The 56273-nt window shown below is 72.1% G+C and carries 51 protein-coding genes (2 of these 51 only partly in view); 31 read left to right on the top strand and 20 right to left on the bottom strand.

The genetic code is table 11. The features are described from left to right. Both ACFYL6_RS14980 and ACFYL6_RS14985 read right to left on the bottom strand, forming a co-directional pair. Nucleotides 1–479: the 5' portion of an MBL fold metallo-hydrolase gene (locus ACFYL6_RS14980; protein ID WP_091403816.1), read on the bottom strand. It extends 352 nt beyond the left edge of the window; 479 of the gene's 831 nt are visible here — the first part of the coding sequence; the start codon lies at nucleotides 477–479; its stop codon lies off the left edge, out of view. Continuing rightward, the gene (locus tag ACFYL6_RS14985; RefSeq protein ID WP_387171417.1) at nucleotides 476–880 is read right to left on the bottom strand and encodes a thioesterase family protein; all 405 of its coding nucleotides are present in this window, start codon (nucleotides 878–880) and stop codon (nucleotides 476–478) included. Before ACFYL6_RS14985 ends, ACFYL6_RS14980 begins: the two co-directional genes overlap by 4 nt. A 127-nt stretch (nucleotides 881–1007) precedes the next feature. On the opposite strand from ACFYL6_RS14985, the gene ACFYL6_RS14990 reads away from it, so the two are divergent. Further along, nucleotides 1008–2093 carry a phosphatase PAP2 family protein gene (locus ACFYL6_RS14990; RefSeq protein ID WP_387171419.1) on the top strand — a complete coding sequence of 362 codons (1086 nt, stop codon included), beginning with the start codon at nucleotides 1008–1010 and terminating at the stop codon, nucleotides 2091–2093. A gap of 164 nt (nucleotides 2094–2257) precedes the next feature. Here ACFYL6_RS14990 and ACFYL6_RS14995 read toward each other — a convergent pair whose 3' ends face one another. The 3 genes from ACFYL6_RS14995 to ACFYL6_RS15005 form a co-directional block, all read right to left on the bottom strand. After that, nucleotides 2258–3754, bottom strand: coding sequence for a PH domain-containing protein (locus tag ACFYL6_RS14995; RefSeq protein WP_387171421.1), 1497 nt, complete (start codon nucleotides 3752–3754; stop codon nucleotides 2258–2260). Nucleotides 3755–3857: 103 nt separating this feature from the next. Then, nucleotides 3858–4400 carry a PH domain-containing protein gene (locus ACFYL6_RS15000; protein ID WP_387171772.1) on the bottom strand — a complete coding sequence of 181 codons (543 nt, stop codon included), beginning with the start codon at nucleotides 4398–4400 and terminating at the stop codon, nucleotides 3858–3860. Nucleotides 4401–4642: 242 nt separating this feature from the next. Then, nucleotides 4643–4873 (bottom strand): hypothetical protein, encoded by a 231-nt coding sequence (locus ACFYL6_RS15005; RefSeq protein ID WP_387171423.1) that lies wholly within the window; start codon nucleotides 4871–4873, stop codon nucleotides 4643–4645. Nucleotides 4874–5114: 241 nt separating this feature from the next. Here ACFYL6_RS15005 and ACFYL6_RS15010 point away from each other — a divergent pair, with 241 nt between their 5' ends. From ACFYL6_RS15010 to ACFYL6_RS15020, 3 genes are read left to right on the top strand one after another with little or no spacing between them, the layout of a single operon-like run. Next, complete coding sequence (locus ACFYL6_RS15010) at nucleotides 5115–6212, top strand: MoxR family ATPase (protein ID WP_091403835.1); 1098 nt, start codon at nucleotides 5115–5117, stop codon at nucleotides 6210–6212. Further along, entirely contained in the window at nucleotides 6191–7192 is a 1002-nt protein-coding gene (locus tag ACFYL6_RS15015) for a DUF58 domain-containing protein (protein WP_387171774.1), read from the top strand. Before ACFYL6_RS15010 ends, ACFYL6_RS15015 begins: the two co-directional genes overlap by 22 nt. Beyond that, entirely contained in the window at nucleotides 7189–8139 is a 951-nt protein-coding gene (locus ACFYL6_RS15020; protein ID WP_238682141.1) for a VWA domain-containing protein, read from the top strand. Before ACFYL6_RS15015 ends, ACFYL6_RS15020 begins: the two co-directional genes overlap by 4 nt. A 76-nt stretch (nucleotides 8140–8215) precedes the next feature. Here ACFYL6_RS15020 and ACFYL6_RS15025 read toward each other — a convergent pair whose 3' ends face one another. The 5 genes from ACFYL6_RS15025 to ACFYL6_RS15045 form a co-directional block, all read right to left on the bottom strand. Further along, the gene (locus ACFYL6_RS15025) at nucleotides 8216–8431 is read right to left on the bottom strand and encodes a hypothetical protein (RefSeq protein ID WP_196925116.1); all 216 of its coding nucleotides are present in this window, start codon (nucleotides 8429–8431) and stop codon (nucleotides 8216–8218) included. Between the two features lie 62 nt (nucleotides 8432–8493). Beyond that, nucleotides 8494–9762 (bottom strand): acyltransferase, encoded by a 1269-nt coding sequence (locus tag ACFYL6_RS15030; RefSeq protein ID WP_387171425.1) that lies wholly within the window; start codon nucleotides 9760–9762, stop codon nucleotides 8494–8496. Further along, complete coding sequence (locus ACFYL6_RS15035; protein ID WP_387171427.1) at nucleotides 9759–10664, bottom strand: alpha/beta hydrolase; 906 nt, start codon at nucleotides 10662–10664, stop codon at nucleotides 9759–9761. Before ACFYL6_RS15035 ends, ACFYL6_RS15030 begins: the two co-directional genes overlap by 4 nt. Nucleotides 10665–10763: 99 nt before the next feature. Continuing rightward, entirely contained in the window at nucleotides 10764–11426 is a 663-nt protein-coding gene (locus ACFYL6_RS15040) for a response regulator transcription factor (RefSeq protein ID WP_238682145.1), read from the bottom strand. Beyond that, entirely contained in the window at nucleotides 11423–12652 is a 1230-nt protein-coding gene (locus ACFYL6_RS15045) for a sensor histidine kinase (RefSeq protein ID WP_387171429.1), read from the bottom strand. The genes ACFYL6_RS15040 and ACFYL6_RS15045 overlap by 4 nt, the downstream gene beginning before the upstream one ends. A 155-nt stretch (nucleotides 12653–12807) precedes the next feature. Between ACFYL6_RS15045 and fabG the strand changes: the two genes are divergently transcribed. The 4 genes from fabG (at nucleotide 12808) to ACFYL6_RS15065 (ending at nucleotide 16231) form a co-directional block, all read left to right on the top strand. Further along, nucleotides 12808–13512 (top strand): 3-oxoacyl-ACP reductase FabG, encoded by a 705-nt coding sequence (gene fabG / locus ACFYL6_RS15050; RefSeq protein WP_238657190.1) that lies wholly within the window; start codon nucleotides 12808–12810, stop codon nucleotides 13510–13512. Nucleotides 13513–13539: 27 nt separating this feature from the next. Then, nucleotides 13540–14307 (top strand): enoyl-ACP reductase FabI, encoded by a 768-nt coding sequence (gene fabI, locus ACFYL6_RS15055; RefSeq protein WP_091403861.1) that lies wholly within the window; start codon nucleotides 13540–13542, stop codon nucleotides 14305–14307. A gap of 100 nt (nucleotides 14308–14407) precedes the next feature. Beyond that, entirely contained in the window at nucleotides 14408–15436 is a 1029-nt protein-coding gene (locus tag ACFYL6_RS15060) for a ferrochelatase (protein ID WP_387171432.1), read from the top strand. Between the two features lie 15 nt (nucleotides 15437–15451). Then, entirely contained in the window at nucleotides 15452–16231 is a 780-nt protein-coding gene (locus tag ACFYL6_RS15065; RefSeq protein ID WP_238657188.1) for an HAD-IIA family hydrolase, read from the top strand. 21 nt (nucleotides 16232–16252) lie between these two features. Here ACFYL6_RS15065 and ACFYL6_RS15070 read toward each other — a convergent pair whose 3' ends face one another. Continuing rightward, nucleotides 16253–17047, bottom strand: a complete 795-nt coding sequence (locus tag ACFYL6_RS15070; RefSeq protein WP_238657187.1) for a hypothetical protein — start codon at nucleotides 17045–17047, stop codon at nucleotides 16253–16255. 184 nt (nucleotides 17048–17231) lie between these two features. On the opposite strand from ACFYL6_RS15070, the gene ACFYL6_RS15075 reads away from it, so the two are divergent. Next, on the top strand, nucleotides 17232–18044 hold the full coding sequence (locus ACFYL6_RS15075; protein WP_387171434.1) for a DUF3097 domain-containing protein: 813 nt from the start codon (nucleotides 17232–17234) through the stop codon (nucleotides 18042–18044). A gap of 49 nt (nucleotides 18045–18093) precedes the next feature. Here ACFYL6_RS15075 and ACFYL6_RS15080 read toward each other — a convergent pair whose 3' ends face one another. Next, nucleotides 18094–19395 carry a serine hydrolase domain-containing protein gene (locus tag ACFYL6_RS15080; RefSeq protein ID WP_387171436.1) on the bottom strand — a complete coding sequence of 434 codons (1302 nt, stop codon included), beginning with the start codon at nucleotides 19393–19395 and terminating at the stop codon, nucleotides 18094–18096. A gap of 120 nt (nucleotides 19396–19515) precedes the next feature. Here ACFYL6_RS15080 and ACFYL6_RS15085 point away from each other — a divergent pair, with 120 nt between their 5' ends. The 4 genes from ACFYL6_RS15085 to ACFYL6_RS15100 all read left to right on the top strand — a co-directional run bounded on the left by ACFYL6_RS15085 (nucleotide 19516) and on the right by ACFYL6_RS15100 (nucleotide 24465). After that, nucleotides 19516–19989: an NfeD family protein gene (locus tag ACFYL6_RS15085; RefSeq protein ID WP_238657184.1), complete on the top strand. Its 474-nt coding sequence runs from the start codon at nucleotides 19516–19518 to the stop codon at nucleotides 19987–19989. A 5-nt stretch (nucleotides 19990–19994) separates the two neighbouring features. Continuing rightward, nucleotides 19995–21101 (top strand): SPFH domain-containing protein, encoded by a 1107-nt coding sequence (locus ACFYL6_RS15090; RefSeq protein ID WP_387171438.1) that lies wholly within the window; start codon nucleotides 19995–19997, stop codon nucleotides 21099–21101. Nucleotides 21102–21234: 133 nt separating this feature from the next. Continuing rightward, nucleotides 21235–22002, top strand: a complete 768-nt coding sequence (locus ACFYL6_RS15095) for a hypothetical protein (RefSeq protein WP_387171440.1) — start codon at nucleotides 21235–21237, stop codon at nucleotides 22000–22002. A gap of 261 nt (nucleotides 22003–22263) precedes the next feature. Continuing rightward, nucleotides 22264–24465: a transglycosylase domain-containing protein gene (locus tag ACFYL6_RS15100; protein WP_387171442.1), complete on the top strand. Its 2202-nt coding sequence runs from the start codon at nucleotides 22264–22266 to the stop codon at nucleotides 24463–24465. 178 nt (nucleotides 24466–24643) lie between these two features. Here ACFYL6_RS15100 and ACFYL6_RS15105 read toward each other — a convergent pair whose 3' ends face one another. Further along, nucleotides 24644–26491, bottom strand: a complete 1848-nt coding sequence (locus tag ACFYL6_RS15105; RefSeq protein ID WP_387171444.1) for a thiamine pyrophosphate-requiring protein — start codon at nucleotides 26489–26491, stop codon at nucleotides 24644–24646. 118 nt (nucleotides 26492–26609) lie between these two features. Between ACFYL6_RS15105 and ACFYL6_RS15110 the strand changes: the two genes are divergently transcribed. From ACFYL6_RS15110 to ACFYL6_RS15120, 3 genes are read left to right on the top strand one after another with little or no spacing between them, the layout of a single operon-like run. Then, the gene (locus ACFYL6_RS15110) at nucleotides 26610–27431 is read left to right on the top strand and encodes a TrmH family RNA methyltransferase (protein WP_387171446.1); all 822 of its coding nucleotides are present in this window, start codon (nucleotides 26610–26612) and stop codon (nucleotides 27429–27431) included. 47 nt (nucleotides 27432–27478) lie between these two features. Continuing rightward, nucleotides 27479–28930 (top strand): argininosuccinate synthase, encoded by a 1452-nt coding sequence (gene argG, locus ACFYL6_RS15115; protein WP_387171447.1) that lies wholly within the window; start codon nucleotides 27479–27481, stop codon nucleotides 28928–28930. 57 nt (nucleotides 28931–28987) lie between these two features. Then, nucleotides 28988–30835, top strand: coding sequence for a PucR family transcriptional regulator (locus tag ACFYL6_RS15120; protein WP_387171449.1), 1848 nt, complete (start codon nucleotides 28988–28990; stop codon nucleotides 30833–30835). 156 nt (nucleotides 30836–30991) lie between these two features. On the opposite strand, the gene ACFYL6_RS15125 is transcribed toward ACFYL6_RS15120, so the two are convergent. Beyond that, nucleotides 30992–32341 carry a hypothetical protein gene (locus tag ACFYL6_RS15125; protein WP_387171451.1) on the bottom strand — a complete coding sequence of 450 codons (1350 nt, stop codon included), beginning with the start codon at nucleotides 32339–32341 and terminating at the stop codon, nucleotides 30992–30994. An 82-nt stretch (nucleotides 32342–32423) separates the two neighbouring features. On the opposite strand from ACFYL6_RS15125, the gene murD reads away from it, so the two are divergent. Next, nucleotides 32424–33773 (top strand): UDP-N-acetylmuramoyl-L-alanine--D-glutamate ligase, encoded by a 1350-nt coding sequence (gene murD / locus ACFYL6_RS15130; RefSeq protein WP_387171453.1) that lies wholly within the window; start codon nucleotides 32424–32426, stop codon nucleotides 33771–33773. A gap of 24 nt (nucleotides 33774–33797) precedes the next feature. Here murD and ACFYL6_RS15135 read toward each other — a convergent pair whose 3' ends face one another. After that, the gene (locus tag ACFYL6_RS15135) at nucleotides 33798–34826 is read right to left on the bottom strand and encodes a sigma-70 family RNA polymerase sigma factor (RefSeq protein WP_387171455.1); all 1029 of its coding nucleotides are present in this window, start codon (nucleotides 34824–34826) and stop codon (nucleotides 33798–33800) included. 222 nt (nucleotides 34827–35048) lie between these two features. On the opposite strand from ACFYL6_RS15135, the gene ACFYL6_RS15140 reads away from it, so the two are divergent. Next, nucleotides 35049–35453 carry an SgcJ/EcaC family oxidoreductase gene (locus ACFYL6_RS15140; protein WP_387171457.1) on the top strand — a complete coding sequence of 135 codons (405 nt, stop codon included), beginning with the start codon at nucleotides 35049–35051 and terminating at the stop codon, nucleotides 35451–35453. Between the two features lie 61 nt (nucleotides 35454–35514). Next, nucleotides 35515–36963: an MFS transporter gene (locus ACFYL6_RS15145; protein ID WP_387171459.1), complete on the top strand. Its 1449-nt coding sequence runs from the start codon at nucleotides 35515–35517 to the stop codon at nucleotides 36961–36963. A 29-nt stretch (nucleotides 36964–36992) separates the two neighbouring features. On the opposite strand, the gene ACFYL6_RS15150 is transcribed toward ACFYL6_RS15145, so the two are convergent. Beyond that, nucleotides 36993–37961 (bottom strand): hypothetical protein, encoded by a 969-nt coding sequence (locus ACFYL6_RS15150; protein WP_387171461.1) that lies wholly within the window; start codon nucleotides 37959–37961, stop codon nucleotides 36993–36995. 86 nt (nucleotides 37962–38047) lie between these two features. On the opposite strand from ACFYL6_RS15150, the gene ACFYL6_RS15155 reads away from it, so the two are divergent. After that, nucleotides 38048–38920 carry a hypothetical protein gene (locus tag ACFYL6_RS15155; protein WP_387171462.1) on the top strand — a complete coding sequence of 291 codons (873 nt, stop codon included), beginning with the start codon at nucleotides 38048–38050 and terminating at the stop codon, nucleotides 38918–38920. A 29-nt stretch (nucleotides 38921–38949) separates the two neighbouring features. Further along, the gene (locus ACFYL6_RS15160) at nucleotides 38950–39840 is read left to right on the top strand and encodes a hypothetical protein (RefSeq protein ID WP_387171464.1); all 891 of its coding nucleotides are present in this window, start codon (nucleotides 38950–38952) and stop codon (nucleotides 39838–39840) included. Here ACFYL6_RS15160 and ACFYL6_RS15165 read toward each other — a convergent pair. Then, complete coding sequence (locus ACFYL6_RS15165; protein ID WP_387171466.1) at nucleotides 39824–40720, bottom strand: glutamate cyclase domain-containing protein; 897 nt, start codon at nucleotides 40718–40720, stop codon at nucleotides 39824–39826. The two genes, ACFYL6_RS15160 and ACFYL6_RS15165, sit on opposite strands and share 17 nt — an antisense overlap. Nucleotides 40721–40960: 240 nt before the next feature. On the opposite strand from ACFYL6_RS15165, the gene ACFYL6_RS15170 reads away from it, so the two are divergent. The 5 genes from ACFYL6_RS15170 (at nucleotide 40961) to ACFYL6_RS15190 (ending at nucleotide 47433) form a co-directional block, all read left to right on the top strand. After that, complete coding sequence (locus ACFYL6_RS15170) at nucleotides 40961–42259, top strand: aspartate aminotransferase family protein (protein ID WP_387171468.1); 1299 nt, start codon at nucleotides 40961–40963, stop codon at nucleotides 42257–42259. After that, nucleotides 42256–43743 (top strand): CoA-acylating methylmalonate-semialdehyde dehydrogenase, encoded by a 1488-nt coding sequence (locus ACFYL6_RS15175; protein WP_387171469.1) that lies wholly within the window; start codon nucleotides 42256–42258, stop codon nucleotides 43741–43743. The genes ACFYL6_RS15170 and ACFYL6_RS15175 overlap by 4 nt, the downstream gene beginning before the upstream one ends. Before the next feature lie 404 nt (nucleotides 43744–44147). Then, nucleotides 44148–45563 (top strand): N-acetylglucosamine/diacetylchitobiose ABC transporter substrate-binding protein, encoded by a 1416-nt coding sequence (gene ngcE, locus ACFYL6_RS15180; protein WP_387171471.1) that lies wholly within the window; start codon nucleotides 44148–44150, stop codon nucleotides 45561–45563. 65 nt (nucleotides 45564–45628) lie between these two features. After that, nucleotides 45629–46537, top strand: coding sequence for a carbohydrate ABC transporter permease (locus ACFYL6_RS15185; RefSeq protein WP_238661556.1), 909 nt, complete (start codon nucleotides 45629–45631; stop codon nucleotides 46535–46537). Continuing rightward, a complete protein-coding gene (locus ACFYL6_RS15190) occupies nucleotides 46534–47433 on the top strand; it encodes a carbohydrate ABC transporter permease (protein ID WP_387171473.1) in 900 nt (299 codons plus the stop codon). The genes ACFYL6_RS15185 and ACFYL6_RS15190 overlap by 4 nt, the downstream gene beginning before the upstream one ends. A 200-nt stretch (nucleotides 47434–47633) precedes the next feature. Here ACFYL6_RS15190 and ACFYL6_RS15195 read toward each other — a convergent pair whose 3' ends face one another. Together ACFYL6_RS15195 and ACFYL6_RS15200 are read right to left on the bottom strand one after the other, a co-directional pair. Next, on the bottom strand, nucleotides 47634–48386 hold the full coding sequence (locus tag ACFYL6_RS15195) for an SDR family NAD(P)-dependent oxidoreductase (protein WP_387171475.1): 753 nt from the start codon (nucleotides 48384–48386) through the stop codon (nucleotides 47634–47636). Nucleotides 48387–48838: 452 nt separating this feature from the next. After that, on the bottom strand, nucleotides 48839–49825 hold the full coding sequence (locus tag ACFYL6_RS15200) for an N-acetylglucosamine kinase (protein WP_387171477.1): 987 nt from the start codon (nucleotides 49823–49825) through the stop codon (nucleotides 48839–48841). Nucleotides 49826–50031: 206 nt separating this feature from the next. On the opposite strand from ACFYL6_RS15200, the gene ACFYL6_RS15205 reads away from it, so the two are divergent. The 5 genes from ACFYL6_RS15205 to ACFYL6_RS15225 are packed head-to-tail and all read left to right on the top strand — an operon-like array spanning nucleotide 50032 to nucleotide 55065. Then, nucleotides 50032–50985, top strand: coding sequence for a MurR/RpiR family transcriptional regulator (locus tag ACFYL6_RS15205; RefSeq protein ID WP_387171479.1), 954 nt, complete (start codon nucleotides 50032–50034; stop codon nucleotides 50983–50985). Then, a complete protein-coding gene (locus ACFYL6_RS15210; RefSeq protein WP_091403970.1) occupies nucleotides 50982–51731 on the top strand; it encodes a sugar isomerase domain-containing protein in 750 nt (249 codons plus the stop codon). Before ACFYL6_RS15205 ends, ACFYL6_RS15210 begins: the two co-directional genes overlap by 4 nt. Before the next feature lie 26 nt (nucleotides 51732–51757). Then, a complete protein-coding gene (gene ngcE, locus ACFYL6_RS15215) occupies nucleotides 51758–53209 on the top strand; it encodes an N-acetylglucosamine/diacetylchitobiose ABC transporter substrate-binding protein (RefSeq protein ID WP_387171481.1) in 1452 nt (483 codons plus the stop codon). Nucleotides 53210–53227: 18 nt separating this feature from the next. Next, nucleotides 53228–54136 (top strand): carbohydrate ABC transporter permease, encoded by a 909-nt coding sequence (locus tag ACFYL6_RS15220; protein WP_387171483.1) that lies wholly within the window; start codon nucleotides 53228–53230, stop codon nucleotides 54134–54136. Further along, nucleotides 54136–55065: a carbohydrate ABC transporter permease gene (locus ACFYL6_RS15225; protein ID WP_387171485.1), complete on the top strand. Its 930-nt coding sequence runs from the start codon at nucleotides 54136–54138 to the stop codon at nucleotides 55063–55065. Before ACFYL6_RS15220 ends, ACFYL6_RS15225 begins: the two co-directional genes overlap by 1 nt. 6 nt (nucleotides 55066–55071) lie before the next feature. Here ACFYL6_RS15225 and ACFYL6_RS15230 read toward each other — a convergent pair whose 3' ends face one another. Next, on the bottom strand, nucleotides 55072–56273 hold the 3' portion of the coding sequence (locus tag ACFYL6_RS15230) for an ABC transporter ATP-binding protein (protein ID WP_387171776.1). The gene runs 493 nt beyond the window's last position; 1202 of the gene's 1695 nt are visible here — the last part of the coding sequence; its start codon lies off the right edge, out of view; the stop codon is at nucleotides 55072–55074.

Here is a 56273-nt window from a genome sequence, read left to right on the forward strand (position 1 = left end):
TCGGCCTCGGTGTGCCCCCGCCCCGGGTGGCGCAGCAGCACCCGCCGGCCGCCCAGGTCGAGGACCGTCTCGACGTGCACGGTGTGCGTCGGAGCGAGCAACGGGGTGTCGGCCAGCTCGGCGGCGAGCGCCGGGTGCTCCGTGCGCAACTCCTCGTACGCCTCCCGGCGCAGCCGCTCCGGCTCCTCGCGCAGGGCGGTGGCGGCCAGTTCGTGCGCGTACACCGGGCGGGGTGGGTCGCCGGCCAGGACCGCGTTGCCGAAGCAGTGGTCGTAGTGGTGGTGGGTGTTGACAAGCGTCAACGGACGGTCGGTGACCGCCCGGACGGCCGCGGCCAGCTCGGTGGCCTGGGCGGCCGAGGAGAGCGTGTCCACCAGCAGCGCCTCGTCGTCGCCGACGACCAGGGTGACGTTGACCCGCAGCAGCGGCTCGGCCAGCACGTGCACCCGGTCGGCGACCTCGACGAAGCCGGCGTTCACGACGCCCGCCCGGCGCGCTCGACGAAGCGTCCCCGGTCGACCAGGATCCGGTCCACCCGGCCCCGGGCCACCGTCTGGTCACCGTCGCTGACGGTGACCTCGAACGACAGCCGGCGACCGTCGACGGTCGCCAGCAGCGCCTGCGCGCGGACCGTCCGGCCGACCACGGTCGGCGCCAGGTGCTCCAACTCGACCCAGGTGCCCACGGTCGTCGAACCGGGTGGCATCCCGGTCGCCGTCGCCGCGACGGTGGCCGCCTCGGCCAGCGCCAGCACCCGGGGAGTGCCCAGCACCGGTACGTCCCCGGAACCGACCGCCTGGGCGGTGTCCGCGTCGGTGACGGTCAACTCGACCTGGGCGGTCAGACCCGGCGCGAAGGCCGGCTCGGGCTGCTCCTGCATGGTCGTCAGCCTAGGTGCTCGCTGGACCCGTCGAGCACGCGCCCGGCGATCCCGGCGCACCCACCCCCGACGACCAACGGGTGGTCCCCGTCGGTCTATGCCGTACCCGTCGTTAACCTTGACCCCGATGGCCGTCGTGACTGACCCCCAGCCCCCCGCCCGGACCGACCCGCCCGCGTCCCCGGACGGGGGTCGTCGGCGCGTCGTCGCCATGACCGTCTGGGCGGTCGCCTTCGTCGCCGCGTGGCTGGCCATCGGCCTGCCCACCGACCCGGCGTACGCCTTCGTCTGGATCTGGTTGGCGACCATCGCCTGGAACAGCGAACGGCCCTGGCGCAGCCACCTGCGTTTCGCCCGGGACTGGGTGCCGGTGGTGCTGCTGTTCGTGGTGTACAACCTCTCGCGCGGCTTCGCCGACAACGGGGCCACGCCGCACGCGATGGAGCTGATCGTCGCCGACCGGTTCATGTTCGGTTGGGCCACCGGCGGTGAGGTGCCCACCGTCTGGTTGCAGCAGCACCTCTACCACCCGCAGGTGCACTGGTGGGATGTCGCGGCGAGCTGGGTGTACTTCTCCCACTTCGTGGTGGCGCTGACCGCCGCCGCGGTGCTCTGGCTGCGCGACCGGCACCGCTGGGCCGCGTACATGCGGCGCTGGGGTTTCCTCTGCGCGGCCGGCCTGGTCACCTACTTCATCTACCCGGCCGCCCCGCCCTGGTGGGCGGCGCAGAACGGCCTGCTTACCGAGGTCGCCCGGATCTCGACGCGAGGTTGGAAGGCGTTCGGCATGCACGGCGCCGGCAACGTCCTCAACGCCGGCCAGATCGCCTCCAACCCGGTCGCCGCGATGCCGTCGCTGCACACCGCGTGGGCGTTGTTCGTGGTGCTGTTCTTCCTGACCGCCACCCGTCGTCGCTGGTGGCCGCTGCTGCTCGCGTACCCGCTGGCGATGACCTTCACCCTGGTCTACTCGGGTGAGCACTACGTGATCGACGTGTTGGTCGGCTGGGCGTACGTGGGGCTGACCTTCCTGGTGGTCGGTCTGGCGGAGCGCGGCTGGGCGGCCTGGCGCGCCCGTCACCCGCGCGTCAAGCCGGACCGGCCCACGGAGCAGCCCACCGACCCCACCGACCCCCCGCCCGGCCAACCCGAGCCCCCAACACCACGCGGCCCAGACACCACCACCCACCCCGCAGTCCCCGCCGACCACTAACCCCCACCCGCCCCTACCCCCCCCCGGCCCCTCTCGGTCCGACCCCAGGGCTCCCGGTCCGTTGATCATGAAGTTATTGCCCTCCCGCGCGGCGTGTCGGGGCAATAACTTCATGATCAACGCGGGGGAGAGGGAGGGGCGGGAGGGGGAGGGTGAGAGCTGGGTCAGGGTTGGGTGCGGGAATGGTGGGCTCTGGTGGTCAGGTCGGCTGCCAGGGCCCAGGCCTCTGCCAGGTCGCGGTCCTGGGCGGTGGCGCCGGAGCCGCCCGCGGTGTCCGCGTGCACGGTGGCCAACCCGAGACGGCGCTGGATAGGCCCCTGGACGACCCGCACGCTCTGGATCCGGGCGTACGGCACGATCACCAGTTGCCGGGTGAGCCGCCCGGACCGGGTGGCGAACACCCGGTCGAACAGCCCGGCGCCGAACGCGGCACGGCCCAGTGGGTGCAGCCAACGGGTCCGGCGCGGTGGTGGGCTCAGCGGGAGCGCGTCGAGGCGTACCCCGGGAAGCACCTCGGCGACGATCATCGTCGCCGTCGGGAGGTCGCCGACCGGTAGCAGCCGGTCGGGCCGGTTGCGGTCGTCGGCCTCCGCGACGGAGTAGCCGGCCACCTCCAGCCGCAGCCGCAGCCAACCCTTCATCCGCCACAGCAACGGCCAGGTGGCTCGGACGGTCTGCACCCGTTCCAGCGGCACGGTCTGCGCCCGCGTCTCCAGCAGGCCGTTGTGCACCCGCAGCGTGCCGCCGTCGCGGGCCAGTCGGAAGTTCCAGTCGTCGAGGACCCGGCGGATCGGTTGCAGCAGCACACCCGCCATCGCGGTCAGGGTGCTCGCCACCGCGACGAACGACCACGACCCGGCGGTGAGGAACTGCACCACGACGAAGGCCACACCGAACGGGAGCAGGAACGCCTGCGGGGTGAGTAGTTGACTGACCAGCAGATTCTGGTTGCGTACCGCGTGCAGTGGCCGGCCCGGCGCGGCCGCCTGCGGCGTCGTCGCGCCCGGGGCCACCGGGGCCGCCGCGTCGCCGGGGGCGGGCAGCTGCGCCACCCGCCCGGCCAGCGCCAGCAGACGCTCGCGCAGCACTGCCGCGTCGGCCACCCCGAGGTACGCCAGTGGCGCCTCGGTCTTGCCCCCGCCGACCACCTCCAGGCGCAGCTCGGCCAGGCCGGTGAGCTGGGCGAGCAGCGGCCGGACCACCTCCACTGCCTGCAACCGTTCCAGCGGGATGGCCCGGGTACGCCGCCAGAGCAGCCCCTCGTACACCCGTAGTTCCCGGCCCACGACGTGGTAGCCGGTGTTGTACCAGCTGATCACCGACAGCACTGTGGCGCCGAGCGCGAGCACCGCCACCATGGCGGCGAACCACCCGAAGCCCACCCGGGACAGCGTCGACCAGGACAGCCCGGCGATCACCACGACCAGGGACTTGGCGCCGTGCAGCACCGGGCTGAGCGGATGCAGTCGCTGTCGGGGCTCGCCGTCACCGCCGACCGGTGACGCCGGCCACGGCGCGGGTGCCCCCGGTGGCACCGACCCCGGCGGTGCCACGCCAGCGAACGGCGCGCCAGTGGCTGGTGGGCCAGCGGGCAGCACCGGCCCCGGTGGCGTCGGGCCGGTGGGTGGCACCGTGCTCGGCTCGGCGGGCCCGTCGCTCATCGGAGCGGCCCTCGACGTGGTCGGCGGCTGCCCACGCGGGTGCTCACAGGGTCGCCTTTCGTCCGCGACTGCGGGGCTCGCAACCCCGGCTCACTCCTCGCGCTCACAGGCCCTCCGCCCGGTCCTCGCCGAGCGCGGTGAGTCGGTCGCGCAGTCGGGACGCCTCCGCCGGACGCAGGCCGGGCACCCGGGCGTCGCTCGCCGCCGCCGCGGTGTGCAACTGCACGGTGGCCAGGTCGAAGGCGCGCTCCAACGGCCCGGCGCTCACGTCGACGAACTGCATCCGCGAGTACGGCACGATGGAGAGCCGGCGGACCAGCAACCCGTGCCGGACCAGCAGGTCGTTCTCCCGTTCGGCGTACCCCCAGGCCCGGACCGCGCGGACGATCGCGACGGCCCGCCACGCGCCGAGCACCAGCACGACGGCGACGGCGAGCCCGAACAGCCAGTGCCCGCTGAACGCCCAGCCGACGCCGGTCACCGCCAGCCCGATGGCGACCACGATCGCCAGCCGGATCAGCTCCACCCAGATCAGGTCGGTGGAGATCGGCTGCCAGTTGACCGTGTCCGGCCAGGGCTCCAGCGGACCCCGACCACCCGGCGCGGCCGTCAACAGAGCGCCGGGCGGGACGGGGTCGGACGGCAGGAGGCCGGGGGAGGGCAGGTCGGGCGCGCGCTGGTCGGCGGCGGGTGCCGGCCGGTGACCGGGCGGCAGTGCGCCCGGTGGCAGCGGGGCGGGTGTCGAGACATCCGGCGCGGCGGGCTCCGGGCCGAGCGTGCCGGGTGCCGGGAACGCGCCGGGCGGCGGCTCGACGCCGGGTGGTGCGGTGGCCGGGGTGGGCGGCCAGGACGGGGAGGTGGGGCCGGGGGAAGCCGGAGGGTCGCCGCTCACAGGTCGAGCGTAGGCGATCCGGGCACCGGAGTGACGGTACGCAGGAAGCCTCGAGCGTCCAGGAAGTCACCGAGGCTGCCCCGGTGCTCGGCGCAGGCCAACCAGGTCTTGCGCCGATCGGCGTCGTGCAGGCGGGGATTGTTCCACTCCAGTGCCCAGACGGCGGCGGACCGGCAGCCCCGGGCGGAGCAGACCAGGGCTTCGTCGGCGGGGGAGGGGATGCTCATCCCGGCCAGTCTAGGGCGGCGGGACGGAGAAGTTGAGCGCCGGGCGACCACGGGGGGAGCCGCCCGGCGACGGGGTGAATCGTACACGCGGCGGGCCGGTCCGTGCACTCCCAAGATGAGCGATTCGGCTGCTGGGGACGGCGCGGCCAAAATCGGCTTCTCCCCACCTCGACACTCAGCAAGGCGTGCGAGTCTTGATACCGCACGAGCCGCGACGACCGACAAACGCTGTGGAGGACCGGTGGCCCAGCCGACCATGCCCGACGCCCCGACGCCGAACGGAGCGGCACCCGCGCCGGTGACCACACCCGCGCAGGACGCCAGCCTGCTGGAGAAGGGCCTGTTCGAGATCAAACGTGTGATCGTCGGGCAGGACCGGATGGTGGAGCGGATGTTCGTCGCGCTGCTCGCCCGCGGTCACTGCCTGCTCGAAGGCGTGCCCGGGGTGGCCAAGACCCTGGCGGTGGAGACCCTCGCCAAGGTCGTCGGCGGGTCCTTCGCCCGGGTGCAGTTCACCCCGGACCTGGTGCCGGCCGACATCATGGGCACCCGGATCTACCGGCAGTCGAGCGAGAAGTTCGACGTCGAGCTGGGCCCGGTCTTCGTCAACTTCCTGCTCGCCGACGAGATCAACCGGGCGCCGGCGAAGGTGCAGTCCGCGCTGCTGGAGGTGATGAGCGAGCGGCAGGTGTCCATCGGTGGGGAGAGCCACCGGGTGCCGGACCCGTTCCTGGTGATGGCCACCCAGAACCCGATCGAGCAGGAGGGCGTCTACCCGCTGCCGGAGGCGCAGCGGGACCGGTTCCTCATGAAGATCGTGGTGGGCTACCCGACCGACGCGGAGGAACGGGAGATCGTCTACCGGATGGGCGTGGCCGCGCCCGAGCCGACCGCGGTGTTCGACACCCCGGAGCTGATCGCCCTGCAACGCAAGGCGGACCAGGTCTTCGTCCACAACGCCCTGGTCGACTACGCGGTCCGGCTGGTGCTGGCCACCCGGGCCCCGGCCGAGCACGGCATGCCCGACGTCGCGCAACTGATCCAGTACGGTGCCAGCCCGCGCGCCTCGCTGGGGCTGGTCCGGGCCACCCGCGCGCTGGCGCTGCTGCGCGGGCGTGACTACGCGCTGCCGCAGGACGTGCAGGACATCGCTCCGGACATCCTGCGGCACCGGCTGGTGCTCAGCTACGACGCGCTCGCCGACGACGTGCCCGCCGACCACATCGTGCAGCGGGTGATGTCGACGATCCCGCTCCCGGCGGTCGCTCCCCGGCAGCAGGCCACCCCACCGTCGATCGCGCCGCCGCCGGGCGCTGGCTGGCCCGGGCAGCGGCCGTGACCTCACCCACCCCTCGTCCGGCCCCCCTCGCCGACCGTAGCGAGGCCGTGCTGTCCCGGCTTCAGCTGCTCGTCACCCGCAAGCTCGACGGTCTGCTCCAGGGCGACTACGCCGGCCTGCTGCCCGGCCCGGGTAGTGAGGCGGGAGAGTCCCGCGAGTACCGCCCCGGCGACGACGTGCGCCGGATGGACTGGCCGGTCACGGCCCGGACCACCACACCCCACGTGCGGCGTACGGTCGCCGACCGGGAACTGGAGACCTGGCTCGCGCTGGACCTCTCCGCCAGCCTGGACTTCGGCACCGGGCAGTGGCTCAAGCGGGAGGTGGTGGTGGCCGCCGCGGCCGCCATCACCCACCTGGCCGTGCGCGGGGGTAACCGGATCGGCGCCGTGATCGGCACCGGTGGTGGGGTGTCCGCGCCGGCCCGACGCTGGCGCGGCGGAGCACCGCCGGTCGGGCCCGGGGTACTCACCCGGCTGCCGGCCCGCTCCGGCCGTAAGGAGGCGCAGGGCCTGCTGCGTGCCGTCGCCGGCACCGCCATCCAGCCCGGCCGTGGCGATCTGGGTGCTCTGATCGAGATGCTCAACCGTCCGCCCCGCCGTCGCGGGGTGGCCGTGGTGGTGTCGGACTTCCTGGCGCCGGTCGAGCAGTGGGCGCGACCGATGCGCAAGCTGCGCGTCCGCCACGACGTGCTGGCCATCGAGGTGGTCGACCCGCGCGAGCTGGAGCTGCCCGACGTGGGCGTCTTGCCGGTGGTCGACCCGGAGAGCGGCGAGCTGCACGAGGTGCAGACCGCCGACCCGCGGCTGCGGCAGCGCTACGCCGAGGCCGCCACCGCCCAACGTGCCGCGATCGCCGCCGCCCTGCGCGGCGCCGGCGCGGCCCACCTGCGTCTGCGTACCGACCGAGACTGGCTGCTGGACATGGTGCGATTCGTGGCCGCGCAGCGGCACGCGCGTACCCGGGGGACGACACGATGATCCGTTTTCTGCAACCGTGGTGGCTGCTGGCTGTGCTGCCGGTGTTCGCCCTCGCCGCGTTCTACGTCTGGCGGCAGCTGCACCGCCGGGCGTACGCGATGCGCTTCACCAATGTGGACCTGCTGCGTACGGTGGCGCCGAAGGGCCTGGGCTGGCGTCGGCACGTCCCGGCGACCGCGTTCCTGCTCTGCCTGCTGGTGCTGGCCACCGCGCTGGCCCGTCCCGCGGTGGACACCAAGGAGCCGCTGGAGCGGGCCACCGTGATGCTCGCCATCGACGTGTCGTTGTCGATGCAGGCCGACGACGTGGCGCCGAACCGGCTGGAGGCGGCCCAGGAGGCGGCCAAGCAGTTCGTCAGTGAGCTGCCGGAGAGCTACAACCTGGGCCTCGTGTCGTTCGCCAAGGCGGCCAACGTGCTGGTGCCGCCGGGCAAGGACCGGGACGCGGTGACCAGCGCCATCGACGGGCTGGTGCTGGCCGAGGCGACCGCGACCGGTGAGGCGGTGTTCACCTGCCTGGAGGCGATCCGGTCGGTGCCGGCCGACGGGGCGGCGGGTATTCCACCGGCCCGGATCGTGCTGCTCTCCGACGGTTTCCGCACCTCCGGCCGGGCGGTGGAGGAGGCGGCGGCGGCCGCGCAGGCCGCCAACGTTCCGGTCTCCACCATCGCCTTCGGCACCGACACCGGCCAGGTCGACATCGGCGGGCAGTTGCAGCGGGTGCCGGTGGACCGGATGGCCCTCGCCGAACTCGCCGAGACCACCGAGGGTTACTTCTACGAGGCGGCCTCGGTGAGCGAGCTGAAGCAGGTCTACCAGGACATGGGCAGCTCGATCGGGTTCCGCACCGAGCCGCGTGAGGTGACCCAGTGGTACGCCGGGGTGGCGTTGCTGCTGGCGCTCTGCGCGGGCGCGTTCAGTCTGCTCTGGTCGTCCCGGATGCTGTGAACCCGCTGCGCCGGCGGCGGTCGACGACCGCCGCCGGCACCGGCAGGAGGCGGCGCCAGCCGCCGGCCCGGAGGGGTCAGTGACCGCCGCCGGCGAGCACGAAGACGATGGCCACCCAGACGGCGGCGAGGGTGAAGCCCAGCGGGGCGACGTAACGGCTCATGACGGCTCCGGGTGGCGGCTGGACGGTCCGCGTGCGGGGGCGGACCGCAGGGGGTGGGGACGCGCACACGAAGTCGTGACCGGGCGGCTCCCGGCGACCGCCCGGGATCGGGCGGCGCGGCACACTCACCTCGGCAGGTGCCCAGGTGGTGGGGAGCGGAGCGGGGTCAGCTCACCAGACTGAGTCGTGGCTCAGCGGGACTGACCATCGGCCCGGCCACGACTGGGAGGATCGCTATCTCGCACAGCGATCACCTCCTGCAAGTCGGGCGGGCCGGAACGTCGATGATCGTACACCTGCGGTGCCGACGGAACGCACTCGGCCGACCGGCCGGCGACCCCTCCACCGCCCGGTCGACGACGCCCCTCGCCACCAGCGCGTACGCCTCGACGGAGCAGCGATCTCGGCTGACCCACCCGTACGACCGTGACCAGCACTGCGGCGAGCAGCGGCAGCCAGCAGAAGCGCGCCAGCACCCAGCCCGCGTCGTCCGGGATGGTGTGCAGACCGGGCAGGGCCAGCCCGCTGCGGGCGGTGAGCGCGGTCACCGCCACCAGTACCGGCTGGTGCCACAGGTAGATCCGGACCGCGAACCGGTTCACCTCGGTCACCGCTCGGCCCGGCAGCGGCCGGGTCAGCAGCCGGTACAGCGCCGGCCGAGCGAGCAGCCCCAGCCCGACCTGGGTGACCGCCAGCGCCACGACCAGCAGCGACGGCGGGTTGAGGTTGGACACCCCGGCCCCGGGCACGCCGACCGCGCTCACCGGGTAGTCCAGCGCCAGCAGCGCCGCCAGCGCGACCGCCCCACCGGCCGCCAACGTGGCGCCCGCGCGCCGGCCGTCCAGCCGCCCGTCGGCGTGCGCCACACCCAGCAGGTACGGCACCGACCAGGCCGCCAGCACGGTGACCGGGGGCAGGTCGACGCCGGCCGGCAGCAGCCGGACGGCCAGGTCGGCCGCGGCGACCACGGCCACCGCCGGTGTCCCACACCGCGCCACCCCCCACCGGCGTACGGCGGCGCGCAGCGGGCCGGTCACCGCGACCAGGATCACCAGCGGCAGCAGGAACCACAGCGGGCTGACCGCGAGCCGCAGCGCGACGGCGAGCGTGTCGTCCGAGGTGCCGACGACGGTGGCGGCGAGCAGCACGGCGGCCCCCACGCCGAGCAGCGCCACCGTGGGCAGCAGCAGCCGACGCAGCCGACCGGCAAGCCAACCGCCCGCGCCGCCCGGGTAGCGGGCCAGCGACCGGGTCGACCCGAACCCGGCGGTGAAGAAGAACAACCCGAGCGTCTGCAACACCCAGGTCATCGGGGCCAGGTTGGGCAGGGCGGTCAACGGACTGGCCTGGTGCAGCCCGCCGTCGCCGGTCAGCACCAACCCGGTGACCAGCCAGTGCCCCAGCACCACCCCGCCGATGGCGTACGCCCGCAGCGCGTCGACGGCACGGTCCCGGCTCATCGGGCATCCCCGATCCGTTCGGCGTCGACGCCGTCCAGCACGACCGCCGCCACCGCGGCCAGCGTGGCGCTTCCCGGCGCGAGGTAGCCGTCGTGCCCCGCCACCCCGCCCACCGGCAGGGGGCGGGCGCCGAACGCCGGATCGCCCGGTCGCCGGCCGAAGCCCAGGCCGGGCAGCCGCACCGGCGGTACCCGACGGATCCAGTCGGTCGGCGCCTCGGCCGCCCAGAACCGCCGCCCGCCCGGCAGGTCGTCGGCGCGCTGCACCCCGGCGCCGACGCCGCCGAGGCTGACCACGTCGGTGACCTGGGACGGGGCATCCGCCGCCGCCAGCGACACCACAAGCGCCCCGTAGCTGTGCCCGACCAGCGTGATCGTCGCCGCCGGACGCCGTCCGGCCAACTCCCGCAGCAGCGTGGCCAGTCCGGCCGCGCCACGCCGGGCGCTGACGCCACCGGCGGCGGTCAACACCCCGTCGGGCGGGTCGTAGCCGAGCCAGGCCAGCACCGCGACCCGCGCCGCCGGGTCGGTCGCCCGCAGCTCCCGGAAGAGCTGCCCGGCCTGCACCGCCGGCGCCCGCCGGGCCACCCCGCCCAACCCCCTGTCGAAGTCGGCCAGGGTGCTGCCGACCCCCGGCACCAGCACCGCGATCCGGTCCGCGTCGGCGAGGTCGCCGAACACCTCGACCGCGCGGCCGTCACCACGCGCGTCGAACAGCAGGAACCGGCGTCCGCCGGCCGCCCAGTCCGCGTACGGGGGGCCGGCCGCCCGCATCGCCGCCGCCACCATGGGGTACGCCTCGACGAACCCCGCCGCCGTGGCCGGCTCGGGTCGGGTCGGCAGGACCAGGTTCACGCCGAGCAGCGTGGCCATCGCGACCCGGCTGGCACCTCGTCGTCGCATCACGTTCTCCCTCCGGAATGTCGTCCGGAGGGAGCGTGCGCTCAGGGGCGGGGCCGGGTCGTCGTCCCGCAGAGCCGTTCCCGGGCTGGCTCCCCGGGGCTACTCGCCGGCGGCCACCAGACCCGTCTCGTACGCCAGCACCACGGCCTGGGCCCGGTCGCGCAGGCCCAGCTTGGCCAGGATCCGCCCGACGTGTGTCTTCACGGTCTGCTCGGCCACCACCAGGTCACCGGCGATCTCCGCGTTGTTGCGGCCCCGGGCGATCAACCGCAGCACCTCGGTCTCGCGCGGGGTGAGCCCGGCCAGGTCGGTGGGGCGTGGGCGCCGGCGGTCCGGACGGTTCGCGAACTCGGCGATCAGGCGACGGGTGACCCCCGGGGCGAGCAGCGCGTCCCCGGCCGCCACCACCCGCACCGCCTGCACCAGATCGGCCGCCGGGGCGTCCTTGAGCAGGAACCCGCTGGCCCCGGCCCGCAGCGCCTCGTACACGTAGTCGTCCAGGTCGAAGGTGGTGAGGATGAGCACCCGGGGTCGCTGCGTCGACCGGTCACCGAGCAGCTTGCGGGTGGCCTCCAGCCCGTCCATGACCGGCATCCGCACGTCCATCAGCACCACGTCCGGGTCGAGGTGGCGGGCGGCGGCCACCGCCTGTGCCCCGTCGGCGGCGTCCCCCACCACCAGCAGGTCCGGTTGGGCGGCGAGCAGCGCGCCGAAACCCTGCCGGACCATCGCCTGGTCGTCGGCGATCAGCACCCGGATCATCGGTCCCCGCCCTCCGCGTCGTACGGCAACTCGGCCGCCACCGCGTAACCCCCGTCGGGCAGCGGTCCGGCGGTGAACGTACCGCCCAGTGAGGTGGCCCGCTCCCGCATGCCGGTCAGCCCGTGCCCGGAGCCGCCGTCGGCGGTCGGTCGGGCGTCGGCCGGGGAGTTTTCGACGCGTACCCCCAGGCCGGATCGACCGGCGCGGACGGTGACCCGCACCGCGGCGCCGGCCGCGTGGCGGGCCGCGTTGGCCAGGCCCTCCTGCACGATGCGGTACGCGGCCAGCCCGACCGGCGCGGGCACCCGGTCGTCGTCCACCGGATCGGCGTCCAGGGTCACCGGCAGCCCGGCCCGGCGTGCCGCGTCCACCATGGCGCCCAGGTCGGTCAGGTCCGGCTGCGGCGCGGTCTGCGGCCCCGTCGCCTCGCTGCGCAGCACCCCCAACAGCCGCCGCATGTCGGTGAGCGCGTCGCGGGCCGACGCGGCGATGGCGACGAACTCCGCGGCTGCCGGGGCCGGCACGTCGGTCAGCCGGTACGGGGCGGTCTCCGCCTGCACCGCGATCAGCGACATGTGGTGGGCCACCACGTCGTGCATCTCCCGGGCGATCCGGGTGCGTTCCTCCAGCACCGCGCGGCGTTCCTGCTCGCGTTCGCTCAGCTCGGCCTGGGCGGCCAGCGCGTGCCGGGACAGCCGGTTGCGGCGGATCAGGTCGCCGACGATCGCCAGCGCGCCGAGCAGCAGCAGGACCGGGACCCGGTTGTCGGGGTGGACCGAGATCAGCACCGGCACCGTGCTGATCGTCACCACCCAGGCCAGCACCGGCCGGTCGACCCGCGCGACGACCACCGCCAGCACCGCGATCGAGCCGAGCGCCAGCGGCGGGGTCCACGGCCAGGCCTGGTCGGCCGGGGCGTTGAAGGTGCAGATCAGCAGGGCCAGCACCGTCAGCCGCCAGGCCAGCAGCGGACGCCGGGGCAGCGCCAGCAGCGGCGCCACAGTCATCGCCGCGAACAGCAGCGCGATCGGTGGCGGCAGGCCCCACTCGCTCTCCACGGTCAACGTGATCAGGAACAGGCCGAGCGCGGCGAGCAGGCCGACCGGGGCGGCGTAGCGGGCCGGCCCGGGCCACCGGGCCAGCAGCGGCCGGCCGGGCGGCGCGTCCGGGCCCAGCAGGGTCTGCCGCAGGGCCCGCAGGGCCGCGCCGATCGGATGCCGGTTCACCACCCGGAGGCTACGGGCCGACCCCGTCACGAGGCGTGCCACCAGGGGTTGATCCCGGTGTCGTACCCCAGTGTGACGCGACTCCCGTTAGCGCTTACCTGCCGGTAACGCCTAGGCTCCGACGCGTCCGTGCTGACCATTCGCAAGGGGGAACAGTGGCCCGTACCGTGCTGGTGACCGGGGGCAACCGGGGAATCGGCCTGGCCATCGCGCAGGCCTTCGCCAAGCAGGGCGACCGGGTGGCGGTCACCCACCGCAGCGGCGACGCGCCCGACGGGCTCTTCGGCGTACGCGCCGACGTCACCGACGCCGCCTCGATCGACGCCGCGTTCGCCGCCGTGGAGGCCGAGCTGGGGCCGGTCGAGGTGCTGGTCGCCAACGCTGGCATGACCGCCGACACGCTGCTGCTGCGGATGTCCGAGGAGCAGTTCACCGACGTGGTGGACACCAACCTCACCGGCGCGTTCCGGGTCGCGAAGCGGGCCTCCGGCAAGATGCTCCGCGCCAAGTGGGGCCGCATGATCTTCATCTCCTCGGTGGTCGGCCTGGCCGGCGGCGCCGGGCAGGTCAACTACGCCGCCAGCAAGGCCGGCCTCGTCGGCGTCGCCCGCTCGATCACCCGGGAGCTGGGCAGCCGCAACATCACCGCGAACGTGGTGGCGCCCGGCTTCATCGACACCGACATGACCGCCGGCCTCACCGACGACCGCAAGGCGGAGATCCTCAAGTCCATCCCGGCCGGTCGGATGGCCAGCCCGGACGAGGTCGCCGCCGTGGTCACCTGGCTGGCCTCGGACAGCGCCGGGTACGTCTCCGGCGCCGTCATCCCGGTCGACGGCGGCCTCGGCATGGGCCACTAACCCTTTTGACTACGGAGGAAATCTGCGATGTCCGGACTGCTCGCCGGTAAGCGGCTGCTCGTCACCGGTGTCATCACCGACGCCTCGATCGCCTTCTCGGTGGCGAAGCTCGCTCAGGAGAATGGCGCGCAGGTCGTGCTCACCGGCTACGGCCGGCTCTCCCTGGTCGAGCGGATCGCCAAGCGGCTGCCCGAGCCGGCGCCGGTCATCGAGGTGGACGTCACCAACACCGAGCACCTGGCCGGCCTCGCCGACCGGGTACGCGAGCACGTCGACGGCCTCGACGGCGTCGTGCACTCGATCGGCTTCGCCCCGCAGAGCTGCCTGGGCGGCGGCTTCCTCGACGCGCCCTGGGAGGACGTGGCGACCGCCCTGCACGTCTCCACCTTCTCGTACAAGTCGCTGGCCATGGCGGCGCTGCCGCTGATGTCGCCCGGCGGCGCGGTGGTCGGCCTGACCTTCGACGCGACGAAGGCGTGGCCGGTGTACGACTGGATGGGCGTGGCCAAGGCCGGCCTGGAGTCCGCGTCCCGCTACCTGGCGCTGCACCTGGGCAAGCAGGGCATCCGCAGCAATCTGGTCGCCGCCGGGCCACTGCGTACCATCGCCGCGAAGTCGATCCCCGGCTTCGACCAGTTCGAGGACGCGTGGGCCGAGCGTGCCCCGCTGGGCTGGAGCCTCACCGACCAGGAGCCCGCCGCGCGGGCCTGCCTGGCGCTGCTCTCCGACTGGTTCCCGGCCACCACCGGCGAGATCGTCCACGTCGACGGCGGCTACCACGCCATCGGTTCCTGACGCCGCACCGTGACGCTCCCTGGTCGCCGTTCGCGTGATCTACGCGTCCGGACCAGGGGGCGTCGCCGGGACGTCCCGGCCGAGGGACAAGAATGACCCCATGTCGTACGACGCGGTGGTGCTGGTGTCCTTCGGCGGGCCCGAACGGCCCGAGGACGTGATGCCGTTCCTGCAGAACGTGACCCGGGGCCGGGGTGTCCCGCCCGAGCGGCTGGCCGAGGTCGCCGAGCACTACCAGCACTTCGGTGGGGTGTCCCCGATCAACCAGCAGTGCCGGGACCTGCTGGCCGCGGTCCGCGCCGACTTCGCCGCGCACGGTCTCGACCTGCCCATCTACTGGGGCAACCGCAACTGGGACCCGATGCTCGCCGACACCGTGACCCAGATGCGCGACGACGGGGTCACCCGGGCGTTGGCGTTCGTCACCAGCGCGTACGGCGGTTACTCGTCCTGCCGGCAGTACCAGGAGGACATCGCCGCCGCGCGTGCCGCCGTCGGCCCGGACGCCCCGGTGATCGAGAAGCTGCGCCAGTTCTGGGACCACCCCGGCTTCGTCGAGCCGCACGTCGACGCGGTCCGGGCGGCCCTGGGCCAGCTCGACCCGGCGAAGCGGGACACCACCCGGCTGGTCTTCACCGCCCACTCCATCCCCAGCTCGATGGCGGCCAACGCCGGCCCGCACGGCGGCCGGTACGAGGCGCAGCTGCACGAGGCCGCCCGGCTCGTCGCCGCGGCCGCCGCACCCGACCTGGCGTACGACCTGGTCTGGCAGAGCCGCTCCGGCCCGCCGCAGGTGCCGTGGCTGGAACCGGACATCAACGACCACCTGGCCGCCCTCGCGCAGGGCGGCACCACCGCCGTGGTGGTCAGCCCGATCGGGTTCGTCTCCGATCACCTGGAGGTCGTGTGGGACCTGGACACCGAGGCGCTGGAGACGGCGAAGCAGCTCGGTCTGGACTTCGTCCGGGCCGGCACGCCGGGCACCGACCCGCGCTTCGTGACCATGGTGCGTGAGCTGGTCACCGAGCGGACCGACCCGGACGGCGCGCAGCTGCGCCGCCGCCTGGGCGAACTGCCCATGTGGGACACCTGCCCCACCGTCTGTTGCGTGCCGACCCGTCGCCCCTGACCTCTGAGGATCATCATGCATGACCGCAAGCCCGTGCAGAGTTGGCTGACCGACATGGACGGCGTGCTGGTGCACGAGGGCCAGCCGGTGCCCGGCGCACCGGAGTTCATCAACCGGATGCGTGCGTCCGGCAAGCCGTTCCTGGTGCTGACCAACAACTCGATCTACACCCCACGGGACCTCACGGCCCGGCTCAGCCGGATGGGGCTGGACGTGCCGGAGGAATCGATCTGGTCGTCCGCCCTGGCCACCGGCCAGTTCCTCGCCGACCAGCGGCCGGGCGGCACCGCGTACGTCATCGGTGAGGCCGGGCTGACCACGGCGCTGCACGCCGTCGGCTACGTGCTGACCGACTTCGCCCCCGACTACGTGGTGCTCGGCGAAACCCGCACCTACAGCTTCGAGGCGATCACCAAGGCCGTCCGCCTGATCAACGACGGCGCCCGGTTCATCTGCACCAACCCCGACGTGACCGGCCCGTCCGTGGAGGGTGCGCTACCCGCCGCCGGCTCGGTCGCCGCCATGATCTCCAAGGCGACCGGGGTCGAGCCGTACTTCGTCGGCAAGCCCAACCCGATGATGATGCGCTCGGCGCTCAACACCATCAACGCGCACTCGGAGAGCACCGCGATGATCGGTGACCGGATGGACACCGACATCCTGTGCGGGCTGGAGGCTGGGCTGGAGACCATCCTGGTGCTCACCGGGATCAGCAGCCGCACCGAGGCGGAGCGTTACCCGTACCGGCCGTCCCGGATCGTCAACTCGGTCGCGGACCTGCTGGACGAGGTCTGACCCACTGCGGCGGCGGTCTGGTCAGGGGCGCAGGGGGGCGTTGCAGGCGGCCACCAGGGCCTGACGGCAGGCTGCGGTGAGCGGCCGCAGTGCCGCGTCCCGTTGCTGCGCCTCGTAGTTGTTGATCGCGCCGCCGGGGGCGGCGTGCCCGGCCAGCGCCAGCACCCGGTCGAGCACCGCGGCGCGGGCGAAGAGCCGACGGGAGCGCGGGTCGAAGCCCGGTGGCAGGTCGGTGGTGCCGTCCGGGCGGCGCAGCGCGGCCAGCGCACCGGCCAACTCGGGCCGCCACTGGGCCACGTCGAGACGGGTCAGCACGGCGGTCGTCTCGGCCAGCGCGGCGGCCAACTCGGCCTCCGCCTCGGCGGCACCGGGCAGTGCGAGGGAGGCGGCGGGCGCGTTGGCCGGCAGCGGGTAGACCCGCCAGAGCACCGTCTCGAAACAGTCCCCCGAACCGGAGGTGTGCAACCGCACCTGGGGGATCAACCCGAGCCCGCCGGCGACCACCGCCTCGCCCGTGACCAGCGCCGCACCGGCGAAGTCGCCGGGGCCGGGCAGCCCTCGCGGGTCGCCCGGCGCCGGCAGCACCAGGCGGATGTCGTCCGGGGAGAGCTTGGCCAGGGTGGGCAGCGCGGCACCCAGCGGGACGTCGGTCCAGGTGCCGGGGGCGTCCGCCACGAGGTGCTCCTCGTCGCCGGCGATGGCGTCGGCGACCTCGTCGTACGGCACCAAGCCGGCACGCCACGCGCGCACCCAGGCAACGAACCGGCTGGACCGGCGCGGCGCGAGTGTGGCCGCGCCCGTGGCGGGGGTGGACATGCCGAAAGGGTACGTGGTCACGGCCGGCCCTGTCTCGGCTGCCGCTCCGGTCGCCCGGCCTGCCCCCAACTGCCCTGTTCGCCCCGATCCCCGCCCCCTGGCAGGGGCGTGTGGCCGGCGGTCGGCACGCGGGGCGGTGTGTCGAGGGCCGGGGTGGGCGCGGGCTGGGTTTAGCGTGATCGACATGGCGGGGCGATACGGCGAGGACGTGTTGGCGGGCGACTGGCGACGGCGCAAGGTCACCCCCGAGGTGGACGCCGAGGCGGATCTCGTGGTCGAGGATGCCGACTCCGGGTTCTGCGGCGCGGTGGTGGGCTTCGAGGCCGGCGCGGTGGTGTTGGAGGACCGGCACGGCAAACGGCGTAACTTCCCGCTGCTGCCGGCGGCGTTCCTGCTCGACGGCCGCCCGGTGACGCTGCGCCGCCCGACCCGCGCGGCGGTGCCGGCGGCCCGTCGGCGGACCGCGTCCGGCTCGGTCGCCGTGGACAACGTCCGGGCCCAGGTGGCGAAGGCCAGCCGAATCTGGGTGGAGGGCATCCACGACGCCGCACTGGTCGAGCGGATCTGGGGCGACGACCTACGGATCGAGGGTGTGGTGGTCGAGCCGTTGGACGGCATCGACGCGCTCGACGCCGAGGTACGCGACTTCGGCCCCGGCCCGACAAGACGACTCGGCGTGCTCGTCGACCACCTGGTGCCGGGCAGCAAGGAGAGCCGGATCGTCGCCCGGGTGAACTCGCCGCACGTGCTGGTGACCGGGCACCCCTACGTGGACGTGTGGCAGGCGGTCAAGCCGGCCGCGTTGGGCATCGCGGCCTGGCCGGTGGTGCCGCCGGGGCGGCCGTGGAAGGAGGGGGTTTGCGCGGCCCTCGGGGTGGCCGAGCCGGCCGACATGTGGCGGCACATCCTGTCCCGGGTGAACAGCTTCGCCGACGTGGAGACCCCTCTGATCAACGCCATGGAACGCCTCATCGACTTCGTCACCGAGCCGGCCTGACCGCCTGACCGCCTGGTCCGCCTGACCGCCTGGTCCGTCCGGTGGCGGGTCAGGGAACCTCGTCGGCGCTGCGCGTGAAGACGAACGTGGCGATGTCGACCGCCCGCGCCCGTCCGCCGTCGTCGCGCAGCACCGACAGGATCTCGCCGTTCTCCGGGCCGGAGCGTCCCCGCCAGCGGTCCGTCCCCTCGGCGACGAACCGGCTGACCCGCTCACCGCGTACGTGGGCCACCAGGTCACCCGCCTCCCAGCGCAGGTCCAGCGGAGTGCCCATCCACCACCAGCGACCGGTCAGCTCGGCCACCTCGGCGGCGGGCGCGGCGGTGGCCGGCCGCCACGGCTGCGGGAACGCCGGCTCGGCGTCCAGCACGGTGGTCAGCAGTTGGCGGCCGAGCCCGGTGATCGGGAAGCCGTACGCGTTGGCGAAGCCGACCACGGCGGTACGGGTGGGTCGGTGCACCGCGAGGGCGGCCACGTACCCGGGCATCGAGCCGCCGTGCCCGACGTACACGCGCTCGCCGTCCCGGTAGAGCTCCAGCCCGAGGCCGTGCCCGCCGGTCCAGGAGTCGAGGTCGCTGATCACCACGGGCGCGCACATCTCGGTCAGCGTGTCGGCGGCCAGCACCGACGGGTCGGGGTCGGCCAGGAACGCGGCCCACCGACCCAGGTCCTCGATCGTCGACCAGAGCTGCCCGGCGGGGGCCATGGCGCCGGTCTCGGTACGCGGTTCCTCGCGCAACGTGCCGTGCCAGGGGTGGACGACGTAGCCGCGGGCGTACGGCTCGGTGGCCGCGTAGGTGGTGCGGCGCAGGCCCAGCGGGGTGAGGATCCGTTCGTCGAGCAGGTCGGCCCAGGATTTCCCGGTGAGCCGTTCGAGCAGCCCGCCGAGCAGCCCGTACGCCAGGTTGGAGTAGTGGTACGCGCGGTGCGGCGGGTAAGCGATCTTGTCTGCGTCGACGTCGGCGAGAAGAGTGGTGAGGTCGACGCCCGCCGCCCGCTCCCACCAGTCGCCCTCGGGTTCGCGTTGGATGCCGCTGGCGTGACCGAGCAGTTGCCGCAGGGTGAGCGCGCCCACACCGGTGCCCGGCAGGTGCTGCTCCAGCCGGTCGTCGAGGGCCAGTCGGCCGGCGTCGCGCAACTGCATGACCAGGGTGGCGGTCATCGTCTTGCTGATCGAGCCCAACCGGTACTGCAGGTCGACATCCGGGCGGGGGTTTTCGCCGGCGACGGCAACATGTGCCAGCGTGCCGTCGCGGACCACGCCCAGCACCAACGACGGGGTGCGCCCGTCGGCCTGTGCCTGGGCGACCCGGATGTCGACCTGTCGGGCGGTCTCGGGTAGCAGGGTCAACGGGATCTCCTCGGGTCGGGCCGCCGTTTAGTGGTGGTTTGGCGAGCCGGAAAGGGCCTCGCCGAGCCTACTGATCTTCGCGGGGAGGTCGCGCGTGCATTTGCGTGTCACGATCGGGGTGTGGACGCCGTGGTGTGGATCGTTTTGGGTGTGCTGCTGGCCGTCGCCGAGATTTTCACGACGACGCTATTTCTGATCATGTTCGGCGCCGGTGCGTTCGCCGCCGCCGGTGCGGCCGCCCTGGGCGCGCCGGTGGCCGTGCAGGCGCTGGTCTTCGCGGTGGTGTCGGCGTTGAGCCTGGTGGTGGTCCGACCGGTGATCCGGCGGCACAGCCGCTCCGCGCTGGAGAGCGGCGAGCAGCCGTTCGGCGTGGAGGCGATCGAGGGCTCCACGGCGCTGGTGCTGGAACGGGTGGACGCCGAGCACGGTCTCGTCAAGATCGACGGTGAGTTGTGGAGCGCCCGGTCGTACGACACGACGCAGGTCTACGACCCCGGTCAACGGGTTCGGGTGATAAAGGTCCGGGGCGCGACCGCCCTGGTGTGGCAGGACGATGTTTCTTCCGCCGGCGAGTTGCCGGAATCGAGAGGGTGAACGGGATGACCTTAATCGGGGTGGTGGTGATCGCGGTGGCGTTGATCGCCGTGATAACGCTGGCCAAGGCGGTGCGGATCGTGCCGCAGCAACGCCAGGACGTGGTGGAACGGCTCGGCAAGTACAAGCGCACCCTCAGCCCCGGCCTCAACCTGCTGGTGCCGTTCATCGACGCGGTCCGTACCAAGGTCGACATGCGGGAGCAGGTGGTCAGCTTCCCGCCGCAGCCGGTGATCACCTCGGACAACCTGGTGGTCTCGATCGACACGGTTCTCTACTTCAAGGTGGTCGACTCGGTCCGGGCGACCTACGAGATCTCCAGCTTCCTCCAGGCCATCGAGCAGTTGACCGTGACCACGTTGCGTAACGTGATCGGTTCGCTCGATCTGGAGCGGGCGCTGACCAGCCGGGACGAGATCAACCGGCACCTCTCGGGTGTGCTGGACGAGACCACCGGCCGCTGGGGCATCAAGGTGACCCGGGTCGAGATCAAGGCGATCGAGCCGCCGGCCAGCATCCGCGACTCGATGGAGAAGCAGATGCGCGCCGAGCGGGACCGCCGCGCGGCGATCCTGACCGCCGAGGGCCACAAGCAGTCGGTGATCCTCACCGCCGAGGGTGACAAGCAGTCGGCGGTGTTGCGGGCCGACGGTGACCGGCAGGCCCGGATCCTGCAGGCGGAGGGTCAGGCGAAGGCGATCCGGACGGTCTTCGACGCGATCCACCAGGCCAACCCGAGCCAGAAGGTGCTCGCCTACCAGTACCTGCAGGCTCTGCCGCAGATCGCCCAGGGCAGCGCCAACAAGGTCTGGATCATCCCGGCCGAGCTGACCAAGGCCCTGGAGGGGATGGGTGGCGCGCTCGGTGGGCTGAGCCAGATGGTGGGGGACCTTCCCTCGCCGGAGGCGGCCGACCACGCGAGCCAGGTGGAGCGCGAGGCCGCGGAGGCGGCGCAGGCCGCGGCGGACGCCGCCCAGCAGATCCACGACGAGGTACGCGTCGCCGAGGCGCAGGCCACCGGCGGCAAGGGGCCGCAGGGGCTGCCCGCACCGGAGCCGGTGTCCCCGACCAGCCTCGTCGAGGACCCGGCCGACCAGCGCGAGCGCGGCTGATCACAGGGTTAATGCGAGAAAGGCTCATGGGGCGCTCCGACGCCTGCCACGATCGGTCCTAGGACGGGTGGTGACCAGGCAATCGGGGCGCCCCGGCGCGTCCCGCACCGCTCGTCGGCGAGCGAGGTGACGCATGAAGGATCCGGCGAATCGGATGTGGTCCTCGGCCCCCGTGCCCGGCGCGCACGACCCAATCGCCCCACTGGGCTCCCGGCGCAGCGGTGGCGGGTTCGGCGTACTGCCCTTCGTCGGCGAGCCGACCCCGGGCGCCCCCGCCACGAACGCCAGTTGGGCCTGGTCGGTGCGCCGGTTCGCGCGGGCGGCCGTCTGGCTGCTGCCCGCGTACGCCATCCTCTACGGCGCGGTGGCGATGGCCAGCGACGGAGGGGTGGGCAACGACCCCTATCCGGCCGACGGCCGGGCGGTGTACCTGATCGGATGGGTGGCCGCGGTCTGGCTCGGCCTGCTCGCGCTGCTGGCCCTCACCGGGCTGCTGGCCGCGACCCGCAGCCGCCGGGTGGCCGCCGCCGGGCTGCTGGTCAGCATCGCCGGCACCGTGCTCATGCTGCCGTTCGCCGGGCTGGAAGAGCAGACGCCGGTCTTCGGCACCACGGCGCGGTCGCTGGTCCTGCTCGGCGCGACGTTCTACAGCGCGGGCTGGTTCCTCACCGGGTGGGCGGTGGCCCGCTCAGGCACCTTCAGCCTCGGCGACGGCGTCATGTTGATCATCGCCGCGCCGCTGCTCGGCCTCGGCGGTGCCCTGATCGGGTCGTTGCAGACGTTCGGCGCGATCTTCGTACTGATCGCCGGCATCGGCATCGGCTACCGCTCCGGCCGCCTGATGCCCCGCGAAACCGCCAGAGACGCCGCCAGCGCCAGCCTAAGCACCCCCAACCCCTAACCCCACCCACCCACCACCCGCCCCTCACCCGGCCCCCCGGCCTCCTACGGCCCTCCGCCTGCCTCGGTGATCATGAAGTTATTGCGCTCGGCCTCGGCGTGTCGTGGCAATAACTTCATGATCACCGAGGGCGGCGGGGCGCGGGCGCGGGCGCGGGGGTGGGGGTGGGGGTGGGAGTTGGCTGGGGGGTGGGGGTGAAGTTGCTGACAATCTCGGGGTGGGGGTGGTCGGTTGGCGGCTTTCGTGGCAATCCTGGGGAGCATGGCCGCCCCCCGCTCGCCGCTGTCGCGGCTGTTCACCGTGCTGCTTGCCGGCGTGTTGGCCGGGCTTGTCCTGGCAGTCGCCGCGCTGCCGGGCAACCTGCTGCTCGGGCTCACCGCCCGCTCCGCGCTCGGGTCGTACGCCGCGTTGCCGGCCTCGCTGAAGACCCCGGCCACGCCGCAGCGTTCGTACCTCTATGCCAACGACGGCAAGACGCTGATCACCACGTTCTACGACGTGAACCGCACCGACGTCCTGTTGTCGGAGATCGCCCCGGTGATGCGGCAGGCGATCGTGGCGGCCGAGGACCGGCGCTTCTACGACCATGGTGGCGCGGACCTGCGCGGCCTGGCCCGGGCACTGGTGGCCAACGTCAAGGGCGGCGGCACCGAGCAGGGCGGCTCGACGCTGACCATGCAGTACGTCCGTAACGTGCTCAAGACCGACCCCACCCGCACCGCCGAGGAGCGGGCCGCCGCGACCGACCCGACCGTGGGTCGCAAGATCCAGGAGATCCGGTACGCGAGCGCGCTGGACAAGAGCCTCGGCAAGGACGAGATCCTCGACCGGTACCTGAACATCGCCTACTTCGGCTCCGGCGCGTACGGGGTCGCGGCGGCCAGCCAGCGGTACTTCGGCAAGCCGCCGGCGCAGTTGACCCTCGGCGAGTCGGCCCTGCTGGCCGGTCTGGTGCAGTCCCCGGACGCGTACAGCCCGATCGACGGTGACAAGAACGAGGCGTTGGCCCGCCGGTCGTACGTGCTGGACTCGATGGTCGCCACCAACGCGATCACCGCCGCGCAGGCCGCCCAGGCCAAGGCGGAGCCGCTGGCCCTGCACCCCACCGCCCAGCCCAACGGCTGCACCGCCGTCTCCCAGGGCCACGACGACTGGGGTTACTTCTGCGACTACCTGCGCCAGTGGTGGCTGACCCAGCCGGCCTTCGGGGCCACGGTCGCGGAGCGCGAGCAGGCGCTGCGCTCGGGCGGCTACACCGTGGTCACCTCGTTGGACCCGAAGATCCAGGCCACCGCGCAGCAGCAGGCCACCAAGGTCTACGGGTACGACAACAAGCGCGCCCTGCCGATCGCGGCGGTCCAGCCGGGCACCGGGCGGGTGTTGGCGATGGCGGTCAACCGGCACTACAGCCTCGCCGACAACCCGGCCGGGCAGGCGAACTACCCGAACACCGTGAACCCGTTGATCTCCGGCGGATCCAGCGTCGACGGGTACCAGGCGGGTTCGACGTTCAAGCTGTTCACCATGCTCGCCGCCCTGGAGTCGGGCCGTACCCTCTCCACCGGTTTCGACGCGCCCGCCAAGCTGCCCACCCGGTACGCGGCCGAGGGGCCGGGCAGCTGCGACGGCCACTGGTGCCCGGCGAACGCCAACCCGGACTGGATGGACGGGTACCGGATGATGTGGGACGGCTTCGGCCGCTCGGTGAACACCTACTTCGTCTGGCTGGCCGAGCAGGTCGGCCAGGACAAGGTGGTCCAGATGGCGCAGCGGCTCGGCATCACGTTCCGCGCCGACTCGGACGCCGCCTTCGCCAAGAACGACGCCGCGAACTGGGGTTCGTTCACCCTCGGTGTGGCGGCCACCACCCCGCTGGACCTGGCCAACGCGTACGCCACGGTGGCCGCCGAGGGTACCTACTGCACGCCGGTGCCGGTGGTCTCGGTGACGGGCGCGGACGGCACGAAGGTGCCGGTCGGGCAGCCCTCCTGCAAGCGGGTGCTCGACGCCGACGTGGCCCGGGCCGCGACCGACGCGGCGCGCTGCCCAGTGGGCCAGCAGTCGGCGTTCGGGCAGTGCAACGGCGGTACCGCCACCGGCGTGAACGACATCCTCGACGGCCGACCGGTGGCTGGTAAGACGGGTAGCTCGGAGCAGAACTCCACCGAGACGTTCGTCGGCTTCACCCCGCAGGTCGCGGTGGCCGGTATCGCCGCCAACCCGGACGACCCGGCCGACTCGGTGGGCTCGGCGGTGCAGACCAAGGTGATCGACGCGGTGGCCCGTGTCATCGCCACCGCCGTGAAGGGCCTGCCGGAGAAGGCGTTCGTCGCACCGAGCCACGAGCTGGCCGGCGACCCGCACCGCCCGGTGGAACGCCCAGCGGTCCCGGACCGCCGGCAGGACCCCACCACCGAGGACCCCCGCTCAGCCCTCCAACGCTGGCTAGACCGCCGAGGCTGACCCCCCACCGTCCCGCCCACCCGCCCCACCCGCCCTCACCCGCCCCACCCCCGCGATCTTGCACTTTCGGTCGCCGAATAGCACCCTTTTGCGGGCCTTCGTCCGTGCCGAAAGTGCAAGATCGGCGGCGGGATGGGGGGTGGGGTGGGGTGGGTGGGTGGGGTGCAGGGTGGGCGGGTCAGCGGTCTCGGCGGCGGGGGCGGTAGCTGGCCAGGGTGGCGGGGAGGCCGCGGCGGATGATTCCGGCCCAGTCGGTGTCGCCGCGCAGCACCGCCGCGGCGGTCTTGCGGGCCTGCTCGGCGGTGAAGTGCGGTGGCAGCATCAGCTCGGCCGGGTCGACCAGTGCGTTGATCACCACCGGCCGGTCGGCGGTGAGCGCCCGGTCCCAGACGTCCCCCACCTGCTCCGGTGAGTCGATCAACTCGCCGTGCAGCCCGAGCACCTCCGCCCACTGGTGGTAGGCGATGTCCGGCAACTGCTGGCTGTCCGGGAACATCGGCGTCCCCTCGGTGGAGCGCTGTTCCCAGCTGACGAACGCCAGGTCCCGGTTGTTGAGCACCAGCACCACGAAGCGCGGGTCGGCCCAGCTGCGCCAGTACTTCGCCACGGTGATCAGCTCGTTGACGCCGTTCATCTGCATGGCGCCGTCGCCGATGAGCGCTACCAGCGGCCGGTCCGGGTGGGCGAACTTGGCGCTCAGCGCGTACGGCATGGCGCCGCCCATGGACAGCAGCGTGCCGGAGAGGCTGGCCAGCATCCCGGGGCGGACCTGGACGTGTCGGGCGTACCAGGCGGTGGCGGTGCCGCAGTCGACGGCGAGCAGCACGTCGTCGGGCAGGCGCTCGTTCAGGGTGTGGAAGAGCAACTGCGGGTTGACCGGGTCGGCGGTCTGCTCGGCCAGGTCACGTTGCGTCCGGCGCCACGCCGAGGTGGCCTCGGCGATCTCCGCCCGCCAGGCGGTCGGGCCGGGGCCGGGGCCCAGCTCGTTCAGCAACGCCCGCAGCGTGGGGCGGGCGTCGCCGGTCAGGTTCACCTCGGTCGGGTACCGCAGCCCGAGCTGGGTGCCGTCCAGGTCGATCTGCACCGCGCGGGCCTGCCCGGGCGGCGGGTAGAACTCCGAGTACGGCATGTTGCTGCCCACGATCAGCAGCCGGTCGCAGCCGCTCATCAGCTGCCAGCTCGGTCGGGTGCCGAGCAGCCCGATCGCGCCGGTCACCCACGGCTCGCGGTGGTCGACGGCGGTGAAGCCGAGCAACGCGGTGGACACGCCGGCGCCGAGCCGATCAGCGATCTCGCGGACCTCGTCGCGCGCGCCGAGCGCGCCCTGGCCGACAAGCATGGCCACCCGCTGCCCGCCGCGCAGAACCTCGGCCGCCCGGCGCACGTCCGCCTCCGGCGGCACGGTCGGCGTACTGCTCGGTGCGTTGCTGGTCTGGTAGTAGCCGTGCGCGTGCGGCGGGTTCGGGACGGCCGGTTCGTCCTGGAGGTCCAGCGGCAGGATCAGGGCGGTGACGGTACGCCGGGCCAGCGCCGTCCGGCACGCCCGGTCGACCAGGTGGCGTACCTGCGCCGGGTGGTCGAGCTGGGCCAGGAACGCCGCTGCCACGTCCTTGTAGAGGGCGAGCAGGTCGACCTCCTGGTAGTAACCGCCGCCCTCGGCTGTGGTCGCGGTGTGCCCGACCAGGGCGACCACCGGTTGGTGGTCGAGCTTCGCGTCGTACAGGCCGTTGAGCAGGTGGATGGCGCCCGGCCCGCTGGTGACCAGCGCGCAGCCCAACGGGCCGCCGCCGTACTTCACGTGCGCGGAGGCGGCGAAGCCGGCGGTCTCCTCATGGCGGACCTGGACGAACTGGGCCCGACCGTTGGTGCGTTGCAGCGCGGAGGTGAGGCCGTTGATGCCGTCGCCGGGATAGCCGAAGTAGCGGTGTACGCCCCAGCTGAACAGCCGCGACACGATGTGGTCCGCGACGGTCGGACGCCGGGGCAGGGTGCCCGCTTCGCCCGGCGCGGTGTCGTCTGCGCTCACCTGGCTGGTCCTTCCGGTCGCGTCCGATGCTCGCCGGCCATTCCCCTTCTTCTTCGGACAAAACACCCCGCCGAGCGGGCGTCGAAGTGCGGGGGTCCGCGTCCGGCAGAATCGTCGGGTGCCTGTCCACGAGATCACCGACCCTGACGACGACCGGATCGCCGACTACCGGGCGCTCACCGACGTCGAGCTGCGCACCCGCTGGGAGCCGCCGCACGGCCTGTTCATCGCCGAGGGGGAGCTGGTGCTGCGCCGGGCGCTGCGCGCGGGCTATCCGGCCCGGTCCTATCTGGTCGACGCCAAGCGGGTCGACCAGCTCGCCGACCTGGACACCGGCGACGCGCCGGTCTACGCCGCCACGCAGGACGTGCTGCAACGGGCCACCGGCTTCCACGTACACCGGGGGGTGCTGGCGTCGTTCCACCGCCGGCCGCTGCCGACGGCGGCCGAGGTGCTCGCGGCCGCGCGCCGGGTCGTGCTCCTGGAGGACGTGAACAACCACACCAACCTCGGTGCGGTCTTCCGGGGTGCCGCCGCGCTCGGCATCGACGCGGTGCTGCTGTCGCCGTCCTGCGCCGACCCGCTGTACCGGCGCAGTGTCCGGGTCAGCATGGGTGAGGTCTTCGCCATGCCGTACGCGAAGCTCGACCACTGGCCCGGGGGCCTGGACCAGGTACGGGAGGCCGGCTTCACGGTGCTCGCCATGACGCCCGCGCCGGACGCCGTACCGATCCAGCGGTTGACCCCGGCACAGCGTGAGCGGGCGGCGCTGCTGCTCGGGGCCGAGGGGCCCGGTCTCACCGCGGCGGCCCAGGCCGCCAGCGACGTGCGGGTGGTCCTTCCGATGCGGCGCGGCGTCGACTCGTTGAACGTCGCCGCCGCCGCGGCGGTGGCGTTCTGGGAGCTGGGCCGCGACGATCCGCCGTTCGGCGGCCAGTAGGTCGCTTTGGCTTGCATGGCCATGCGTTCTATTGCATAATTTTCCCCGTGTCCAAGGTTCTCACCTCCCTGCCCACCGGCGAACGTGTCGGCATCGCCTTCTCCGGCGGCCTCGACACCTCGGTCGCGGTCGCGTGGATGCGCGACAAGGGCGCGATTCCCTGCGCCTACACCGCCGACATCGGCCAGTACGACGAGCCCGACATCGCCTCGGTGCCCGGCCGCGCGCTCAGCTACGGGGCCGAGGTCGCCCGCCTGGTCGACTGCCGCGCAGCCCTGGTCGAGGAGGGCCTGGCCGCGTTGACCTGCGGCGCCTTCCACATCCGCACCGGCGGGCGGGCGTACTTCAACACGACCCCGCTGGGCCGCGCCGTGACCGGCACCCTGCTGGTGCGGGCGATGGTCGCCGACGACGTCCAGATCTGGGGCGACGGCTCGACCTTCAAGGGCAACGACATCGAGCGGTTCTACAGGTACGGCCTGCTGGCCAACCCGATGCTGCGCATCTACAAGCCGTGGCTCGACACCGCCTTCGTCACCGAGTTGGGTGGGCGTAAGGAGATGTCCGAGTGGCTGCTCGAACGCGGCCTGCCCTACCGGGACAGCACCGAGAAGGCGTACTCGACCGACGCCAACATCTGGGGCGCCACGCACGAGGCGAAGACCCTGGAGCACCTCGACACCGGCATCGAGACGGTCAACCCGATCATGGGCGTCCGGTTCTGGGACCCGTCGGTGGAGATCCCGACCGAGGACGTCACCGTCGGCTTCGACCAGGGCCGCCCGGTCACCATCAACGGCAAGGAGTTCGGCAACGCCGTCGACCTGGTGCTGGAGGCCAACGCCATCGGCGGCCGGCATGGCCTGGGCATGTCGGACCAGATCGAGAACCGGATCATCGAGGCCAAGAGCCGCGGCATCTACGAGGCGCCCGGGATGGCGCTGCTGCACTACGCGTACGAGCGGCTGGTCAACGCCATCCACAACGAGGACACCCTGGCGAACTACCACAACGAGGGTCGCCGCCTCGGTCGGCTGATGTACGAGGGCCGCTGGCTGGACCCGCAGGCGCTGATGCTCCGCGAGTCTTTGCAGCGGTGGGTCGGCACGGCGGTCACCGGCGAGGTGACGCTGCGGCTGCGCCGGGGCGAGGACTACTCGATCCTGGACACCACCGGCCCGTCGTTCAGCTACCACCCGGACAAGCTGTCGATGGAGCGTACCGAGGACTCGGCGTTCGGCCCGTCGGACCGGATCGGCCAGCTCACCATGCGCAACCTGGACATCGCCGACTCGCGGTCGAAGCTGGAGCAGTACGCCTCCCTCGGCCTGGTCGGCGGCGGGAACCCGCAGCGGATGATCGGCGCTGCGCAGGCCGCCTCCACCGGGTTGATCGGCGCGATGCCCCAGGGTGGCGCGGAGGCTATCGCCTCCCGGGGCGTCGCCTCGCCGGAGGACGAGGCACTCGACCGCGCCGCGATGGAGTTCGGCGTCGACTGAGCCCGGCCGGCCACCGCCGGCGGTGGCAAGTCGAGTTCCGGCGTCACGGACGGTAGCGTGTCGGCCGTGTTCCCTACCGTCCGTGAGGTCCTCGCCCTGGACCCGGTCCGCCACGGCGCGCCGCGCGTGGTCGCCGGCGACGAGGGGCTGGACCGACCCGTCCGCTGGGTGCACGTCGCCGAGGTGCCGGACATCGCCACCCTGCTCGGTGGCGGCGAACTGGTCCTCACCACCGGCATCGGCCTGCCCGGGGACGACGCCGGGCTGCGCGCGTTCATCGGCGACCTCGCCGACGTGGGAGTCTCCGGACTCGTCGTCGAGCTGGGCCGCCGGTACGTCAGCGGGGTGCCCCGGGTGATGGCCGCCGCCGCCGAGCGGCGCGGGCTGCCCCTGGTGGAGCTGCGCCGGGCCACCCCGTTCGTCCGGATCACCGAGGCGGTGCACGCGCTCATCGTCGACGCGCAGCTCACCGAGCTGCGCGCCAGCGAGGAGATCCACCAGCGGTTCAACGACCTCTCCGTCGAGGGCGCCGACGCCGCCGAGGTGATCCGACAGGCCGCCGAGCTGTCCGGCTGCCCGGTGGTGCTGGAGAACCTGTCCCGGCAGGTGCTCGGGTACGACCCGGCGGGGGAGAGCGCCGAGCTGCTGCTGGACGGCTGGGAGCAGCACTCCCGGCGGATCCGTCCAGCCGGGCGGACCGCGTACGACCCGGACAGCGGGTGGCTCGTGACCACCGTCGGCGCCCGGGGGCAGGACTGGGGACGGCTGCTGCTGCGCTGGCCGGCCAGCGGGGACGTGCCCAGCGCCCGGGCCGTCGAACCGACCGCCGGCCCGCCCACCCGGCTCACCATCCTGATCGAGCGCGCCGCGTCCACCCTCGCGCTGGGCCGGCTGATCCGCCGCGACGCGGAGGGTCTGGAACGGCAGATCCACCGCACCCTGCTCACCGCGCTGCTCGACCACTCCCGCCCGGTGGACGAGGTGGGGTTGCGGGCCAAGGCGCTCGGCGTGGTGCTGGACCGGCGGCACCTGGTCGGCGTGATGGTCCGGCACCGCGCCGACGACCCCGCCGGGGAGGTCGGCCCGGAGGCCGGTCAGGCCCGGCTACGGGATCTCTCCGAGGCGGTCGGCCAGGCCCTGCGGGAGGCGAAGCTGACCGCGCTGACCAGCGCCGTCGACGACCACTCGGTGGGCGCGCTGCTGGCCCTGTCGGACCCGGCCGCCGAGGACCGGGCGCTGTCCGCGTTCGCCGGCGCACTTCGTCGGGTACGCGTCGACGCCGGCACCGGACGGCCGGGGCCCGGCGCCGAACCGGCTCGGGCGGCTGCCAGCACCGACGTGTCCCGTCCCGGAGCCGAGGCTTCCCGTGCGGCGTTGGGTGCCGACCCGTCGCGCGCGGGGTTCGGGGTCGAGACCGTGCGGGCGGGTGTCGATGTTTCCCGGGGCGCTGGCCCGGGTGCCGTGATCGTTGCCGCCGGGTCCGGGGTGAGCACCCTGCGGGAGGCCCGCCGGTCCCTGGTCGAGGCACGGCAGATCGCCGAGGCGGCCCGGCGTGACCGGCGTGACCTGCCGATCTTCCGGCTACCGCACGTCGGTCTGGCCGGGCTGCTGCACCTGCTGCGCGACGAACCCCGCCTACAGACGTTCGTGGAACGCGAACTCGGCGCGCTGCTGGAGTACGACGCCCGGCACCCCCGCGAACAGCTGCTCGACACCCTGCGCGCCTACCTGGAGCAGGGACGCAACAAGTCCGCCGGTGCCGCCGCCGCCCACCTGTCCCGGCCGGCCTTCTACGAACGCCTGGCCCGAATCGCCCGCATCCTCGACGTGGACCTGGACTCGGTCGAAGCCAGCCTGTCCCTACACGTAGCCCTACTAGCCCTAGAAGCAGTCCGCACCCCCTAACCCCACCCCACCCCGCGCCCGCGCCCTCGCCCGCGCCCCCTCCCGCGTTGATCATGAAGTTATTGCCATGACACGCCGATGGGAGTGGCAATAACTTCATGATCAACCGGGGGAAGGGGCCGGAGGGTGGGTGGGGACGCCGGGGGAGGGGTGGGGTTAGGTGAGGGAACTTAGGGCTTTGGCGTAGGTGGGGGGGATGTGGTTGGGGCCGCCGGGGGTGAAGACGTCGGAGTTGGCCACCGCGGACCAGGCCGTTGCCGGGACGGCTTCGACCAGGGCCTGGATCACCGGGGCGTCGCGCCACTGCTCCTGCTCGGCGAGCAGGCCGAGGGCCACCACCGACTCCTCGACCTCGCCCACGCACTCGAACGGCTTGTGCCCGTCCACGCCCAGCAGCTCGCGGTAGCCGGGGATCTGTGACTCGTCGGCCAGCAGGTCGCCGCCGAAGATGTGGGTGACCCGCTCCCGGGGCATGAACGGCGCCATGGCCAGGAAGACGAAGCGGCACTTCGGGCAGTCACGGCACCAGCGCTCACTCGCGTCGCGCAGCTTGAACGCCTGGTTGCAGCTGGTCACCACGTCGTCGTACCGGGTGAACTCGGCGAACAGCCGGGCGATGTGCAGCTCGGACAGCGACCGCAGCAGGGAGAAGTACGGGTCGGTGAGGCCGGCGTGCTCGGCCAGCGACGCCCGCAGCAGCCCTTCCGCCTCGACGCCCTTGGACCACTGGTGGTTGATCTCGTGGCCGTTCCAGGCCAGGTTCGGGTCGGACGCCGAACGCTCGTTGGACATCACCACCGGGCCCAGCCCGTGCAGGACGGCGGTGGCCACCGCGATCAGGGAGTTGATGGCGGTGACCGGGATGTGCCCGTTCAGCGCGCCTGCTGCGTTCAGGTCGAACAGCACCGGGTCGATGCGCCGCCGGGCGGCCAGCGGGACCAGCCCGGACGCCTCGTTGACGGCGACGATCACGTGGTTCGGGTTGACCGAGAACGGCACCGGGTCCAGCTCGGCGCGGCGCAGCGCCTCCAGGCTGACGATCGAGTCCTTACCGCCGCCGACCGCCGAGAGCGGGCGACGGTCCGAGTCGTCGTACACGCGGGGTGAATCCGGCGAACCGGCGGGCACCTCCGGGCGCAGCTCGAGCACGTGCGGCAGCTGGTTGCGGTACGCGTACTCCGCGAGGCCCTTGGTGTAGACGGCCGTGACGTAGTCGACGGTGGCCGCGCCCAGCGGCGCCGGCAGCACGAGTCGCGGCGGCGCGGCGGCCTTGTAGTAGCTGACCCCGGCGACGAGGTGCAGCACCTCCAGCACCCGGTTGAGGGTCGCCACCGTCTCGTCGGAGGGTGGCTCCGCCGGCAGCGGAAGTGTGATCACCTCGGTGAACCGCTGCTCACCGGCCGGGCCGGTCAGCGCGTAGTCGAACAACACCTCGCCGGTGGCGAAGTCGATCGAGTAGGACGGGAAGGTGAAGGCGTCCATCCGCCGGAGCTGCTCGTTGGGCACACGCCATACTAGGCCCTGGTTCGTCCGGCCGTGTCCGGACCGGGCCCGCCCTGCCGCCGCCGTGACCCACGAGGAGAGCCCCGTGCGCCTTTCTGACCTGCGCGGACGTACCGTCGCCGTCTGGGGCACCGGTCGGGAGGGCCGGGCCGCTGTGACCGCCATCGCCGCGCACGGCCCGGCCGAGCTGGTCGCCGTGGACGACAGCGCGAACTTCCTGTCGCTGCCCTGGGACGGCCCCCTGGCCGAGGCGGCGCCGCTGGTCACCGGCGAGGCAGGCTTCGAACGGCTGGCCGCCGCCGACGTGGTGGTCCGCTCTCCGGGCGTGCCGCAGACCCACCCGTGGCTGGTCGAGCTGCGCCGCCGCGGGATCCTGGTGACCCAGGGCACCGCGTTGTGGATGGCCGACCACGCCGCGCGCACCGTCGGGGTCACCGGCAGCAAGGGCAAGAGCACCACCTCCAGCCTGATCAGTCACCTGCTCACCGCGATGGGCCGGCCGAACGTCTTCGGCGGCAACATCGGGGTGCCGACCCTGGACCTGCCGGACGCGGAGCTGTACGTCCTGGAGCTGTCCAGTTACCAGTGCAGCGACCTCACCGACTCGCCCCGCGTGGCGGTGGTCACCGCGCTCTTCCCCGAGCACCTGGACGCGCACGGTGGGGAACGGGAGTACTACCGGGACAAGCTCAACCTGCTCGCCCACGACCCGGAGACGATCGTGGTCAACGGTGGCGACCCCCGGCTCGCCGCGGAGTTGGGTGAGCTGCCCGCGGTCCGGGCCGGTCGTCCCGACACCACGCACGTCGCCACCGGCGCTGACGGCACGCCCTGGTTCCACGTCGGTGACCAGCCGCTCTTCCCGCGTGCTGTGCTGCCGCTGGTCGGCCGGCACAACGAGGGCAACCTCTGCGTCGCGCTCGCCGTGCTCGACGCGCTCGGTGTGGACGTGGTGGCCGGCAAGGACCACCTCGCCGTGGCGGTCGCCGAGTTCCAGGGGCTGGCCCACCGGCTCACCGAGATCACCGACCCGTCCGGGCTGACGTTCGTCGACGACACCCTGGCCACCAGCCCGTACGCGGCCATGCACGCCATCGACGCGTACGACGGGCGGCCGTTGACGGTGATCGTCGGGGGCAACGACCGGGGTCTGGACTACACGCCGTTGGCCGAGCACCTGGCCGAGCGGGAGCTGACCGTGATCGGGATCCCGGACAGCGGGCCCCGCATCGTCGAGGTGCTCGCCGGCCTGCCGAAGGTGCGTACCGAACTGGTCGACGACCTGCTGGACGCGGTCCGGCTGTCGCGCGAGGTGACCCCGGCCGGTGGGGTGGTGCTGCTGTCCCCGGCCGCGCCCAGCTACGGCCGGTTCCGCAACTTCGAGCACCGCTCCGAGGTCTTCGCCCAGGCCGTCGCCGACACCGCCGGGGCATAGGGCCGGGCGTCACCGCCAGCGGGGCTAGCGTCCTCCGACGGGCCGGCTGGTCTCGTCGACGCACGTCGGGAGACCGCAGGGTGCGAAGAGGCTCGGGTCGTGGAAGGAGACGATCCGGGAGACGCCTGTGCGAGTGGGCGTGAGCACCTGGAGGCTGTGGGGGTGATAGAGCCCCTCGGTGCCCTGGGTGTAGGTGGCGAGCGCCGGCTGGCCGTTGGCCCTCGCGGGGATTGTGCGGATCGTACCGACGCGGCTGAACACGGTGGTGGTGAGGAAGCGAATGACAGCGTCGCGTCCCGCGAACCAGGTCAGGTGTGGCGGCATCTCCATCGTGACGTCCTCGCGTAACACCTGTAGCAGTGCCGCCGTGTCCGCGTTCTGGAAGGCCCGTGCGTATCGGTCGAGCAGCATCCGGTCGGCCGGATCGGCTGGTTCGGTGAACATGTCCTCGGTGAGGCCGGTGCGAGCCAGGTGCGCGCGGGCCCGGGCGAGCGCGCTGTTGACCGCGTCGGTGGTGGTGTCGAGCAGATCGGCGACCTCGGAGGCGTGCCAGGCGAGCACGTCGCGCAGGATCAGCACGGCCCGCTGTCGGGCCGGAAGATATTGCAGCGCTGCCACCAGGGCGAGTCGGACGCTGCTGCGTGTGGTGACGATCGCGGCAGGATCCGTGACGGGCAGGTCCGCCTCCGGCAGCGGTTGGACCCAGGCGACGTCGGGGCCGGCGACCGTCAGCGGCTGGTCCGGGTCGCCCGACGGGCCCAGCCCAGAGGGCAGGACCCGTCGACTGCGGTGCTTGAGCGTGGTGAGGCAGGCGCTGGTGGCGATGCGGTACAGCCAGACCCGCACCGACGATCGGCCCTCGAAACCGGAGAAGCCGCGCCAGGCCCGCAGATAGGTGTCCTGGACGACGTCCTGGGCGTCGTGCGTCGAGCCCAACATGCGGTAGCAGTGCGCCAGGAGTTCGCGGCGGAACGGCTCGGTGAGCCGGGAGAACTCCTCGTCGTCCGTCCCCGCGTACGTCTCCCGCACCGGAGCCTGCGCTGCCTGGGTCATGTCGTCACTCCACCCGTCTGCGGCCTGACCTGTCTTTGTACAGACCTGCGGTCCGTCGGGAAGTGATCGGCTCGCGACCTGGGTGTGGCCAAGCCCACGTCGCTGTCGGTGGCCGACCAGTCCGATCCATCCACCGAGTCTCCATTCCTGATCGGTGAGCTGCCGACTCCGCCTGGGCCCCAGGCCGCCCGAGGCACCTCCCGCACCGAGGAGAGGACGACCATGACTGTCACGACGAGCCAGGACACCGCCGAGCAACCGGTGCGAGCGGTGATCGACGCCGTTTCGGCCGCGTGGGTCGACAACGACGTGGCCGCTTTCGTCGCCCACTATGCCGACGACGCGACCGCAGTACTGCCCGGGGTCGCCCTGCTGAGCAAGGCGGTGATCCGTACCGCGATGGCGGCGGCGTTCGCCGACCAGCTCAAGGGCACCCGACGTGTCCATCGCGTGCAGGGCGTGCGGTTCCTCGACGACGTCACCGCGATCGTGATCAGCCGCAGCGTGACCGTCGATGTCGGCGAGAACGAGCCAGGCGACGGTCGCTGGTCGATCGCCACGTGGGTCCTGTCCGGCCGCTCCGGGCGTTGGCTCATCGAGGCGTACCACGATTGCCCCGCCGCCTGACCGCTCCTGGAGCGAGGCGGAACAACCCGAGTACCGGACAGACGAACTCCTGGAGAAGGACGTGGACAAGACAGCAACAAGAACGCCGGCACGCTCCACGCCGGCACAGCGGTGGGCTCTGGCCCTCAGCTCCCTGGCATCGTTCGTCGTGGTGCTGGACATGCTGGTGGTGGCGACCGCGCTGCCCGCTCTTCAGCGAGACCTCGGCGCGTCGCTCGAAGACCTTGAGTGGACCGTCAACGCCTACACGCTCAGCTTCGCGGTCCTGCTGATGACCGGGTCGGCGCTGGGCGACCGCTACGGGCGGCGTCGCCTGTTCGCGATCGGGCTGGGCCTGTTCGCCGTGGCCTCGGCCGCCTGCGCGCTGTCCACCCAGGCGGGCCCGCTGATCGCGGCGCGGGCCGTGCAGGGCGCCGGCGCGGCGATGATCATGCCGGTCGCGCTGGGCGTGCTCAACGGGGCGTTCCCGCCCGAGCGGCGTGGCTGGGCGACGGGCGTCTACGGCAGCGTTACCGGGCTCGCCGCGATCGCCGGGCCGGTTCTGGGTGGCGTCGTCACCCAGAACCTCGCCTGGCAGTGGATCTTCTGGCTGAACGTTCCGATCACGCTGATCGCGATTCCGCTGGTGCTCAGCCGGATTGTCGAAACCCGCGGGCCCGGCCGTACGCTCGACCTCCCGGGCCTGGCCCTGGCCGCCGGATCGGCTCTGGGCGTCACCTGGGCCCTGGTGCGCGGCAACACGACCGGATGGAGCAGCGCCGAGACGCGGTCGACGCTGGTCGGCGGGATCGTGCTCGGTGGCCTGTTCGTCGTCAGGGAGCTGAAGACCCCCGCCCCGATGCTGCCGATGCGGTTGTTCCGCTCACCGGCCTTCTCCGCCGGCAACGCCGCCGTGTTCTTCATCAACGCCTCGCTGACCAGCGCGATCTTCTTCACCGCCCAATTCCAGCAGGTCGCACTCGGCCACGGTGCGGTAGAAGCCGGCTTGCGGCTGTTGCCGTGGGGCATCGCACCGTTCCTCATCGCGCCGCGGGCGGGCGCGCTCACCGATCGAATCGGCGAACGGGCGCTGGTCATCGCCGGCACGCTCCTGCTCGGCGTCGGCATGGGATGGATCGCGCTGATCTCCGAGCCCGACATCGGCTACGCCACGACCGCCGTCGCGATGACCGTCGGTGGCCTCGGGTTCTCGCTGGCCCTTCCCGCCGTCACCAGATCGGTCGTCAGCCGCGTCGCGCCGCAGGACATCGGCCGGGCATCAGGCACCTTCAGCACGCTCCGGCAGTTCGGCGGCGCGTTCGGGGTCGCCCTCACCGGCGCCGTCTTCGCCACGGCCGGCGGCTACGCCACCGCTGACGCGTTCAGCGACGGCTACGTCCCAGCGATGAGTGTCTCCGCCGCGCTCGCCTTCGCGGCCACCGCTGCCGGCGCCGTGCTACCGCGACACCGCCGCCTCGCGCCGGCCACGACCACCGGGCGTCCCGCACCCGCCGAATCCACGACGGGATGAGACACCGTGGCGCGACCTGGTCGCCCGGGTCACTGCCGGGCGACCTCGTCGTGCAGGGCGCGCATCGAGCGGATCGCCGACCGGATCTCTTGCAGGTAGCGCCCCGGCGTGAGGGTCTGCTCGGGCAGCACCGCCAGGTCGGCCAACGTCGGGTCCACCCCGACCGTGTCGATGGCGCACCCGTACGGCAGGGCCAGTGTGCGCAGCGCGTCGCAGTGCTGGAACGGCACGTAGATCGGCGCCGTGACCATCAGGACCTCGTCACCCGGGGCGAGCCGGACATGGCCGGCCCAGAACCGCTGGGTGTCGGCGGTGTGCGCGCGGCGCTGGTCCGGTTCGCTGGACGGCGCGGCCAGCACCCGGATCGGGGGTAGCCCGTCCGGTCGGTAGGTCCGCGACGACCAGGAGTGGTGCGGGTGGCCGGCGTCGACGCCGTCCTGCTCCGCCGGGGCGGTCACCTCGAACACCCGGCGGACGGCCGTGTCCAGCACGTCCACCTCGGTCTCGTCGGCCGGCAGGCCCGCGTCGGCGAGGGTGCGGCGTTCCCAGTCCGACAGCGGCCGGAAGCTGCCCAGGACGGCGACCTCGCCGCTCACCGGTAGGCCGGCGCGGAGCAGGTGCGCGGCGTACCCGACGCGGCGTACGCAGGCATGCGCCAGGCCGCCGAGCACCACCAGGTGGGCGTACGCCGACCGGCCCGGTGGCACCGGGTGGATCAGCCCGAGCGCGGCAGCCGCGTCGAGCACCAGTGTCGCGGTGGCCGGGTCGAGGTCGGGTTCCCGGGCGTCGGGGCGCTCTCGACCGCCCCGAAAGTCCCAGTGGTGGGCGGAGAAGTCGTCGAGGAAGCGGAGCACCTCGGTGAGGTCGCCGTCGGGCCAGGTGCCGCCGAAGTGGGCGACGAGGCCGCGCAGCGGGGTGGAGCAGACCCAGGTCCGGACCTCCGCCGTGATCCGCTCGTCGTCCGTCTCGGTCGACGGCGCCGCGTCCGCTCTCTGCACAGCCGGATGCTACCGGCCCGCTGGGGTGAGGCCGGCGGTTGTGGTTGCTGTCTACGCTGGCGGGAGCGGCTGATTGGGGGATCTCGATGACCCGTGACGTGGCCCGTCAGCGGTTACGGGAGGGCGGCGGCTCCGGCGCGGGCTTCGTCCGGCTGGTGGCGCACACCGACCCGGTGGCGTTGGTCGGCATCACGCTGTCGGTCACCCTCAGCATCGTGCTCGACCTCAGCAACGCCGCCACCGGGGTGGAGTCGCTGTTGGCCGGCCTGATGGGCATCACCATCTCGCTGTTGGTCGACTCACTGGCCCGCGCGGAGCGCCGCTTTCACCTGCGCACCCTGCTGGACGGCCCGCCCTGGCTGGTACACACCACCACCGAGCTGGCCGGGGCCATGCGGGAGGCGGCCGAGCAGCACGCGGGCACCCGGGTCGCCGAGGAGGCGCAGCGGCGCTACGAGCAGTTCCGGTTGGAGGCCGAGCAGCTCGCGGACGGTCGGATCATCCGGCGCGGCGACGAGGACGAGGACCTGGTCGGTGCGACCCGCGCCTGCGTGCGTCGGCTGGACGGGTTGACAAACGTGATGCCCCGGGTGAGCGGGGAGTTGAGCTGGTGGCGCAGCGAGATCGGCCGGCGCTACTGGGAGGCCAACGTGGAGGCCCTGCAACGGGGTGTCCAGATTACCCGGGTCTTCGTCTACGCCACGCTGACCGAGGAGCTGTCCGCCCTGGTGGAGAAGCAGCGCGCGGCCGGGGCGCGGGTGGGTCTGCTGCCCCTCGGGGTGGTCAGTCCGCACTTGCACGTCAATTTGACACTCTGGGACGGGTCGAGCTGTTGGGAGGCCCACATGACCGCGCACGGCGAGATCGGCGAGAATCAGTTCTCGGTCAACCGGACGGACGTCGCTCGGCTCACCCGCGTGTTCGACCTCTGCGCGAACGCCGCGACGTTCCAGGACTGACGGCCCCCAGGGGCGGGAACGGGTGAGCCATGACGTTGAGCGCGGTCCTGCTGGTGACGGCAGTGGTCTGGGCGGTCAGCGTGATCCGCTCCGTCCGGCTCCGCGCGCTGGTCTACAGTCTGCCGCTGCCGATGACGCTCGCCCTGGTCACCACCGACTACCGGGTGGACGGCGCGCAGGTGCTCGGTGTGCTCGGGCTCAACCTCTTCTTCGTCATCGTGGCGGTCACCCACCAGCGGTGGCGTTGGCCGATCCTGCTCGCCGACGTCGCGGGGATCGCCGGGTACGTGGCGTTGAGCGCCGGCCTGTTGGCCGTCGACATCCCGTTCGAGGTGGCCCTCGCCGGAACGCTCGTGCTCTGGCTGGCGGCCATCCTGTGGCTGCGCCGTCGCGCCAGCCGCAGCGCGAGCCGCAGCGCCAGCCGCAGCGCGAGCCGCAGCGCCAGCCGCAGCGCCAGCCGCAGCGCGAGCCGCAGCGCCGGCCCACGTGCCGCTTCCGCCGAGGAGACGGTAGCCGTCCCGGAGACCCGCCCGGACGGGCTGCCGGCGTTGCTCAAGCTGGTGGTGATCTTCGTTGGTGCGGTTCTCACCCAACTGCTCGGTGCCGTGCTGCGCGGCATGGTGGTGACCTTCCCGTACTCGGGGGTGCTGGTCGCCGTGGAGGCCCGCCGGCAGTTGGCCGAGTTCAGTCGGCACTTCGCTCGCAACAGTCTCGCCCTTGTCGGCTTCCTCACCGCGTATCACTACCTTCAAGACGTCTCGTGGGCCGTGGCGTTGGGCGCCGGCTGGGCGGCCTTCGCGGTGGTCGCCGCCGCTCTGCACCTGCCGTTGCGCCCCCGTCGGGTTGCGCAGGCGCGAGCGGCGAGCCGCCCGGCACTGCGGCCGGCGACCGAACCACCCACCCCTAGCGGCCTGCCCTGACCAGCTCGGCGATCTCGGTGAGCGGTTCGGCGTACGCGGGCCAGTCGAGGCCGTCGACGCTGAGCGTGGGGCGGCGACGCACCCCGTCCACCGCCCCCGCGCGCACGATCGCGGTCAGCAGGTCGTACGACCAGGACGGCTCCAGCAGCGTCCGAAGCTCGGGCACCTCGGGGCGCAGCAGCGACAGCGCGCCGACGAGGGCGGCGGCGGCCCAGTTGGAGGTGCCGCCGACGAGCAGCGCGTCCGCGCCCACCACGCACCGGATCCGCTCGCCGGAGGCGACCACCCGGCCGATCAGGTCCGCCGGCAGACGGCCCATGCCGAGTTCGTTGCCCCCGTCGCCGATGCCGATCCGGTACGCCGACCCGGCGGTGTAGAGCCGGTCCAGGGGTGCCGTGTGCGCGCCGATGTCCTCGCCGCGCATGTTGCGCGGCCGACCGTCCACTCCGGGCCCGACCCGTTCGCAGGCGACGAGGTGGGTCAGCCGGGCGTACTCGGGAAGGAGGGCGGTAGCCCAGTCCTCGTACCCGCGCAGGGGTGCGACGTCGACCGGCAGGCCCGGCGCGGCGGCGGCGACGGCCGCCTCGACGACCGGGGCGCAGGGCTCGTCGGTGACGAGCCGGCACCGGCCACCGAGCAGGCGCAGCGCGGCGGCGATCTGGACCGCGCCGAGCGGGCCGTCGGTCTCCGCGTTGGGCGGCTCGGCGCCGGGGATGAAGAACCCGGTGAACACCGCCGCCTCGGGCGACCTGGCGGCGGCGAGCGACCGGGCGGCGGCCAGCAGTCCACCCGCAGCGGGCGCGGCCAGCGCCTCGCTGCCCCGGCCCACCTCGCGCGCCGCGACGCGCTCCAGCTCGGCGATCGTCTCCTCGATGCGCACCTCGTGCCTCCCCGTCGACAGTGGACCGACCCAGGGTAGCGGTGGGCGGCCATACTGCGGATCGAGTGGAAGGATGCCAGGATTGCCGCGAAATCCAGTGGTCAATAACGATCCCGACCCCTGGAAATCGTTGACGTGCTGTCAGGTGGGGACGTCCTTGCGCTACAGGCTGACAGTTGTTCGCATCGACCGGCGGTGGGAGCGTGCGGTATCCACGAACGCCGCTGAAGGGTTGCCACGATGACCGACGACCTGCTGGCCCGGCACCGGGCCGTACTCCCGTCCTGGATGCCGTTGTACTACGCCGAGCCGATCGAGCTGGTGTCCGGCTCGGGCCGCCGGGTCACCGACGCGCAGGGTCGCAGCTACCTGGACTTCTTCGGCGGCGTGCTGACCAACATGATCGGGTACGACATCCCGGAGATCCGGGAGGCCGTCGAGCGGCAGCTCGCCACCGGCGTCGTGCACACCTCGACGCTCTACCTGATCCGGCAACAGGTGGAGTTGGCCGAGAAGATCGCCCAGCGCTCCGGCATCCCGGATGCCCGGGTGTTCTTCACCAACTCCGGCACCGAGGCGAACGAGGCGGCGCTGCTGGTCGCCACCAACCACCGCCGTTCGCACCAGATCCTGGCCGTGCGCAACAGCTACCACGGCCGGTCGTACGCGGCGATGGGCGTCACCGGCAACCGCAACTGGTCGGCCAGCGGCCTCAACCCGCTCCAGGTGGCCTGGCTGCACTCCGGTGACCGGGTGCGCGGTCTGCTGTCCCGGCTCAGCGACGACGAGCAGGTCGACGCGGCGGTGGAGGACCTGCGCGAGGTGCTGGCCACCCAGACCGCCGGTGACGTGGCCGCGCTGATCGCCGAGCCGATCCAGGGCGTGGGCGGTTTCGTGCACCCGCCGGACGGGCTCTTCGCCGGTTGGAAGAAGGTCCTCGACGAGCACGGCATCCTGTTCATCGCCGACGAGGTGCAGACCGGCTGGGGGCGTACCGGGGAGCACTTCTGGGGTTACCAGGCGCACGGCGTCACCCCCGACCTGCTCACCTTCGCCAAGGGCATCGGCAACGGGTTCGCCCTCGCCGGGGTGGTTGGGCGGGCCGAGGTGCTGGAGTCGGTGCCGGCCATCAGCTTCTCCACCTTCGGCGGCAACCCGATCTCCACGGCGGCCGGCAACGCGGTGCTCGACTACCTCCTGGAGCACGACCTCCAGGCGAACGCGGCCCGCGTCGGCGCGATCCTCGCCGACGGCCTGCGGTCCGCCGTGGGCGGGCTCGACTGCGTCGCCGAGGTACGCGGGAAGGGGCTGATGCTCGGCGTCGAGTTCGTCCGACCGGGCACCAGTGAGCCGGACCCGGCGCTGACCAACCGGGTCTTCGAAGCCGCCCGCGACGGTGGCCTGCTGGCCGGCAAGGGTGGCCTCTACGGCAACGTGCTGCGGATGGGTCCACCGTTGACGCTGACCGAGGAGGAGGCCCGGGAGGGCCTGGCGATCCTCGTCGACGCGATCCGCACCACGGCGGGGGCGGCGGCATGAGCATCGGTCACTTCATCGACGGCAAGCGGGTCGGCGGCACGTCGGAGCGGCGCGGCGACGTGTTCGACCCGGCGACCGGTCGGCGTACCGCCGAGGTCGAGCTGGCCTCGACCGCGGACGTCGACGTGGCGGTGCAGGCCGCCGCCCGCGCGGCGCGGGCCTGGCGGGACGCGTCGCTGGCCCGGCGGTCCGCCGTGCTGTTCGCCTTCCGGGAGTTGGTGCACGCCCGGCGGGACCGGCTCGCCGAGGTGGTCACCGCCGAGCACGGCAAGGTGCTCGCCGACGCCGCCGGCGAGGTGCAGCGCGGCCTGGAGGTCATCGAGTACGCGTGCGGTCTGCCGTCGGCGCTGCGCGGCGCGTTCAGCGAGAACGTGTCCACCGAGGTCGACTCGTACACCATCCGGCAGCCGCTCGGGGTGGTCGCGGTGATCTCCCCGTTCAACTTCCCGGTGATGGTGCCGCTGTGGTTCGTGCCGGTGGCCGTGGCCTGCGGCAACGCGGTGGTGCTCAAGCCGAGTGAGAAGGACCCGAGCGCGGCGTTGCTGCTGGCCGAGTGGTTCGCCGAGGCGGGCCTGCCCGACGGGGTGCTCAACGTGGTCAACGGCGACTCCGAGGCGGTCGACGCACTGCTGGAGCACCCGGAGGTGCGGGCGGTCTCGTTCGTCGGCTCCACCCCGATCGCCCGGTACGTCTACCAGCGCGGAACGGCCGCCGGCAAGCGGGTGCAGGCGCTCGGTGGGGCGAAGAACCACATGGTGGTGCTCCCGGACGCCGACCTGGACCTGGCCGCCGACGCGGCGGTCAACGCCGGGTTCGGCTCGGCGGGGGAGCGGTGCATGGCCATCTCGGTGCTGGTGGCGGTGGAGCCGGTGGCGGACGCGCTGGTCGAGCGGATCGCCCAGCGGGTGATCGGGCTGCGCACCGGCGACGGCCGACGGGGCTGCGACATGGGCCCGCTGGTCACCGCCGCGCACGCGGCGAAGGTCCGCTCCTACGTGGACGCCGGTGTCGGCGCCGGCGCGGTGCCGGTGGTGGACGGGCGGGACGTGACGCCGGACGGCGACCCGGACGGTTTCTGGCTCGGCCCGACCCTGTTCGACAGGGTGACCCCGGACATGTCGATCTACACCGACGAGATCTTCGGGCCGGTGCTGAGCGTGGTCCGGGTCGGCTCGTACGACGAGGCGGTGGACCTGGTCAACGCCAGCCCGTACGGCAACGGCACGGCGATCTTCACCAACGACGGTGGTGCGGCCCGGCGCTACCAGCACGAGGTGGAGGTGGGCATGGTCGGGATCAACGTGCCCATCCCGGTGCCGATGGCGTACCACTCGTTCGGCGGCTGGAAGTCGTCGCTCTTCGGTGACCTGCACGCGCACGGCGAGGACGGGGTGCGCTTCTTCACCCGGGGCAAGGTCGTCACCAGCCGCTGGTTGGATCCGCGGCACGGCGGGGTCAACCTGGGGTTCCCCACCCAGACCTGAGCAGTCGCAGCACGCCCGCCCCGGCCAGGTACGCCACCAGCGCCGGGGCGGGCGTGCGAGCGGCGCCGGGGCCCGCTGCGTACCCCTGGACGGTCGGGGTGATGACCCGGTGTCCGAAAACGACCATGGTGATGGCGAGCGCGCGGAGCGGGCCGACGTACCGCTCCCGCCCAGCCGGGGTGCGCTCGGTCGGTTGGCGCCGACGGCGCGTAGGCCCGGGTTGGGCGACCCGGCGACGGCTGGTGGTGATAACGGTTCGACCGTCAGGACTTGAAGTCCGAGCCCGGCTGTCGTAGAAATTCTTCAGCAACAGAGCATGAACTGAAGAGAATCACCGCGCCTCGCGCGGCGGACGCCTCCCCCCACAGACCGGCGACCCGCCCGACCCGACCCGAGGAGAACCCATGAACAGGCGTGACATCCTGCGGCGCAGCGCCGCCGCCGGCCTCCTGGCCACCCCCGCCGCCGGCCTGCTGTCCGGCTGCGCCACCGGCGGTGGCGGTGACAAGAACGATGCCGAGACCTACCAGGGCACCAAGAGCGCGCAGAACCCGCTCGGCGTGAAGGAGGACGCCCCTCTCGAGGTGGTGATCTTCGGCGGCGGGTTCGGTGAGGAGTACGCCAAGGCCCACGAGGCCCTGTACACCGAGAAGTACCCGAAGGCGAAGATCAAGCACTCCTCCACCCAGGAGATCAGCAAGACCCTCCAGCCGCGGTTCGTCGACGGCACCCCGCCGGACGTGGTCAACAACTCCGGCTCCGGCCAGATCGACTTCAACGGCCTGGTGAGCCAGAACGCCCTCGCCGGCCTCGACGACCTGCTGGCCGCCCCGAGCCTCGACATCCCCGGCAAGACGGTCAAGGACACGCTGCTGCCCGGCGCGGTAGAGGTCGGGTCCTACGACGGCAAGTTCCTGGTGCTCAACTACACCTACACCGCCTACGGCATCTGGCACTCCGCCAAGCTCTTCGCCGACCGCGGCTGGTCGTACGCGAAGACCTGGGACGATCACATCGCGCTCTGCAAGCAGATCAAGGCCGCCGGCATCGCCCCCTGGACGTACGCCGGCCTGCACCCGCGCTACATGAGCTGGCCGCTGATCTCCACCGCGATCAAACTCGGCGGCCCCTCGGTGGCGACCGCCATCGACAACCTGGAGCCGAACGCCTGGAAGTCCGACTCGATGCGGACCGCCGCCGACGCCTGGCACCAGATCGTCAAGGACAAGTACATCCTGGAGGGCTCGCCCGGCCTGGACCACAAGCAGTCGCAGACCGCCTGGTGCCAGGGCAAGGCCGCCTTCATCTCCTGCGGCTCCTGGCTGGAGAGCGAGCAGAAGGACGTCACCCCGGCCGGGTTCAACATGACCATCGCGCCGACGCCGAGCCTGGGCAGCGGCGACAAGTTGCCGTTCGAGGCGATCCGCGGCACCGCCGGGGAACCGTTCATGGTGCCGGCCAAGGCCCGCAACGTCGCCGGCGGTCTGGAGTACTTCCGGACCATGCTCTCCAAGAAGGGCGCCCAGGACTTCACGAAGAAGGTCGCCAGCCTCACCGTGGTCGCCGGCGCCACCGAGGGCGTCGAGCTGCCGTACGGGCTGAGCACCGTGGTCAAGGCCCTCGACGCGTCCGGCGCCAACGGCTTCAACTGGGTCTACAACAACTTCTACCGCAAGCTGGAGCGCAACCTCGTCGACGCCGCGTGCGGCGAGTTCTTCAGCGGCCGGATCGGCCCCGCGGAGTTCCTCGAACAGTGCCAGAAGGGCGCCGACTCGATCGCCCAGGACAGCTCGATCAAGAAGTACAAGCGAGCGGCCTGACCCGCCCGGCCGGTGGGGGAGAGGTCCGCCCCCACCGGCCGTACCCCGACGGAAAGGTCCCTCTCGTGAAACATGGCAAGTGGCCGCTGATCGTCACTTTCCTGGTGCCGCCGGTGCTGTTGTACGTGTTCTTCGTCGTCTCGCCGTACCTGCAGGCGTTCCAGATCTCCACCACCGACTGGCTCGGCTACTCGGCGGACGCCAACCCCGTCGGCCTGGCCAACTTCAAGACCCTCTGGCACGACGACTACGTGTGGAACGCGCTGAAGAACAACGCGATCCTGCTGGGTCTGGTGCCGGTGCTGACCATCGTGCTCGGGCTCTTCTTCGCCACCATGCTCGCCATGGGCGGGCGCAAGGGCAGCGCCGGCGTGACCGGCGTACGCGGGAGTGCGCTCTACCGCACCGTCTACTTCTTCCCCCAGGTGCTCTCCGTGGTGATCATCGCGCTGCTCTGGAAGGAGGTGTACCACCCCAACCAGGGGCTGCTCACCAGCGCCGCACACGCCGTCGGCCTGCCCGCGCCGACCTGGCTCGGCGACCCGGCGACCGCCTTCTGGTGCGTGCTGGCGGTGATGGTCTGGAGCAACGTCGGCTTCTACGTGGTGCTGTTCGGCGCGGCGATGTCGGCCGTGCCGAAGGAGATCTACGAGGCGGTGCTGCTCGACGGCGCGTCCCGGTTCACCACCCTGCGCCGGGTCACCCTGCCGCTGCTCTGGGACACCGTCCAGGTCGCCTGGGTCTATCTGGCCATCTTCGCCCTGGACGGGTTCATCCTCGTGCAGCTGATGACCAACGGCGGGCCGAACTTCTCCACCGACGTGATCGGCGTACGGATGTACGACACCGCCTTCGGCAGCGAGACCAAGTTCGGCTACGCCTCCGCGATCGGCGTGGTGATGTTCTTCCTGACCCTCTCGGTGGCGGTGCTGTCGCTGCGGGTCGGCCGGCGCGAACGGATCGAGTACTCGTGACCACTCTGGACCAGCCCACCGCGACCGCCCCGACCCCGGTCACCAGCGGGGACCGCCCGGTACGCCGGGAACTCGGCGTGGCCAACGCCCTCTCGCACGGCTTCCTGCTGCTCTGGGGCCTGCTCACCGTACTGCCACTGCTGTGGATGTTCATCAGCTCGTTCAAGACCAACGGTGAGATCCTCGCCGACCCGTGGGGGCTCCCCGGCGCGCTGCACCTGGACAACTGGGCGCGGGCCTGGACCGGCGCCCACATCGGCCGGTACTTCCTCAACAGCCTGGTGGTGGTGACCGGCTCGGTGAGCCTCACCATGTTGATGGGCGCCACCGCCGCGTACGTCTTCGCCAGGTACGAGTTCCGCGGCAGCCAGGTCGTCTACTACCTGTTCGTCGGCGGCCTCATGTTCCCGGTGTTCCTCGCCCTGGTGCCGCTCTTCTTCGTGGTCCGCAACGCCGGCCTCTTCAACACCTGGCTCGGGCTGATCCTCGTGTACGCGGCCTACTCGCTGCCGTTCACGGTGTTCTTCCTGACCGCGTTCTTCCGAACCCTGCCGACCTCGGTGGCGGAAGCCGCACTCGTCGACGGCTGCGGTCACTTCCGGCTCTTCTTCCGGGTGATGCTGCCAATGGCCCGTCCGGGACTGATCAGCGTGGCAATCTTCAACTTCCTCAGCCACTGGAACCAGTTCCTGCTGCCGCAGGTGCTGTTGCAGGGCGACGACTCCAAGTGGATGCTGGCGCAGGGGTTGTTCGCGCTCTCGGTCAGCCAGGGCTATGCCGGCGACTACGCTCGGCTCTTTGCCGGGCTGAGCATCGCGGTGCTTCCGGTGCTCGCGGTCTACGTGGCCTTCCAGCGGCAGGTGCAGGCGGGCCTCACCGCAGGGCAACTCAAGTAGGTACGTTCCTGCCTCCTCGCCGTCGGGTAGGCCCGTCGTCCTCCAGGCAACCCAGGTCTGACCGATCCTGATCGGTCGACGGCACTGCCCGACGTGCGCGCTGGCCGACGTGCGCTGGCCGACGTGCGCCGGCCCTGCGGCGCCGGTCGGCGTCGGCTCGGGGGCCGGCTCGGCTCCGACGAGCCAAGCCGGCCTGTCCCTCAGATCGCGAGGGCCCCGCCGTCCACCGGGAGGAGTACACCGTGGATGTGTGACGCCTCGTCACTGGCGAGGAAGATCACCGCCGCGGCGGTGTCCTGCACCGTGCCCGTACGCCTGTCCGGGTTGCTCTCGGCGAGCTTCTCCAGGAGGGGGCGGAGGTCTTCGTTTCCCTGCGTGATGGTGGGTCCGGGGGCGACGGTGTTCACCCGCACACCCTCGGCGGCCAACTCCGCGGCCCACGACCTCGTCAGCGAGTGCAGGCCTGCCTTGCTGGCGCCGTACAGCGAGGTGAACTTGATTCCATCCACGCCGCCGATCGAGCCGATGTTGATCACCGAGCCGCCGCCGTGTTCCACCATGCCGGGCACCAGGGCCGCCGTCAGGAGGAACGGGGCCTTGATGTTGACCTCCAGCACCAGGTCGATCTGTTCCTCGGTCGACTCCGTCATGGGGTGCGGCGGCACGAGAAAGGCCGCGTTGTTGACCAGGATGTCGATCGGCCGACCCGCCAGGGCCGTCGCCTCCTGTGCGAGGCGGCGGATCTCGGAGCCACCCGCGGAGAGGTCCGCCTCGACGAAGTGGGCGATGCCACCCTCCGCGACGATTCCGTCGACGATCTGGGCACCCTGCTCCGCGCCAAGCCCGGTCACGACCACGATGGCGCCCTCGCGGGCCATCGCCTCCGCCACACCGCGCCCAATTCCGCTGGTCGAGCCTGTGACCAGGGCAGCGCGCCCTTCGAGGCGTTTCATGTCGGTACCTCCGGTTCTTGCGGTGATGTCATGGGACGTGGGACGGCTGAACATCTCGTCAAGCCCATGGTTAATTGCTTGAACAAGCAAGGATAGCGGGTGATTCCCTGGCAGGTACGGGCTCTGGTGCAATGCCACCACTGGAGGGCGGGTGCCGAGACCGCATCCCCCGGAATCGGCGGTCGCGGCCGGGGCTACGGCTGCGACAAGTGCCGTCACCTGCTCAGGGTCGGGGCAGCCCGTGCGGATACGCCGTCGCGCGCCGGTGATCGCGGTCGTGTCGGGCGCCGCGCGCTGGTGATCGCGCTAAATCCTGGAAAGAGTCCCCTCGTCGCGGCCGGAGGGCACTACATCCTGGATCGAGTGCGATCATGCGCGGCGTGCGGCGTGCCGGGCGTGCGGCGCGGGGCGCGGGGCGCGATCATGCGGGGCGCACGCCCAGCGCTCGGGCTTCAGGGGGTGGGGAAGAGGCGGGCGTGCAGGGCGGCTGGGTCGGTCACCTCGGGTAGGCCGCGGGCGGCGAGCCAGGCTGCGGCGGCGGCCCCGTCTCCGGCGGTCCGCAGGGGCGCGTCCGGCCAGTGTCGCGCGATCTCGGCCCGGACGGCGGTGGCCAGCGGGGTGTCCGCGGTGAGCAGACCGCCGCCGAGCACGATCGGTGTCACCGCGCCGGCGGGGCGGATGCGGCTCACGCTCTCGGTGAGGTGCGCGGCGGCGTCGGTGATCAGCTCGGTGGCGACCGGGTCGCCGTGGGTGGCGGCGTCGACGACAAGCGGCGCGAGCCGGGCCAGTTCGATGGGGGGTCGACGGGTCACCGTCTGGATGGTGGCGTCGACGGTGTCCCGGGGGCGGGCGGCGATGTCCGCGCTGCCCAGGAGTTCGGTGAGCACGGTCGTGGCCAGCCCGCCAAGCCCACGGCCGGTGTCCAGGTCGGCGAGCAGCCGGCGTACCGCTTCCCGGCCGAGCCAGAAGCCCGAGCCGGCGTCGCCGAGGAGCCAGCCGTGGCCGTCGGCGATCCGGTCGAGCCGCAGCTCGTGGACGTGCGCGGTGATCGCCCCGGTGCCGGCGATGAGGATGGTTCCGTCCGGGGCGGCGGTGCCGGAGGCGTACGCGACCAGGGCGTCGCCGTGCACCTCGTACGGGCAGCGCAGGCCGGCGTCGTGCCAGGCCTGGTCGAAGGCGGCCCGCCCGGCCGGGTCGGCGAGCAGCCGGCCGGCTCCGGCGAGCCCGATGGTGCCGGCGGCCACCCGGGTCGGGTCGAGGCCGGTGAGCGCCTCGCGGAGCGCGGTCAGCAGTTCGGCGGCGGCGCGTTCGGCACCGTGACTCGTGGGGTTGCCGCCGCCCGCGCGGCCGGCGCCGACGCGTTGCCCGGTGAGGGTGAGGACGGTCGCCCGGGTGGACGTACCGCCGACATCGAGACCCACCACGACGGTGTCGGACATCGGCACGGGTCTCCTTGCGCGGAACGGCGATCTGGCTTGTTCATGCTGGTCGGCGGCGTCGTGCGGGGCAAGTTGTGGCGGGCGTGAGGGGCTGTGCAGCAGGTAACAGTTTGAAAACTTCGCCCACAGTCTTGACACAGAGGGCCCTTCAGTAAGAACTTTTACCACTAACAGTTAACAGTCTTTTCGGAAAGCGGAGGCAGCTCATGGTTGATCACGAGGTGGACACCGCCGCGGGGACCGCGGTGGTCGACGCCGACGTGCTCGACCGGAGGGCCTCGGCCTCCGACGGGGTGCTGGCCCGGGTCCGCAACGGCCTCGGCGAGTTGACCGGCGCCCTGCGCCGGGTCGCCGAGCACGTGCTCAGCGACCCGGAGGCCGCCGCCCGGTCCACCATCGTGGAGCTGGCCGAGCGCAGTGGCACCTCACCGGCGACCATCACCCGCTTCTGCCGGGCGATGGGCTTCGAGGGGTACGCGGACCTGCGGTTGGGCATCGCGTCCGAGACCGGCCGGGCCCGCTCGGCCGGCTGGACCGTCGACATCGGACGGGAGATCCAGCCGAGCGACCCGCTGGCCCGGGTGCTCGACCAGATCATGGCCGCCGACACCCGGGCCATGCACGACACCGCCACCCTGCTCGACCTCGCCGAGGTGGAGCGGGCCGCGGTGGCGATCGCCGGCGCCAGCCGGGTGAACATCTTCGGCGCCAGCGGCAGCGCCCTGGTCGGCGAGGAGATGCAGTTCAGCCTGCATCGCATCGGGGTTGCGGCGTGGGCGTGGAACGACGTGCACGAGGGGCTGGCCAGCGCCGCGTTGCTGCGATCGGGGGACGTGGCGCTCGGCATCTCGCACACCGGGCAGACCCGGGAGACGATCGAGATGCTCGCCGAGGCGGGCAGCCGGGGCGCCACCACGCTCGCGCTCACCGGCTTCCCCCGTTCGCCGTTGGCCGAGCTGGCCGACATCGTGCTGCTCACGGCCAGCCAGGCGACCACCTTCCGGCCGGACGCGCTCTCCGCCCGGCACCCCCAGCTGGTGGTGCTCGACCTGCTCTACATCGCCGTCGCCCAACGCACGCACGACCGCGCGCACGCGGCCTTCCGGCGGACCGCGCAGGCCGTCGACGGGCACAAGGCAGCGAAGGGAGCCCATTCATGATCAGCGCCCAGGGGTACGCGGACGCCGTCCGCCCGGTGCTCGACCGGCTGCTCGACTCGGAGGCCGACGGGATCACCCGGGCCGCCGACCTGATCGCCGACAGCCTGCGCGACGGCGGTGTGCTCCAGGCGTTCGGCGCGGGGCACTCGGAGGCGTTCGCCGCCGAGCTGGTCGCCCGGGCCGGCGGGTTGGTCCCCACCAACCGGCTCTCGGTACGGGACCTGGTGATGCACGGTGACGCCCCGCGCGACGTGCTCGCCGACCCCAAGCTGGAACGTGATCCCTCCATCGCCCACCAGATCTACGCGCTAGCGGCGCCTCAGCCGCGCGACGTGTTCGTGGTGGCGTCCCAATCCGGCATCAACGGCTCGGTGGTCGAGCTGGCGGCGCTGGTTACCGAGCGCGGTCACCCGTTGATCGCGGTCACCTCGGTCGAGCACACCGCACGGGTGGCTCCACGGCACCCGTCCGGGCATCGGCTCGCCGACCTCGCCGACGTCGTGCTGGACAATGGCGCGCCGTACGGCGATGCACTGCTGCCGCTCGAGGGCGGCGGCGCGGTCTGTGCGGTCTCCTCGGTCACCACGGCGCTGCTGGCGCAGCTGCTGACCGCGGAGGTCGTACGACGGTTCCACCAGGCCGGGGAGGTACCCCCTATCTACCTCTCCGCCAACGTCCCCGGCGGGGACGAGCACAACCTCGCCCTCGAGTCGCGGTACGCCGGACGTCTCCGGCGTACCGCATGACCCGAATTCCACAAGGAGAGACGACGATGTCGATTACCCCCGAACACCCGGCCGCACTCGACCGTCGCACGGTGCTGCGTCGCGCCGCCGCCGTGGGCATGCTCGCCACTCCGGCCATCGGCCTGCTCAGCGCCTGCGCCACCAGCGGCAGCGACGGTGACAGCGAGCAGGTCGCCGGCGGCACCAAGAGCGAGAAGAACCCGCTGGGCGTCAAGGAGGACGCCGCGATCGAGGTGGTCATCTTCAACGGTGGCTACGGCGAGAAGTACGCCACCGACGTGCACGAGCCGCTGTACAAGACGGCGTTCCCCAAGGCGGAGATCAAGCACCAGGCCACCCAGGCCGTCTCCACCGTGCTCCAGCCGCGGTTCGCCTCCGGCAACCCGCCGGAGTTCGTGAACAACTCGGGCGAGAAGTTCCTCGACTTCGGTGCGCTCGTCAACGACGGCCAGCTGCAGGATCTCACCGAGCTGTGGGACGCGCCGTCGGTCGACGACCCGAGCAAGAAGGTCCGCGACACCGTCATCCCGGGCATCGTCGAGCAGGGCATGTTCAGTACGGCCGACGGGCAGCGCAAGCCCTTCGTCCTGTACTACGTGTCGACCGTCTACGGCATCTGGTACTCGGGCAAGCTCTTCAAGGACAACGGCTGGACCGCGCCCACCAACTTCGACCAGTTCAAGGCGCTCTGCGAGCAGATCAAGGCCAAGGGCATCACCCCGTACGGCTACGCCGGGGCGAACGCGGCCTACTACCAGTGGAACGTGATCCTCACCCAGGCCGCGAAGATCGGCGGCGCCGACGTCCTGAAGAACATCGACAACCTGGAGGACGGCGCCTGGAAGCAGGACGCTGTCAAGCAGGCCGCGGAGGCATGGGCGGAGATCGGCGCGAAGTACTCGGACAAGAGCTTCGAGGGGCTCAAGCACACCGACGTGCAGCTGCGGCAGAACCAGGGCAAGGTCGCCTTCTACCCGTCCGGCGACTGGCTGGAGAACGAGCAGAAGAAGGACACGCCGGCGGGCTTCACCTACCAGCTCATGCCGGTGCCCAGCCTCACCGCGTCGGACAAGCTGCCGGCGGCCGCTATCCGGGCGGCCGGTGGCGAGGGATACTTCGTTTCGTCCAAGAGCAAGAACCCGCGTGGCGGCCTGGAGTACATGCGCCAGATGCTGTCGAAGGCGGGCGCGCGGGGCTTCACCGAGACCGTCGGTGCGGCCACTGTCGTGCCGGCCGGCAGCGAGGGCTTCCAGTTCCCGCCGGGTGTGGCCAGCGCGCAGGTGGCCCTGAAGGCAGCCGGTAAGGACGTGTTCAACATGCTCTTCGACAACTGGTACAAGGAGCTCGACACGGAGGCGCGTACCGCCACCAACGAGCTGATGTTCGGCCGGATCAAGGCGGACGCCTTCGTGGAGCGGATCCAGAAGCGCGCCGACGCCATCAAGAAGGACAGCTCCGTCACCAAGTTCAAGCGCTGATCGATCGGAGCTAGGGTCATGCGGCACGGCAAGTATCCATTCGTGGTCGGGTTCCTGTTCGCCCCGGTCGCGCTGTACGTGACATTCGTGATCTGGCCGTACGCGCAGGCGTTCCAGATCTCGATGACCAACTGGCGGGGGCTTTCCGCCCCGCAGTGGGTGGGCTTCGACAACTACCGGAGGCTGCTCGACGACGGCGCCTTCTGGAAGGCGGTCCAGCACCACGGCGTACTGCTGCTTGCCCTGCCGCTGATCACCATTGCCATCGCCCTGTTCTTCGCCTTCCTGCTCAACGTGGGCGGCAAGAGCAGCGGTGGTCAACGCCAGGGGGTCTGGGGGGCGAAGTTCTACCGGGTGGTGTTCTTCTTCCCCCAGGTCCTGGCGGTGGCCATCATCGCGGTGTTGTTCCAGATGGTGTACCGGCCGAACGAGTCCGGCCTGATCAACGGCGTGCTGATGAAGTTCGGCCTGGAGCCGGTCCTCTTCCTCATCAAGCCGAACCTGGCCCTCTGGTCGATCATCGCGGTGCTGGTGTGGCAGGCGGTCGGCTTCTACGTGGTGCTCTTCTCGGCGGGGATGGCGTCCATCCCCGGTGAGATCTACGAGGCCGCCGAGATGGACGGGGCGACGAAGGTGACCCTGTTCTTCCGGGTCACCCTGCCGCTGCTGTGGGACACCCTCCAGGTGGCCTGGGTGTACCTCGGGATCGCGGCGTTCGACGCGTTCGCCATCGTGGCGGTGCTCTCGGTGGACGGTGGCGGCCCGGACGGCGCCACCACCGTGCTGGCCATGGAGATCTACCGCAACGCGTTCGTCTACTCGAAGTACGGCTACGCCTCGGCGATGGGCGTGGCGCTGTTCTTCCTCACCCTCACGTTCGCGGCGCTGACGCTGCGGCTCACCAAGCGGGAAAGCGTGGAGTACTGATGAATCCGCAGTCGACGCTGCCGCCGACGCCGGCGGCGCTGCCGCCGAAGACCGGTGACCCGTCCGCCCCCGCCGGGCCGGGGCCCAGGGGCCCCCGCTCGGAGGTACGGTTCTTCGCCGGCCTGGGGCACGTCGCGCTCGCCGTGTGGGCGGTGATCGTGATCGTGCCGATCCTCTGGACCTTCCTCGCCGCGTTCAAGAACACCAGCGAGATCTTCAGCAGCCCGTGGACGCTCCCGGCCGAGCTGCGCTGGGAGAACTTCGGGCGGGCCTGGACCAAGGCGCACGTGGGGCGGTACTTCCTCAACAGCGTGATCGTGGTGTCGTGCAGCACGTTCCTCACCATGCTGCTCGGCTCGATGGCCGCGTACGTGCTGGCCCGCTACAAGTTCTGGGGCAACCGGGCGATCTACTTCCTCTTCGTCTCGGGGTTGGCCTTCCCGGTCTTCCTGGCCCTGGTGCCGCTGTTCTTCGTGGTGAAGAACCTGGGTCTGCTGGACACGCACACCGGCGTGGTGCTGGTCTACACCGCGTACTCGTTGCCGTTCACGGTGTTCTTCCTGGCCGCGTTCTTCAAGACGCTGCCGTCGTCGGTGGCCGAGGCGGGGATGATCGACGGCTGTGGGCACAGCCGGCTGTTCTTCCAGGTGATGATGCCGATGGCGAAGCCGGGCCTGATCAGCGTCGCGATCTTCAACATCATCGGTCAGTGGGCGCAGTACCAGCTTCCGTTGGTGCTGCTCTCCAACGCCAAGGACAAGTGGGTGCTCACCCAGGGCATCGCCGACATCTCGGTCAACGCCGGTTACGAGGCGGACTGGTCCGGGCTGTTCGCCGCGCTGACCATCGCCATCCTCCCGATGATCATCGTGTACGCGGTCTTCCAGCGTCAGATCCAGGCCGGCCTCACCTCCGGCGCGGTGAAGTAGGGCGCCTCACCGCTCGTCCACACGGGTGTGCCAGGAGCGCCACAGGGCGGCGTACGCGCCACCGGCCGCGACCAACTCGTCGTGGCTGCCGATCTCCGTGATCCGGCCGTCCGCGAGCACGGCGACCCGGTCGGCGTCGTGCGCGGTGTTGAGCCGGTGCGCGATAGCGATGACGGTCCGCCCGACCAGCACGGCGGCCAGCGCACGCTCGGTCCGTCGGGCGGTGGACGGGTCGAGCGCGGCGGTCGCCTCGTCCAGGATCAGCGTGTGCGGGTCGGCGAGCACCAACCGGGCCAGCGCGAGCTGCTGGGCCTCGGCCGCACCGAGCTGACGGGCCCCGTCGCCGAGCTGGGTGTCCAGGTCGTCGGGCAGCTCGGCGTACCACTCGGCGCCCACGGTGAGTAGCGCGGCGCGCATCTGTTCGTCGGAGGCGTCGGGCGCGGCGAAGGAGAGGTTGTCGCGTACCGAGCCGATGAAGACGTGGTGCTCCTGGGTGACCAGGGCGATCCGGCGGCGTCGCTCCGCCGGGTCGAGGTCGGTGACCGGGCAGCCGCCGATGCTGACGACGCCGTGCCGCGGCGCGTCGATCCCGGCCAGCAGCCGGGCCAGGGTCGACTTGCCGGCGCCGGACGGCCCGACGACGGCCAGCCGCTCACCGGGCTGCACCTCCAGGTCGATGCCGTGCAGCACGTCCGGCCCGTCGTCGGAGTAGGAGAACCGCGCCCCCCGCACGACGAGCCGCTCACCCCGTGAGGAGGCGGTCGTGCCGGGTGGTTCCGGTGGGACCATGCCGACGCCGAGCAGCCGGGCGTACGACGCGAAGCCGCGTTGCGCCTGCTCCGTCCACTGCAACAGCCGGTCCAACGGGTCGATCGCCTGTTGCAGGTAGAGCGCGGCGGCGACCACCGCGCCGAGCGACACCATGTCCCGGGAGAGCAGGTAGCCCCCGACGAGCAGGACCATGGCGACCGGCAGCGGGTAGCTCGCCTCGACGACCGAGAAGAACACGGTCCGCAGCGCGAGGGTCGCCCGGCGGGCCCGCCACACCAGGGTGACGCGGGTGGTGCCGTGCCGGACCCGGTCGTCGGTCAGCCGCAGCGCCTCCACCGTGCGCGCGCCCTCGGCGGTGGTGGTCAGCGTCTCGGTCAGCTCGGCTGCCGCCGCGCCCTCGGCGAGGTACGCCGAGCTGGCCCGGCGCAGGTACCAGC

It is taken from the genome of Micromonospora sp. NPDC007208 (assembly GCF_042869175.1).
In the GTDB taxonomy this organism is placed as follows: Bacteria; Actinomycetota; Actinomycetes; order Mycobacteriales; family Micromonosporaceae; genus Micromonospora; species Micromonospora foliorum.

What these genes read in the sequence shown, in the direction of transcription:
- ngcE (WP_387171481.1), top strand. Translation starts at nt 51,758, where the DNA reads ATGTCGATTACCCCCGAACACCCGGCCGCACTCGACCGTCGCACGGTG.
- ACFYL6_RS15005 (WP_387171423.1), bottom strand. Translation starts at nt 4,873, where the DNA reads ATGAGCATCCCCTCCCCCGCCGACGAAGCCCTGGTCTGCTCCGCCCGG.
- ACFYL6_RS15160 (WP_387171464.1), top strand. Translation starts at nt 38,950, where the DNA reads ATGACGTTGAGCGCGGTCCTGCTGGTGACGGCAGTGGTCTGGGCGGTC.
- ACFYL6_RS15225 (WP_387171485.1), top strand. Translation starts at nt 54,136, where the DNA reads ATGAATCCGCAGTCGACGCTGCCGCCGACGCCGGCGGCGCTGCCGCCG.
- ACFYL6_RS15065 (WP_238657188.1), top strand. Translation starts at nt 15,452, where the DNA reads ATGCATGACCGCAAGCCCGTGCAGAGTTGGCTGACCGACATGGACGGC.
- ACFYL6_RS15200 (WP_387171477.1), bottom strand. Translation starts at nt 49,825, where the DNA reads ATGTCCGACACCGTCGTGGTGGGTCTCGATGTCGGCGGTACGTCCACC.
- ACFYL6_RS15170 (WP_387171468.1), top strand. Translation starts at nt 40,961, where the DNA reads ATGACCGACGACCTGCTGGCCCGGCACCGGGCCGTACTCCCGTCCTGG.
- ACFYL6_RS15060 (WP_387171432.1), top strand. Translation starts at nt 14,408, where the DNA reads ATGTCGTACGACGCGGTGGTGCTGGTGTCCTTCGGCGGGCCCGAACGG.
- ACFYL6_RS14990 (WP_387171419.1), top strand. Translation starts at nt 1,008, where the DNA reads ATGGCCGTCGTGACTGACCCCCAGCCCCCCGCCCGGACCGACCCGCCC.
- ACFYL6_RS15220 (WP_387171483.1), top strand. Translation starts at nt 53,228, where the DNA reads ATGCGGCACGGCAAGTATCCATTCGTGGTCGGGTTCCTGTTCGCCCCG.
- ACFYL6_RS15140 (WP_387171457.1), top strand. Translation starts at nt 35,049, where the DNA reads ATGACTGTCACGACGAGCCAGGACACCGCCGAGCAACCGGTGCGAGCG.
- ACFYL6_RS15030 (WP_387171425.1), bottom strand. Translation starts at nt 9,762, where the DNA reads ATGAGCCGGGACCGTGCCGTCGACGCGCTGCGGGCGTACGCCATCGGC.
- ACFYL6_RS15155 (WP_387171462.1), top strand. Translation starts at nt 38,048, where the DNA reads ATGACCCGTGACGTGGCCCGTCAGCGGTTACGGGAGGGCGGCGGCTCC.
- ngcE (WP_387171471.1), top strand. Translation starts at nt 44,148, where the DNA reads ATGAACAGGCGTGACATCCTGCGGCGCAGCGCCGCCGCCGGCCTCCTG.
- ACFYL6_RS14995 (WP_387171421.1), bottom strand. Translation starts at nt 3,754, where the DNA reads ATGAGCGACGGGCCCGCCGAGCCGAGCACGGTGCCACCCACCGGCCCG.
- ACFYL6_RS15020 (WP_238682141.1), top strand. Translation starts at nt 7,189, where the DNA reads ATGATCCGTTTTCTGCAACCGTGGTGGCTGCTGGCTGTGCTGCCGGTG.
- ACFYL6_RS14985 (WP_387171417.1), bottom strand. Translation starts at nt 880, where the DNA reads ATGCAGGAGCAGCCCGAGCCGGCCTTCGCGCCGGGTCTGACCGCCCAG.
- ACFYL6_RS15090 (WP_387171438.1), top strand. Translation starts at nt 19,995, where the DNA reads ATGACCTTAATCGGGGTGGTGGTGATCGCGGTGGCGTTGATCGCCGTG.
- ACFYL6_RS15100 (WP_387171442.1), top strand. Translation starts at nt 22,264, where the DNA reads ATGGCCGCCCCCCGCTCGCCGCTGTCGCGGCTGTTCACCGTGCTGCTT.
- ACFYL6_RS15135 (WP_387171455.1), bottom strand. Translation starts at nt 34,826, where the DNA reads ATGACCCAGGCAGCGCAGGCTCCGGTGCGGGAGACGTACGCGGGGACG.
- ACFYL6_RS15210 (WP_091403970.1), top strand. Translation starts at nt 50,982, where the DNA reads ATGATCAGCGCCCAGGGGTACGCGGACGCCGTCCGCCCGGTGCTCGAC.
- fabI (WP_091403861.1), top strand. Translation starts at nt 13,540, where the DNA reads ATGTCCGGACTGCTCGCCGGTAAGCGGCTGCTCGTCACCGGTGTCATC.
- ACFYL6_RS15205 (WP_387171479.1), top strand. Translation starts at nt 50,032, where the DNA reads ATGGTTGATCACGAGGTGGACACCGCCGCGGGGACCGCGGTGGTCGAC.
- ACFYL6_RS15095 (WP_387171440.1), top strand. Translation starts at nt 21,235, where the DNA reads ATGAAGGATCCGGCGAATCGGATGTGGTCCTCGGCCCCCGTGCCCGGC.
- ACFYL6_RS15195 (WP_387171475.1), bottom strand. Translation starts at nt 48,386, where the DNA reads ATGAAACGCCTCGAAGGGCGCGCTGCCCTGGTCACAGGCTCGACCAGC.
- ACFYL6_RS15040 (WP_238682145.1), bottom strand. Translation starts at nt 11,426, where the DNA reads ATGATCCGGGTGCTGATCGCCGACGACCAGGCGATGGTCCGGCAGGGT.
- ACFYL6_RS15035 (WP_387171427.1), bottom strand. Translation starts at nt 10,664, where the DNA reads ATGCGACGACGAGGTGCCAGCCGGGTCGCGATGGCCACGCTGCTCGGC.
- ACFYL6_RS15070 (WP_238657187.1), bottom strand. Translation starts at nt 17,047, where the DNA reads ATGTCCACCCCCGCCACGGGCGCGGCCACACTCGCGCCGCGCCGGTCC.
- ACFYL6_RS15075 (WP_387171434.1), top strand. Translation starts at nt 17,232, where the DNA reads ATGGCGGGGCGATACGGCGAGGACGTGTTGGCGGGCGACTGGCGACGG.
- ACFYL6_RS15175 (WP_387171469.1), top strand. Translation starts at nt 42,256, where the DNA reads ATGAGCATCGGTCACTTCATCGACGGCAAGCGGGTCGGCGGCACGTCG.